Annotated in this window: 50 protein-coding genes and 1 rRNA gene (1 of these 51 running past the window's edge); 19 read left to right on the top strand and 32 right to left on the bottom strand. The window is 34.0% G+C overall.

Translation table 11 applies throughout. The features are described from left to right. Positions 1 to 409: the beginning of an MFS transporter gene (locus tag RZ79_RS00650; RefSeq protein ID WP_054449571.1), read on the bottom strand. 920 nt of this gene lie to the left of the window's left edge; the window shows 409 of its 1,329 coding nt (coding positions 1-409); its start codon is at positions 407 to 409; the stop codon falls past the left edge of the window. A gap of 81 nt (positions 410 to 490) precedes the next feature. On the opposite strand from RZ79_RS00650, the gene RZ79_RS00645 reads away from it, so the two are divergent. Continuing rightward, positions 491 to 895 (top strand): MerR family transcriptional regulator, encoded by a 405-nt coding sequence (locus RZ79_RS00645; RefSeq protein WP_054449570.1) that lies wholly within the window; start codon positions 491 to 493, stop codon positions 893 to 895. A gap of 13 nt (positions 896 to 908) precedes the next feature. Here RZ79_RS00645 and RZ79_RS00640 read toward each other — a convergent pair whose 3' ends face one another. From RZ79_RS00640 to RZ79_RS00620, 4 genes are all read right to left on the bottom strand, one after another. After that, a complete protein-coding gene (locus RZ79_RS00640) occupies positions 909 to 1,475 on the bottom strand; it encodes a TetR/AcrR family transcriptional regulator (protein WP_054449569.1) in 567 nt (188 codons plus the stop codon). A 123-nt stretch (positions 1,476 to 1,598) separates the two neighbouring features. Further along, a complete protein-coding gene (locus tag RZ79_RS00635; protein WP_054449568.1) occupies positions 1,599 to 4,928 on the bottom strand; it encodes a mucin-binding protein in 3,330 nt (1,109 codons plus the stop codon). A gap of 366 nt (positions 4,929 to 5,294) precedes the next feature. Beyond that, positions 5,295 to 5,684, bottom strand: a complete 390-nt coding sequence (locus RZ79_RS00630; protein ID WP_054449567.1) for an ester cyclase — start codon at positions 5,682 to 5,684, stop codon at positions 5,295 to 5,297. A 666-nt stretch (positions 5,685 to 6,350) separates the two neighbouring features. Further along, entirely contained in the window at positions 6,351 to 7,250 is a 900-nt protein-coding gene (locus RZ79_RS00620; RefSeq protein WP_054449565.1) for a histidine phosphatase family protein, read from the bottom strand. A 158-nt stretch (positions 7,251 to 7,408) separates the two neighbouring features. Between RZ79_RS00620 and RZ79_RS00615 the strand changes: the two genes are divergently transcribed. Both RZ79_RS00615 and RZ79_RS00610 read left to right on the top strand, forming a co-directional pair. Then, positions 7,409 to 7,912 (top strand): GNAT family N-acetyltransferase, encoded by a 504-nt coding sequence (locus RZ79_RS00615; protein WP_054449564.1) that lies wholly within the window; start codon positions 7,409 to 7,411, stop codon positions 7,910 to 7,912. Between the two features lie 135 nt (positions 7,913 to 8,047). After that, on the top strand, positions 8,048 to 8,554 hold the full coding sequence (locus RZ79_RS00610; protein ID WP_054449563.1) for a GNAT family N-acetyltransferase: 507 nt from the start codon (positions 8,048 to 8,050) through the stop codon (positions 8,552 to 8,554). Positions 8,555 to 8,577: 23 nt separating this feature from the next. Here the strand turns inward: RZ79_RS00610 and RZ79_RS00605 are convergent, their stop codons facing one another. After that, complete coding sequence (locus tag RZ79_RS00605; RefSeq protein ID WP_054449562.1) at positions 8,578 to 8,853, bottom strand: hypothetical protein; 276 nt, start codon at positions 8,851 to 8,853, stop codon at positions 8,578 to 8,580. Positions 8,854 to 9,046: 193 nt separating this feature from the next. Here RZ79_RS00605 and RZ79_RS00600 point away from each other — a divergent pair, with 193 nt between their 5' ends. Both RZ79_RS00600 and RZ79_RS00595 read left to right on the top strand, forming a co-directional pair. Further along, complete coding sequence (locus tag RZ79_RS00600) at positions 9,047 to 9,391, top strand: hypothetical protein (protein ID WP_054449561.1); 345 nt, start codon at positions 9,047 to 9,049, stop codon at positions 9,389 to 9,391. A 130-nt stretch (positions 9,392 to 9,521) separates the two neighbouring features. Further along, positions 9,522 to 9,722 (top strand): hypothetical protein, encoded by a 201-nt coding sequence (locus RZ79_RS00595; RefSeq protein WP_054449560.1) that lies wholly within the window; start codon positions 9,522 to 9,524, stop codon positions 9,720 to 9,722. Positions 9,723 to 9,826: 104 nt separating this feature from the next. Here the strand turns inward: RZ79_RS00595 and RZ79_RS00590 are convergent, their stop codons facing one another. The 7 genes from RZ79_RS00590 to RZ79_RS00560 form a co-directional block, all read right to left on the bottom strand. Then, a complete protein-coding gene (locus RZ79_RS00590; protein WP_054449559.1) occupies positions 9,827 to 12,961 on the bottom strand; it encodes an SIR2 family protein in 3,135 nt (1,044 codons plus the stop codon). Positions 12,962 to 13,020: 59 nt separating this feature from the next. Then, positions 13,021 to 14,778 (bottom strand): DUF262 domain-containing protein, encoded by a 1,758-nt coding sequence (locus RZ79_RS00585; RefSeq protein ID WP_054449558.1) that lies wholly within the window; start codon positions 14,776 to 14,778, stop codon positions 13,021 to 13,023. A gap of 74 nt (positions 14,779 to 14,852) precedes the next feature. After that, on the bottom strand, positions 14,853 to 16,562 hold the full coding sequence (locus RZ79_RS00580; RefSeq protein ID WP_054449557.1) for a DUF262 domain-containing protein: 1,710 nt from the start codon (positions 16,560 to 16,562) through the stop codon (positions 14,853 to 14,855). Positions 16,563 to 16,606: 44 nt separating this feature from the next. Next, positions 16,607 to 16,954 carry a hypothetical protein gene (locus RZ79_RS00575; RefSeq protein ID WP_054449556.1) on the bottom strand — a complete coding sequence of 116 codons (348 nt, stop codon included), beginning with the start codon at positions 16,952 to 16,954 and terminating at the stop codon, positions 16,607 to 16,609. A 213-nt stretch (positions 16,955 to 17,167) separates the two neighbouring features. Then, positions 17,168 to 17,395 (bottom strand): hypothetical protein, encoded by a 228-nt coding sequence (locus tag RZ79_RS00570; protein ID WP_054449555.1) that lies wholly within the window; start codon positions 17,393 to 17,395, stop codon positions 17,168 to 17,170. Between the two features lie 48 nt (positions 17,396 to 17,443). Beyond that, positions 17,444 to 17,641: a hypothetical protein gene (locus tag RZ79_RS00565; RefSeq protein ID WP_053795000.1), complete on the bottom strand. Its 198-nt coding sequence runs from the start codon at positions 17,639 to 17,641 to the stop codon at positions 17,444 to 17,446. A 188-nt stretch (positions 17,642 to 17,829) separates the two neighbouring features. Next, the gene (locus tag RZ79_RS00560) at positions 17,830 to 18,186 is read right to left on the bottom strand and encodes a MarR family transcriptional regulator (RefSeq protein ID WP_054449554.1); all 357 of its coding nucleotides are present in this window, start codon (positions 18,184 to 18,186) and stop codon (positions 17,830 to 17,832) included. 169 nt (positions 18,187 to 18,355) lie between these two features. Between RZ79_RS00560 and RZ79_RS00555 the strand changes: the two genes are divergently transcribed. Then, positions 18,356 to 20,017 carry an alpha-keto acid decarboxylase family protein gene (locus RZ79_RS00555; protein WP_237756518.1) on the top strand — a complete coding sequence of 554 codons (1,662 nt, stop codon included), beginning with the start codon at positions 18,356 to 18,358 and terminating at the stop codon, positions 20,015 to 20,017. A 52-nt stretch (positions 20,018 to 20,069) separates the two neighbouring features. Here RZ79_RS00555 and RZ79_RS00550 read toward each other — a convergent pair whose 3' ends face one another. The 3 genes from RZ79_RS00550 to RZ79_RS00540 all read right to left on the bottom strand — a co-directional run bounded on the left by RZ79_RS00550 (position 20,070) and on the right by RZ79_RS00540 (position 24,363). Further along, on the bottom strand, positions 20,070 to 20,633 hold the full coding sequence (locus RZ79_RS00550; protein ID WP_053794998.1) for a TetR/AcrR family transcriptional regulator: 564 nt from the start codon (positions 20,631 to 20,633) through the stop codon (positions 20,070 to 20,072). A gap of 76 nt (positions 20,634 to 20,709) precedes the next feature. Further along, complete coding sequence (locus RZ79_RS00545; protein ID WP_054449553.1) at positions 20,710 to 23,667, bottom strand: mucin-binding protein; 2,958 nt, start codon at positions 23,665 to 23,667, stop codon at positions 20,710 to 20,712. Positions 23,668 to 24,084: 417 nt separating this feature from the next. After that, positions 24,085 to 24,363: a hypothetical protein gene (locus RZ79_RS00540; RefSeq protein ID WP_054449552.1), complete on the bottom strand. Its 279-nt coding sequence runs from the start codon at positions 24,361 to 24,363 to the stop codon at positions 24,085 to 24,087. A gap of 146 nt (positions 24,364 to 24,509) precedes the next feature. Between RZ79_RS00540 and RZ79_RS00535 the strand changes: the two genes are divergently transcribed. Then, entirely contained in the window at positions 24,510 to 25,151 is a 642-nt protein-coding gene (locus RZ79_RS00535; RefSeq protein ID WP_054449551.1) for a CPBP family intramembrane glutamic endopeptidase, read from the top strand. Positions 25,152 to 25,178: 27 nt separating this feature from the next. Here RZ79_RS00535 and RZ79_RS00530 read toward each other — a convergent pair whose 3' ends face one another. The 7 genes from RZ79_RS00530 to RZ79_RS00500 form a co-directional block, all read right to left on the bottom strand. Continuing rightward, positions 25,179 to 25,415, bottom strand: a complete 237-nt coding sequence (locus RZ79_RS00530) for a hypothetical protein (protein WP_054449550.1) — start codon at positions 25,413 to 25,415, stop codon at positions 25,179 to 25,181. A gap of 163 nt (positions 25,416 to 25,578) precedes the next feature. Continuing rightward, positions 25,579 to 26,310, bottom strand: coding sequence for a hypothetical protein (locus RZ79_RS00525; RefSeq protein ID WP_054449549.1), 732 nt, complete (start codon positions 26,308 to 26,310; stop codon positions 25,579 to 25,581). A gap of 115 nt (positions 26,311 to 26,425) precedes the next feature. Beyond that, a complete protein-coding gene (locus tag RZ79_RS00520) occupies positions 26,426 to 26,845 on the bottom strand; it encodes an Hsp20/alpha crystallin family protein (RefSeq protein WP_053794992.1) in 420 nt (139 codons plus the stop codon). 28 nt (positions 26,846 to 26,873) lie between these two features. Continuing rightward, a complete protein-coding gene (locus tag RZ79_RS00515) occupies positions 26,874 to 27,302 on the bottom strand; it encodes an Hsp20/alpha crystallin family protein (protein ID WP_054449548.1) in 429 nt (142 codons plus the stop codon). 240 nt (positions 27,303 to 27,542) lie between these two features. Further along, the gene (locus tag RZ79_RS07210) at positions 27,543 to 28,946 is read right to left on the bottom strand and encodes a GH25 family lysozyme (protein ID WP_054449547.1); all 1,404 of its coding nucleotides are present in this window, start codon (positions 28,944 to 28,946) and stop codon (positions 27,543 to 27,545) included. A 151-nt stretch (positions 28,947 to 29,097) separates the two neighbouring features. Then, on the bottom strand, positions 29,098 to 30,408 hold the full coding sequence (locus tag RZ79_RS00505; RefSeq protein WP_054449546.1) for a sensor histidine kinase: 1,311 nt from the start codon (positions 30,406 to 30,408) through the stop codon (positions 29,098 to 29,100). Further along, entirely contained in the window at positions 30,405 to 31,094 is a 690-nt protein-coding gene (locus RZ79_RS00500; RefSeq protein ID WP_054449545.1) for a response regulator transcription factor, read from the bottom strand. The genes RZ79_RS00505 and RZ79_RS00500 overlap by 4 nt, the downstream gene beginning before the upstream one ends. A gap of 122 nt (positions 31,095 to 31,216) precedes the next feature. Here RZ79_RS00500 and RZ79_RS00495 point away from each other — a divergent pair, with 122 nt between their 5' ends. From RZ79_RS00495 to nrdI, 6 genes are all read left to right on the top strand, one after another. Then, complete coding sequence (locus RZ79_RS00495; protein WP_041152480.1) at positions 31,217 to 31,618, top strand: GtrA family protein; 402 nt, start codon at positions 31,217 to 31,219, stop codon at positions 31,616 to 31,618. Continuing rightward, a complete protein-coding gene (locus tag RZ79_RS00490) occupies positions 31,611 to 33,758 on the top strand; it encodes an ArnT family glycosyltransferase (RefSeq protein WP_054449544.1) in 2,148 nt (715 codons plus the stop codon). The genes RZ79_RS00495 and RZ79_RS00490 overlap by 8 nt, the downstream gene beginning before the upstream one ends. 14 nt (positions 33,759 to 33,772) lie before the next feature. Then, positions 33,773 to 34,738, top strand: a complete 966-nt coding sequence (locus RZ79_RS00485; protein WP_054449543.1) for a glycosyltransferase family 2 protein — start codon at positions 33,773 to 33,775, stop codon at positions 34,736 to 34,738. A 133-nt stretch (positions 34,739 to 34,871) separates the two neighbouring features. Next, on the top strand, positions 34,872 to 35,810 hold the full coding sequence (locus tag RZ79_RS00480) for a restriction endonuclease (RefSeq protein ID WP_054449542.1): 939 nt from the start codon (positions 34,872 to 34,874) through the stop codon (positions 35,808 to 35,810). A 168-nt stretch (positions 35,811 to 35,978) separates the two neighbouring features. After that, the gene (locus RZ79_RS00475) at positions 35,979 to 37,370 is read left to right on the top strand and encodes a hemolysin family protein (RefSeq protein ID WP_054449541.1); all 1,392 of its coding nucleotides are present in this window, start codon (positions 35,979 to 35,981) and stop codon (positions 37,368 to 37,370) included. Between the two features lie 72 nt (positions 37,371 to 37,442). Then, positions 37,443 to 37,907 (top strand): class Ib ribonucleoside-diphosphate reductase assembly flavoprotein NrdI, encoded by a 465-nt coding sequence (gene nrdI, locus RZ79_RS00470; RefSeq protein WP_054449540.1) that lies wholly within the window; start codon positions 37,443 to 37,445, stop codon positions 37,905 to 37,907. Positions 37,908 to 37,979: 72 nt separating this feature from the next. Here nrdI and RZ79_RS00465 read toward each other — a convergent pair whose 3' ends face one another. After that, complete coding sequence (locus RZ79_RS00465) at positions 37,980 to 38,564, bottom strand: hypothetical protein (protein WP_054449539.1); 585 nt, start codon at positions 38,562 to 38,564, stop codon at positions 37,980 to 37,982. Between the two features lie 58 nt (positions 38,565 to 38,622). Continuing rightward, entirely contained in the window at positions 38,623 to 39,801 is a 1,179-nt protein-coding gene (locus RZ79_RS00460; protein ID WP_054449538.1) for an MFS transporter, read from the bottom strand. A gap of 242 nt (positions 39,802 to 40,043) precedes the next feature. On the opposite strand from RZ79_RS00460, the gene zwf reads away from it, so the two are divergent. From zwf to RZ79_RS00440, 4 genes are all read left to right on the top strand, one after another. Beyond that, a complete protein-coding gene (zwf, locus tag RZ79_RS00455; RefSeq protein WP_054449537.1) occupies positions 40,044 to 41,525 on the top strand; it encodes a glucose-6-phosphate dehydrogenase in 1,482 nt (493 codons plus the stop codon). Positions 41,526 to 41,606: 81 nt separating this feature from the next. Further along, positions 41,607 to 43,046 carry an NADP-dependent phosphogluconate dehydrogenase gene (gndA, locus tag RZ79_RS00450; protein ID WP_053794978.1) on the top strand — a complete coding sequence of 480 codons (1,440 nt, stop codon included), beginning with the start codon at positions 41,607 to 41,609 and terminating at the stop codon, positions 43,044 to 43,046. Positions 43,047 to 43,187: 141 nt separating this feature from the next. Further along, a complete protein-coding gene (locus tag RZ79_RS00445; protein WP_054449536.1) occupies positions 43,188 to 44,735 on the top strand; it encodes a multicopper oxidase family protein in 1,548 nt (515 codons plus the stop codon). Between the two features lie 783 nt (positions 44,736 to 45,518). After that, entirely contained in the window at positions 45,519 to 46,064 is a 546-nt protein-coding gene (locus RZ79_RS00440) for a hypothetical protein (RefSeq protein WP_054449535.1), read from the top strand. A gap of 40 nt (positions 46,065 to 46,104) precedes the next feature. On the opposite strand, the gene argF is transcribed toward RZ79_RS00440, so the two are convergent. Genes argF through argC form a run of 5 tightly spaced genes read right to left on the bottom strand, consistent with a single transcriptional unit; the run spans position 46,105 to position 51,241 of the window. Continuing rightward, positions 46,105 to 47,124: an ornithine carbamoyltransferase gene (argF, locus tag RZ79_RS00435; protein ID WP_054449534.1), complete on the bottom strand. Its 1,020-nt coding sequence runs from the start codon at positions 47,122 to 47,124 to the stop codon at positions 46,105 to 46,107. Beyond that, complete coding sequence (locus tag RZ79_RS00430) at positions 47,118 to 48,266, bottom strand: acetylornithine transaminase (protein WP_054449533.1); 1,149 nt, start codon at positions 48,264 to 48,266, stop codon at positions 47,118 to 47,120. Before RZ79_RS00430 ends, argF begins: the two co-directional genes overlap by 7 nt. 12 nt (positions 48,267 to 48,278) lie before the next feature. Then, entirely contained in the window at positions 48,279 to 49,004 is a 726-nt protein-coding gene (gene argB / locus RZ79_RS00425; RefSeq protein ID WP_054449532.1) for an acetylglutamate kinase, read from the bottom strand. A 5-nt stretch (positions 49,005 to 49,009) separates the two neighbouring features. After that, entirely contained in the window at positions 49,010 to 50,200 is a 1,191-nt protein-coding gene (gene argJ, locus RZ79_RS00420; protein WP_054449531.1) for a bifunctional glutamate N-acetyltransferase/amino-acid acetyltransferase ArgJ, read from the bottom strand. Positions 50,201 to 50,212: 12 nt separating this feature from the next. After that, positions 50,213 to 51,241, bottom strand: coding sequence for an N-acetyl-gamma-glutamyl-phosphate reductase (gene argC / locus RZ79_RS00415; RefSeq protein WP_054449530.1), 1,029 nt, complete (start codon positions 51,239 to 51,241; stop codon positions 50,213 to 50,215). A 603-nt stretch (positions 51,242 to 51,844) separates the two neighbouring features. Here argC and RZ79_RS00410 point away from each other — a divergent pair. Beyond that, positions 51,845 to 52,918, top strand: a complete 1,074-nt coding sequence (locus tag RZ79_RS00410) for a carbamoyl phosphate synthase small subunit (RefSeq protein WP_054449668.1) — start codon at positions 51,845 to 51,847, stop codon at positions 52,916 to 52,918. Further along, a complete protein-coding gene (gene carB, locus RZ79_RS00405; protein ID WP_054449529.1) occupies positions 52,911 to 55,970 on the top strand; it encodes a carbamoyl-phosphate synthase large subunit in 3,060 nt (1,019 codons plus the stop codon). The genes RZ79_RS00410 and carB overlap by 8 nt, the downstream gene beginning before the upstream one ends. Positions 55,971 to 56,005: 35 nt before the next feature. Here carB and RZ79_RS00400 read toward each other — a convergent pair whose 3' ends face one another. Beyond that, positions 56,006 to 57,277 carry a cation:dicarboxylate symporter family transporter gene (locus RZ79_RS00400; protein ID WP_054449528.1) on the bottom strand — a complete coding sequence of 424 codons (1,272 nt, stop codon included), beginning with the start codon at positions 57,275 to 57,277 and terminating at the stop codon, positions 56,006 to 56,008. A gap of 304 nt (positions 57,278 to 57,581) precedes the next feature. Beyond that, positions 57,582 to 57,671: ribosomal RNA gene (gene rrf, locus RZ79_RS00395) — 5S ribosomal RNA — on the bottom strand; the annotation flags it as partial.

Here is a 57,671-nt window from a genome sequence, read left to right as displayed (position 1 = left end):
CGTAGAATGAAATGGCCTTTTCTCGTTTTTTGCCTTCATAAGTATCCAATAATAATGCCAATGAAGTTGGTGCTAAGATAGCAGAACCAATTCCCTGAAATGCTCTCATCACGATGATGAATAAACCGTTTGGTGCTAAGCCAACTAACAGTGAAAATAAAGTAAAAATAGTTAATCCAGTTAAAAACACCGGCTTTCTACCATATAAATCACCCAAACGGCCACCTAGTAATAAAAGACTACCAAAAACTAACGCATAGATATTTGTAATCCATGCAATACTTTGACTAGTCATATGTAAACTATTCGCGATTTGGACAGTACTGGTAAATACGACAGAATTATCTAATAAAATCAAAAAGTAACTAATTAGAATAATCGGAAGAATAATTCCAAATTTATACTTCATACTTGTCTCCTCCTAAAAATGTGATAAAGTAATCATATTACTTAAAGCCAGCTTTAAGGCAAGACATTGAGGTGATAAATTTTGAACATTAAAGAAGCCAGTAAAATTACGGATGTTCCAGCATCTACCATTAGATATTACGAAAAAGAACATATCATACCCGCAGTCGATAGAAATGATTCAGGAGTACGTGATTTTGATGATCATGCAATTAGACGAATTAGTTTCGCGAAAAAAATGCGAGACGCCGGAATGGAAATCAGCACTTTAAAACAATATATCAATCTATTTGATAATGTTGAAAATAGTGAGGATCAACAATTGGCACTACTAGTAGAACAAAAAAGCATCATGGAGGAAAAACGTGATAAGATGCAAAAAGCTATTGATCATCTAGAACATAAAATTAAAAACTTCGACACCCACATGTTAAAAGTCGAAGATGAATTAAGAACAATGAAGACAAATAAAAAAGAACGACTATAACAGTCGTTCTTTTTTATTTAATAGATACTCCACAAACGTCAGAAACAGAGGAGTTAATAATTTTTTTAAACGAGTACTTAAATTCTTCTGGTTCAGATGGTATTGGTTGAGAAATCCACAATAACATTGCATTAAGCATCATTCTAAAGAAGAATTGTACAGCAAAGTCTTTTGACAGATTTAAAATTTTTTCATCATAATCATCAAAATACTTTACAAAATATTTCGAGTATCTTTTTATAAGAAAATCAAAAAATACAGGTTGATAATAATTATACAGAATATTCGTATATGACCTATTTTCATAAATTAAAGGTAATATTCGATCGGTCATAATTTCCATATAATTGCGATTATCGTCTTCTATATCTTGAAATGAATTATCAATAGACATGCACATCAATTGTTCGATAAAAACTATTATATCGTTTTTACTTTTAAAATGGTTATAAAAAGTACCCCTTGATACGCCACTATTTTTAACAATATCGTCTATTCCAATATCGTTAATGTCATTATTTACTGTCATATTTATAAAGGTATCCACTATTTTCTTTTTTGATTTATTGTGTATTTCCATATAACTATCTACCTTTCTATATAAGTACATAATAAGACTAATTATACACAAAGTACAAATAAAATCCGTCTCATTAGATTGATATAAATCAAATGAGGCGGATTTTTTATTGATAATTAACAACTATCTCTTTCTTTTAATCCCAAACAAACCAAGGAATAGTGAGACTATTGTTAACAATAGTCCTAATATACGAATGTTATTCTCGTCGGATACACCAGTTTGAGGAAGCTTTTTATCATTTTTATTATGATCTTTTTTAAATGAGTTACCATTTTGATAATTTATTTTGCTCTTACCTCCTGGTATTAAAGGATTATTTTTGTGTTCATCTTTTTTATATACAACATCTATTTTTTCATCAATACTATCTGGGCTTAAATTAACCGAGTTAATAATGGATTGTTTACCATCAACCAATTTATATCCTGAGACTAATGGAGTATTAAATGATTTCCATGAACTTTCTTTACTTGTCCAATTACCATAGACAACCTCACCAGTTACTTCATCAACCGTAGCGTAACGTGTAAATGTTACTGTTTGAGTAGTAGAAGGATGAATCTTATTGCCATTTTGATCTACATAATTAATCGTTCTAGTAACTGTCTTACTCAAACTATCCTTGTCTGTGCCGTTTGGCCACTTTGGTCCGTTTGGATTATCTGGATTGATTGGTTGGCCCGGTGTTCCTGGGTTATCCGGTGTGACTGTGTCCACCTTGTGTTCCAAGGTTACGGTAAAGTCTTGTTCCTTGTTATCACTATTGAACTTAACACCACCTGCGGGGTAGTTATCACTTACTAGTTTGTATCCTTGATCTGTGTACTTCTTAATTGTATCTGTAGTGCGATAGTCAGAAGTACTTTGTGGTTGACCACTCAAGTCCACACTTTCTAGTGTCTTTCCAGTTGTACTGTCGATGTAACTTACCTTCGCCTTTTGGTTGTTGTCTACGTAAGTTATCTTAGTATCTTCTGTTGGTTTAGTTCCATCAATTGGGTAAGTACTACCGGGTGTTAATGGATTCCCATCCTTATCTACCGGGGTCTTGCCTGGAATACTTGGAATGACTGGGTTAGTTACCTTACCCGCATCGTTAGGGTCATTTGGATAACTAGTGTTATGACTACCATTGTCAATTGGGTTACCTGCGGTATCCACTGGTACTAGTGAGCCCACCTTGTCATAAGTAACCGTTTCGTTACTATCACTTGAGCTTGGGTTTACTGTAACCGCTGGGATTGTCTTTTGATTGTCGTCTCTTAAAACATAGCCTGGTACTACTGGAGATACCTTTGGACTAAAGGTGCCACTGGCGTTATTCCAGTCACCGTAGGTTACTCCGCCAGTTACTTCATCAACCGTCGCAGTTCTGCCAAACGTTACTTGATCATGACTTGCGTCATGGACACTCTTTCCATTGCCATCCACATAGTTGATGGTTTGGTTAACTGTCTTACTCAAGCTATCCTTGTCTGTGCCATTTGGCCACTTTGGTCCGTTTGGGTTATCTGGGTTGATTGGTTGTCCCGGTGTTCCTGGGTTATCCGGTGTGACTATATCCACCTTGTGCTTATAGATAACAAAAATATCTTCATCATTATTATCATTATAAATGTCGATATTGCTATCATTATTAGGATTGTAAAAACCATAAGCTGCGGTATAATTACTAGTTATTTCGTTTCTATTAGGATTTACATAACCAAATGATGTCAAATCTTTTACACTATGATTTTTCAAATCACTATCTTGCGCAATCCATCCTTGGGAATCACTCTTTGTACTTATATCAGGTGTTTTTGAACCATTTAAATCAGAGGCATATCCTAATAAAGTTTTACCATCATATGAATAAACTTCTGCTCTCTTATAGTTGACTTTTTCAGTAGTCATTGGAGAAATTTCTTTTCCATTTTCATCAACATATTTTACATTTCTAGTTAATGTTTTAGAATTAATTTTTACAATGTTACTGTCTCTACCATAAACTACTTTTACATATTCATAGGTGTTTGCCGGATTCCCATTAATTACAACATTTGCTTTATTAGAAGGATTACTAAACCCATTAATTGGACTATAAACACTAGAGTATGACTCATAACTTGGATTTGTATATCCATCTATAGTTGGACTAACGGCATCTGGAATACTGTTTTGTGGAGAGTTCGAAGCGACATGCCATCCTTGAGATGGATCACTTAGTGAAATATCAACATTGCTACTTACATCAGTCGATGAATATCCAATCAATTTACCGTTAACATCGTATACTCTCGTTCTTACATAGTTTACTGTATCTTTCCTAGTTGGATATATATGATAACCTGCTGGAAATGGTGTGCCGTCGTCAACAAAATCATTTCTGTTAACATAATCAATTTGTCTTGTTAAATTACTATAATCTTTTTGACTAGTTCTATTATTATCATATTTCACAGTAACTAATTCATATGCATTTTTCTTAATTACATTTCCGTACTTATCTTTACCATCATAAATTGCAACATTCACTGAATTATTAGGGTTAGTGAATCCGTTTTCTGGCGAGTACGTGCTATGAACAACAGATAAATCAGGAGATGCATAACCTTTTTCTTCAAGATTATCGTTTGGTGAGTAAACATCAGGTATGGTGGATGCTGACCCCGGCTGCAATCTCCATCCTTGATTAGAATCATCTTTAGATATATCCATATTGGTATTATTAGAAGAAGAATATCCAGCGATATTTCCATCTTTATCTAAAACAATATTTCTTATCCAACTAATACTGTCATATCTTGTAGGAAAAATATGCGTACCACTTGTCGCTTGGTTACTATTTTCTACAAAATCAATTTGTCTCGTAAGGTTAGAATACTGTGTTTTAACCCTATACTGTGCAGAAGGATTATCGTAAAAGACTTTAACGTGCTCAATTGCATTTTTTTGACCAGTATTTCCATTGGTTATAGATATATCTGGATTATTTGTGGTATCTGTAAAACCGCTTCCTGGTGTAAATGTACTATTTACTTTACTTATACTTGGATTCCCATATCCTTGAATACTTGGTGACTCAACATCTGGAAGTGACCCATCGCTTCCATCCTTTGGTCTCCACCCATTTTGAGGATCACTTAAACTAATATCCACATTATTAGTTCCATTCGATGAATATCCAATTAAATTATTAGATGAATTCATTACTTTAGTTCTAATGTAATGAACCGAATCAACTTTTTGTGGTGATAAAGTCTTACCACTTGTGCTTAAGTTACTATATGATTCCTGATAATCTATATACCTTGTATAATCTGCATATTCTTGTTGAGTGCTAATACCCGCTTCCTTTTGTTGGTTACTATTATCCTGAGTAACAACAGTGTCATTAGCACTCGCATTAATTGTAGTAAATTGAATAATAGTGGCTGCCCCGATAAATGTAAAACTAGCGACAGACATTATTATCCAATTTTTCTTAACTTTTCGTAAAATTTTTTTATCATAATTTTTTTTAATATTTTTCCTATTGTACATCAAATTAATCACCACCGATATAAATTCATTATGCTCATGTTGTAGCTACACTTTAAGAATACAATAAAATTGACACATTTCAATTGCACCTCATTTGACCATAAATTATTAGTTATACTTTTTGTCATTTTTTGGTCTCGCTCATGAATAATATGGGATGTCTAATATTTCAGGTGACAATAAGTTTAGTTATTAATTTTTTATTAAAAAATCAATAACTAAATATATAGAAAAAACTCCAACTATAAATTTGGAGTCTTCTTCATATAATATAAATATCAAAATTAAGGATTAAAGCAAATTCGAAAAATCTTCAAAGTGCCAAGTTTTCAGAATTTTCATGTGTGAGTCATTTAGTAAGTGTCGATCAAAACCATAAAAAATAACGAATTCATTCTTTGGGGAAATCCCTGCAAATTCTTTTACTTGAATACCAGACATCTGGATATGAACAGCAACATCATTGTTGTCAACAATGACTTTGATTATTTTCAATTCAAAACTGTCAAACGCATCTCTAAATTCATTTATTCCTGCCTTAAACCCATCAATATTAGCCGACTGTCCTGGGTCATTTGGATGATTCACCCAGTCATTTGATAAAATTAAGTGGAGCTTATCGGTATTGCCTGTGTTAAAACTTTGATAGAAAGTTTTAATGATGTTATATGTCTTATCCATAGTCAACATCTCCTTTGAACTGAATTATATCACTATAATGATTTATACAAATAAAAAAGAACGACTATAAAAGTCGTTCTTTTTTATTTTACTTTTTCTTTATTCTTAGCAACAAATAGATAAATAATATAACTAACTGTCCACACGAAGATGAATACTAAAAAGATTAATAAAGCTTTGATATCTAAATTAATATTGAAATTCAAGAATCCTTTTAACTTAATAATATTAAATCCTAAGAAAGATTCCCATGAACCATGTGAATGAAATATAATTTCTAGAAAGCTATCTAATAATATAAGAATCAAATATGCAATGGTTCCGTATGAAAACCAATTAAACACCTTTTTTAACATAAAAATTCCCCCAAATTAATCAATATATTTATTATACACAAAAAAGCAACCCTTTGTTGGGTTGCTTTTTACCTTGGCTAATCCTGTGAATGCCAGGCCTAACATTACTTTAAGTAGTGGATGAGGTAAAGGATTAAATTCCTCACGACGTAATGTTAATTATTAATAGTGATTATGGACACTATAATCGATCAATTAATCTTTTCGGCTGGAGATAAACGATAATTACCTACCATAATCACCATGCATCCAGTAAATGAATTAGCCAAGCGATAGCCTTTCATATCACCGTTCTTAAATCCAAGTCATCTTATTTTTCATAATCAACTTTCATGCTAGCTGATTCCTTAACCTTGTGGCTTTGTAAATACTTAGCACCCTTTTGAGCGTAACTTAAATCACCAACCTTGCCAAAGGTAACCTTACCAGTCTTCACATTATAGTAAACCTTTGTAACACCTGAATTTGGAATTAATCCGTTCGTTAAAAGACTTTTATCGGTCTTACTTAGGTTGTGATCATATTTAGATAGATATGCACCAATAATCTCTCCTGAACTAACAACCAGAGCATTCTTACCATGCTTTTTATATGTTTCTTTAGCAATTCTTCTAATCCCTGTTGATTCTCTATTCAGTACTTGATTTGCACTCTCTGCTCTATCTTGGACGGGGGTAGAATCGTTCTTCTTATCTAGCTCATAAATAGCTTGGATACGTTTAGCAGTAGTATTTAAACCGAATTTTTTTGATAACTCCGCATTATCTTTAACTCCATAATAATCATCGATAACCTTACTATGATCTTTTTCCTGATACAATTCGTACTTTCCACCACCCACTTCTCTAAACTGTGGTGTCTCAAGTACGGTTATTTTATTGTTGCCGGAGTAATCTAGCATATCTTTAATTGTGTCCAAGTGACGAACTAGTTTACCACACGCAGCCTCTGTAAAGTGAACTCCACGAAGTCCTGCTCCGACTTGTTTGGCAACCAAATCTCCTTGAGGAGTCAATGGATAGTCATCCCATCCTTCTGCAAGGGTCATAACATTGCCAGTAGTTTGACCATGTCGTGCTAGATAGACCGTCACAACATTCCCATTCTTTTTGGCATTTGACGTCTTATTCTTTGCCGAGGCAGCCACCCCAGTACTTGAAAGTGTTAAAAAAAGCAATAAGCCGCTCATTAATTTGGCTTTGGAAATCATTAGCGTCATCTCCTGATGAATTATTTATGGAACATCTTTAATATATGCTAATGATGTAAATTTGATATAAAAATTATGTAAAAGTTATGTAAATATAAACAGTGCATTTTGCTATTTCATAGAGTATACTGAAATTAAAATGCTAGGAAGTGATAATAATGAATAATATCGCTGAATTCAGAATAGATAGAAAAAACTATGGTTTATCATTGGTCGAAGAATTTATGTCAACCGAATTATACGACATTATTAAAAAAGATCGTGATGAACTAGCTAAGTGGCTCCCATGGGCTAATGACATGCAATCCATTGATGATGAAGCACAGTTCATTCGCTATGCTAAGGAACATAACTTATTTATTTTAGCTATTTTGAACGGTGCCACACCTGTTGGTATGATTGATCTACATAATATTGATGAAATTAATCATACAGCTGAAATTGGCTACTGGTTATCAAGTGAATATCAAGGCAAAGGAATTATGTATAATAGCCTGCAATCACTTACCAGTTATGCATTTAACTTCTTTAATATGGAAAAATTAATTATCAAAGCTGATGTAAATAATGAGAAAAGCAGACATGTTGCTGAACATGCTGATTTTACATTCCAAAAAGTAGAAGAACCATTTGCAATTTATACTAAAGAAAAGAACGACTAAGATTAGTCGTTCTTTTTTGATGCATAACAACCTTTATACGCATTGTTCAAACAATACAAGGTTTGTTAATAAAAACCTTTGAGAACTTATTGTGCTTATGAACTATACTTGAAAAAAATCATAGGAGTGATAAGTATGCACAACATTTCAGAATTTACATTAGATGAACACAAATATGGTTTAACATTGGTAGAAGATAAAATGGCTGCCAGGTTATATGATATTATCAGATATGATAGAAATGAATTAGGAAGATGGTGCCCCTGGGCTAATCATTTAAGATTCATTGACGATGAAATAGATTTTATTAAAAGAGCACAACAAAATTGTTTATTCATATTAGCTATTTTAGATGGTCACAAACCTATTGGGATCATTGATTTACACAACTTTGATGATTCTGATAGAACATGTGAAGTCGGTTACTGGCTATTCAGCAAGTATCAAGGTCGTGGGATAATGTATAATTGCCTACAAGTAATGAATAGTTATGCATTTAATTTCTTCGATATTGAAAAACTAAAAATAATAGCTGATAGAGACAATACTAAGAGTCAGAAAGTCGCAAAAAGAGCCGGATTTAAGCTTTCAGAACTTCATGAACCATATTCTATCTATATAAAAAAGAAAACTGATTTATAACAATCAAAAAAGAACGACTAATTTTAGTCGTTCTTTTTTCTTATGATATAGTCTATTAATCCATAAATAACCATCCAGATTAGCATACTAACTAAAAAGTATAGCAGTGTCTTCCATGTAATCAATAAACTGAAGTTGAATTCCCCTGGGTTAAAGTTCTTAACAATTCTTACTCCCATTAAAGTACGCCATGTAGATGGTGATTGATAGTAAAATCCTTCTAGAAATCCTTCAATGATGGTTAAGATCACATATAATCCGACACCGAGAAAAAACCATCTTTTCATCTTCATTTGCATAATGTTCCCTGCCTTTATATGTACTACAATCATAATAGCACAGCTAATCTTAAAGATATATTAAAAACAGAGATAAAAATCAAGCTATGACAACGTTTTGACTACTTAATACAAATACATTACAGTATTTTTTCATTTTCTTTAATCCAATAAAGTGGTATAGTTTTGTTACTAAAAAGAGAGAGGTAAAATTATGAAAACAATTAGAAATATCATTATTTTAGTATTCTTAGCTTTACTTATTTTTGTCGTATATCCAGTTGGAAAAGACTTCTATATTCAAAGCTCACTAAGTAAACAAGCTACTTCTGCCATTAGTAATCAACAAGAATTAAAGAATGTGGCTGCTAACGATGCTACTTATGTATACTTAACTGAACACAACAATGATCGTATCTACAATTCTAATAGTGATACTGGCAAAGGTGATACTTACCAATACAGCGCCAAATATGGTGATGCTAATATTAAGCTAACTGGTCACCTATCAAATGCTGGATTTAAAGTTAAGCTAACCAAAGTCGAAATTACTAAATAAGAAAAAGCTCTCCTGAATGGAGAGCTTTTTTATTGTAAAATTTACCAAACTAATTACTGAACACTTCACATCTATGGTGCTACTATATAGTTGGATTCAGATATAAATTAAATTCATAGAGGCGATTAATATGACTGAATCAGAAATTATAGAAGGAATTAAGCAAGTAAAGACAACACCAGGTATGATTGATTACCTAAGAACGTTATTGAAGAAAGGTCGCAAAGAAGACCCTACCGATGTTCACACATTCCATGATTTTGAAAAAGCATTGTATGATTACAACAATCATCAATACCAAACTCATAGCAAAAAGGATAACTCACTATAATATTGTGATAGTAAAGATATCCCCTGTTTATTGTCTACTGTTTTGTTATTATAGATTATAATATTAATAATTAAGAAGGAGGCACTCAGTTGAGTGTCTCCTTTTTATAAGTGCTTATATTTAGACTTTAAATTGTTTAGCTGAACTGTACTGATATGTGGAGATAGTTTATCAATCAATTCTATTTGATGATCATATGAGATGTTTGGAAGTATATATTCTATCATTCGAATATCGTAATAATTAATATTTTCTTTATTAGAACATTTATATAATAATTTACTAATTCTCTTTGACATATCATCATGTAGGTCAAAAATATTATTATAAAATTTAGGCCTAATTTCTTTTATATTGTCGTTTAATAGAAATTCAGTTATATAATCAGTAATTTGAATTATCTTATCAGTATTTTTATTTTTTGTAGATTGAAATAATATTATATTAATTAATTTATCAGGATCATATTGATAAAGATATTTTATCCATTTATTTTCATAGTTAAATTTGTATTTATTCTGAATGATAATATCCATAATTCCAAATATATTTTTGTGTTCCTTTATTTTCAAACAATCCGGATTCAATTCACTTAATGAAATTAGATGGACATTTCTCATTACAGAAGCATCTAAATAAAAATCATTTGATTTCTCTAATATTTTTTTGGCTGAATTCTTGAACATCTTTGTATAATCTCTGCCAATTAAATATTTTGATGAAAATCCAATTAAGTAATACAATCTATCAAATTTATGATTATTAAACAAATTATAATGTCTTCCCATCATAAATTCTTTAATTTTTTCATTGTTTAAAGATTCTATTTTAGATTTTATAAGATCCGAATAGGAATTATTTTTTTGCAGTATATCGTAAAATAAAATTAAATATGCACCTATATCTGAATTCATAAAATCAATAATATTAAAATCATTGTTTGGACCCTCTAAATAATTTGTATCAATTTCCAAATACTTATCAATAGTAAAAGTCTTTCCGAACTTGATCATTTCTTCAAATATGCTTGAATCCCACGGTCCAAATGATCTTATGTCTTTATAATTATTGCAAATGAACTGAAAAGCTTTATCCTCATCATATGAACCTTTAAAATTTTTCAAAAACCATTCATACAAGACTTTATATTTTTCAAACATCTCATTTGATTTATTATCATAAAACATTAAATCCAATATTTTTTGAGTATATTTACATTTATTATCTATTAAATGTTGCTTAAGAAAATCTATAGTCCCGTCAACATTTAAAAAATATGAAGTTTCGGAGTCCATATACCGTAAATCTTCATAATCCGAAGATGTAATTTTAATAATTAAATCCTCTGTTGTTTGATTCTTTAAATCATTATCACTAATGATAGACTTACTTAACACGCTATATCTTTCTAATGAAGTTATAGCGTCCTTATAACCTAAATTATTTACATTTATTTCCAATGATTCAATTTGTGAACTATTATCGAGAATGAATTGTTGAAAGTCATCACCTAAAAATCTGTTATTAAAATCGCAATTTTTTAATATCTTATTTATAACATTTTGATCTAGCCCTTTTTCTTTATAAACAATCATAAGTAACTTAATAAATATAGAGTTTCCAAAAAACGATTCTTGTATCTCGTTTTGCCATTCTTTATTATTAATCTGCAATGAATCATTTTTAATAGATTTATACAGTGTTTTCAATCCATAATTATTATTTATAATTTGTTTACCATTTAAAATACCATATCTATTTTTAAAATCTTTACTATTAATCAAATCATACAAATTTATTTCTGCATTAAAAGATAAATTATATAAACTGATATCTTCGTAAAGATCACGTCTATTATTCTTTATATCATTAACTATTTTCCATCCCATTACATTCTTATTATTTTTAAAGCTAGTATATTCTATATCAATTCTGGAAGATAATTTTTTATATATTCTATCTAATTCTGAATATTCAATGTTACACATATCAAAGAAATCATTTACGCGTTTACATAAATAAGAATTATTATTACCAGATATATATCTAACTATTTTATTAATTTCATTCATATTTATTAACTTTATTTTATTAGTAAAAATATCAAACAATATTTCTGAAGCGTTCATATCTTTATTAGTAAAAATTTTTAATTCTTTAATGTTGTTTACTATTTTTCGTTTATTTTGATCAGGAATATCTCTCAATGCATTGTCAATATCTTTTATTTCGCTACTATTAATGAATGATATTAAATCCTCTGATGAAATAGTGGGGTTCATAAACTTTTCTATATCGTTTCTCGAGCCAAATTCCATAACCTTATTTTTTAATGTTTCAACAAAATACAACAAATCTGAATGCTTTTTACCATACCACAATACCTTCGTATTATTTTTATCTCTAAAAAATTTACTTTTAACTTTTCTTAAATAATCTCCATCAGGACCACAACCATCATCTGTTTTTAATATAGCAATATTTTTTGATTCTTTAGGTATTAATGATAGTACTTCGTCTTCCTCCATACTCGAACCAATAAAAACTAAAGTAACTCCTTTGTCGGATAACCATTGTCTAATTTTCTTTAATTTGTCATTGTCTTCATAGTAGTGTTTTTTATATGATTCACCTGAACTAATGAAATCATCTTTATTTCCATTCGGAATACCATGAAGATGAATAACTGTATTAATAAATATATTATTTTGGATTTTTTCACTTAAATCCGTCATATCAGTTACCAATACACTTTTTTTCTTCATTTTGTCCAAATGTTTTTCAATTTGATTATCATAATTTGTTGTAATATATGCCGCATCTAAAGAGGATAAATTATAAAGTATTTTATTATCTGTTTCTCCAGGAGTTGAGTCCATAAAATAACCCTTTTCATATTCGGTTTTTCTCTCTTCAAACTCCTCAGGCATACAATCCTCTAGCACTTCATACAATAAATCAACTTTTCTTTTATTACTAAAGTTTGATTTATTAATATTTTTAATTGCGTTAACATATTCTCTACATTCTTTTGAATGAAAGTAACTAATTATTTGTCCTTCCCAATATTCTAGCAATGATTCTATATAATCATTCCAATTATTATATCCCTGTGATATCGACACTCCAGCACCAATAAAAAAAACTAATTTTCCATTATCCATAGCATCACTAATTAATTTTATTGCATCTTTACAATCTTCATAGCTATTAAACTTATTTAAAATATTTTCATCCATAGAATAAAACCACCTTTAAATTGCTCCAAAAGTAAATAAGAAGGCCTAAAAGGGCCTTCTTATTTAAACAAATGATCGGATATAGATTGTATAACTTCTCTTGTTCTTCCATTAATTATTTTATTGATATTATCATAGTCTCTATAACGAGCATATTCTTTGGCCTTTTCTAAAGTTTCATTGCTTGGATAGCTTGAATCAGAAATAAATGCTGCATATTTTTTATCATCGTATCCTTTAAATTCATAAAGGGTTTTATCTTTCTTTCTGTTATTCGTATCCTTTGGTAAAAACATGCCATTCCCAATAGAACTAAGATTAGTGGGCTGTTGAGATGTATTCTTATCGACTATCCATTTTTTAGGTACAATATGTTCAAATTCGTAATCTTCACCACTTGGAATAGAGCCTGCCATATAAGTTAAATTTGAATGAATTGTTATTAAAGCTTTTATTTCCTTAGAAAAAGTTTTTCTATTACCTGGATTATCCTTTACCCAATTTTCAAAAACAGAAATAAAGTCACTCTTGTTTAACTTAGTTTCATATGTTCTTCTACTATTTTTAGAATAATAATCATTTAATCTCGAATCTCCGTGTCCCGTCCATGAATAGTTAAATGAATCATAAATATAGTAAGCAGGAATATTTTTTAATATTTCCTTTGTAGATTTGTCATCAGCATTCCATAGGTTCGCATAATAAGATAGTATCTTAAAAGAACCTGATAATCCATTTGAATAATCACCTTTTTTTGCATTCTGAGAGACATCATATGAAATGATTTGTTTTAACAATTTATCAAAAGAACTGTTTAACTTATTTGAAATTACACTAGTTTTTTCTAGTATTTCCGTCACGTTATCTCTTATCCAGCTTATATGATCTTTTATGTCCATTATCTTTAGGTTTGAGACACCACATATAACAGCCAGAAGGCCATAACCGAATTCATTATATGCCTTTTCTTTATCCCTTTTGCTAATAAGTGATGGAATTCTTTCAACTGTAAACTCGCCAAAGGCTCTAGCAAACTCTGCAAGATTTATTTCCTTAGAATTTGTTATATCATCTTCCGAAAAATCAGAAACATCAAATTCACCATTATCTTGCATATTCAAATAATATTTTTTTACATTACTTATTATTTCTCTAGTATAGTCATTGTCTGGTAATTTTAAATACTCATCATTCCATGAAGCATTAAATACTTCATACTTAGATAGAGGAACTCCTCCTTTATTAAGGTTTTCAAATACCATTGGTAAATATTCTCTTGGGCCTGTATATTTAATTAAAGGAATTCTAAGGCTATCAAGATCTATATAGTTTCTAACATCGTTTCTAGCTGAAATAACCAATTTACGTAATTTCTCTTTATTATCTCTACCTAATCGTAAATCATCTAATTCATCGGTCCAACTTCCAAGATCAAATCCTTCATTTGAAATTTCATTCAATTTTTTATCATCGACATAGTAATTCTCATCACCAATAATTGAATTAATATTTCCTTTTAGTTTTTGATACTTATCCGGGTTTAGTTTAGACCAATATGTAAATTTATTTTCATCGTACTCAATTATTGTTGACAATCTTTGCTGTCCATCAAGTAATAACATACTTTCTTTTCCGTTAGAACTTGTGTCATAAACTAATAATGCACCAAATGGAAAGCCATCATGTATCGTTTGTAACAAAGATTCTTTTTTATCTTTACTCCAAACTAGGCCCCTTTGAAATTTTGGTATTTTCAAATTTTCCAGGTCTGATTTATATGAACAATCATCAAACTTATATTTAGACGTGGTAGACACAATAACACTCCATTCTATAAAAATGTTTTATATAATTATAACACAATAAAAAAAAGGGCTATCAAGCCCCTTGTTTACCATATTCCTAAAACCTTGTTTGACATATCATTCTGTCTTTCTATTATGTCTTGAGTGTCCCATTCTTTATTTTTTAATTTTTTTGATATTGTATTATTTACAGAATATCTGGACTCACTTAATGATTTATAAATATCATTTTCTCCATACATATCCTTTAGCTTATTCTCTACTAAAGCATAATTACCAATATAGTCAACATAGTCAGAAGATATATCCTTATTAATATGAATAACTGATAAGTTATCCAATCCTACTTGGCTTAATTCGATGTTTTCGAAGTCTCCATATTCCTTATATAATCGATACATTAGATAAATTAATGTCCATCGTTTTTCACCCTTTTTCTTTGTCTCTTTTGATAACCCTTGGAATGCATTTTTTACCTCAACATCACTCTTCAATAATTCATCATCAAGTTCTGTTGTTATTTCAACGCCAGTAGATATTTTTTGATTCCAAATATTTTGAGCTATCTTTGCATATCCTTTTTCAAGCGTATTAGTTCCTTTACCACAAATAGTACGATGACGTATAAAAACTGAAAGTATTTTATATATAACAACTCTTTGAGTATCTCTGTCAGTACCCCTTAAAATCATTGAGAATAAAATAGGATAATGTAGTGACACCCCTAATTTTTTCAAAATAAATAGCATAGATTCTATTGTGTCATCATTAAATAGTTCTTTATCTTTTTTATTAGATAGAGAATTTTCCATCGCTACATAATAATCCACTACCTCACTAAGATCTTCCAAAAATAATAAGGTTTTATTTTTATCATTAATTCCCTCAGATATTGATCTAAAAAGTTGATTTACTGTTACTACTCGTTTTACAGCTGACCAATATACTCTGATAAATGTTGTAATTTTATCGCTGTCATTTCCAAATGCTGTGGAAATCTTGTCCCAATTTTTTTGAACCATTTTCTTTTCATTATCATCGCTATTGGCTACTTGTAACATAACATGTGATTTTATAAGTTCAGATGCTTTTAATGGTGTTCCTTTACTGTTCAATGATTGATAAATTATATATGCGTCTTCTTTTTTTCTTGTAAATACTTTTGATAAAATAAATCTGCTTTTTAATGATTTGAAAATGTTTACTATAACGTCAGCTTTATCTGTAGGAAATACGATCTTTTTTCCTTTGTAGTAGTCTTCAATAAGAGAACTAAAACTGTTAAAAGCAGTTTTAATATTTTTTACTGGCTCTATATCTTTATTATTAGGGTTCAAATCTGTTCTACCCTCAAATATGCCCCTAAAATAATCATCAATAGAATTATCACCAGTTTCATATTCTTGTAAAGTCAATGACGGATTAGTTTCATCCCATCTTAACAACTCCTCAATATTTGCACGTGTCGTAAGGAGCTTGTTTTTTGGTTTTCCATCAACATCATCAAAAATGTCTTCTATTTTATTCAGCACAACTGCTAACAATATTGATATTGTTGTTAATCTTTGTTGACCATCAATGACTTCCTGAACTCCATTATTAACGTATGTAACTACTTGTCCAATGAAATGTGAATCTTGATATCCTTCCATAACATCAACTAAATCATCCCAAAAATCTTTTAGTGATTCTTTGTTCCATGAGTAATGTCTTTGATATGATGGCACTTTATAGCAATTATCACTGATTAAAGCTTCGACATTAGTCATTTCAACGCCTATATTTGTTGTATCCATATTTATTCCCCCAACTATAAGAAAATCAAAATAATATTTTAATTTTAACATAAACTTAGATTTATTATTACATAATAAATCCTTTCCAATCCACTTATATGAAAGATGTCTCCATCATATGAATCATTATTAATTAAATATATACTGAAGTCCTTCTTAAATTCATTAATCAACGAAATAATTTCACTATTATTTTTCGTACCAAATGTTTCATAATCCGTATCCGGTTGGTTCAAATCATGATAACCTGTCAATTTATTTAACATTGCATCATAAGCAATATAGGACATCTTCCAGTCATATTTTGGATAAGTAATAACATAGTCACAATTATCATAACTTCTTAAATCTTCTTTATATGATTCACATGCAATTTCAGTAATATCTTTCATCAAAAAGCCTCCATAAATATAATTTAATTAATTATAGATCGATTTATAAAAGAAAAAAGCCTTTCTTAAACGAGATGGGAATACTCGATAAAGAAAGGCAATATAAAGAATTAAATGATTGTAAAAGCGTGTTAGGATTTAAAATGTACTAACGACGCAACTATATGGTAGTTTCAATACAGACATTAATCAATAATTTAACCTTAAGAAAAACTAATCATCGAAAAATGAAGATATGTCTTTGCCTTCAATAGAGTAATGTATGGCTATTAAAGTTAATGTCAGTATCAATACAATACAAGCAATCACCAATTTTTCAATAGATAGTTGGCCGTCAGAAGCACAAAGAGCAAACAGACTTATTGAAACTAAGAAGGATATCATAATTATAGTTTCTCTTAACGTTGAGAAAAACTTATGATAATTTGATTCATTTTTCATTTAATCTACTCCATTCAATATGTATACCGAAATTTATTTTCGGCTTGTTTAATACCACTTAAACAATTTAAACGATGTCTTGTGGTAGACCTTGTTATATAAAGCTTTATGTGGATTATTAATCCATCCCATTCCTTTTTTACCATAATAGGGATTCACTGCTCTTTTCAATGAACGAACCGCACGACCTCTTGTACGTGCTGAGAATGATTTTTTCCAACTAGGTTTTCTAACCCCATACTTCATCTATATCATCTTCTTTATCATAATACAATATAATTATACAACTTATCTATTTTTTTAAAACCATATAGAAGAGGACTAAATATAAAATTTAGTCCTCTTCTTTAGTTTACTGTTATTTTGTTCTTTGATATGTTCATTTGCATCTACATGTCCAATATGGAAAACGAAATAATCAAAAATTGTATTTATTAGCCTTTAAATCCTTTTACATATTCATCAGCTAATTCTTTCATCGCTTGTTCCCAATCATTATCTACATTTTCAAATATTGATTCTATTTTTTCAGTCTGTTCTGCATTTATTTGATCATTTAAATCATTACCGTCTTTAGTTAAATGGAGTGTCTTAATTCTCTTATCCTTATCAGAACTGATCTCTTCTATCAGATTACGACTCATTAAATCTCTTACATTGACGTTCAAAGCCTGTCTTGATATGTTGAGCAGCTTCTGAATATTACCCATACTAGGAATGTCTAATTCAGAAATTGAATAAATTATCCGATGCTGTGTTTGGTTTAAATTATATTTTTTTAAATCAATCATCGTTGAAAAACGTTGGTATGCAAAGAATATGGTTGAAAGTTTTTCCTTAGCGTTAATAAAATTACCCTCTTTTTATGTCAATTATGTTGACATTTTATTTTTGTGGAATTATAATATTTTCAATTAATATGTCAACGTGATTGACATAATTTGAAAGGAAGTATTTATATTGTCAAACAATTATAAATTATCAGATTATTTATTAGATGTCATTAAGCATATGGGGGCTAATGATATCTTTGGAGTTCCTGGAGACTACAATCTTCAATTCCTAGATCACATTACTCACCGTGATGATTTAACATGGAAAGGTAATGCCAATGAGTTAAACGCATCATACATGGCTGATGGATATGCGAGAGAAAAAGGCTTCGCTACATTTGTTACCACATTTGGTGTTGGTGAACTAAGTGCAATTAACGGTCTTTCAGGAAGCATTGCTGAACACGTCCCAGTATTGGAAATTGTTGGTGCTCCTACCAACGAGGTCCAAAACAATGGTTCATTAGTACATCACACTTTTGGTGACCATGACTTCAGTAGATTCGAAAAAGCTCATCGTCAACTTGGAATCAAATCTGCTAGATTGAACAAAGATAATGCCATAAACCAAATTAATGAAATTGCTCAATATATCTATGAAAGCAAGAAACCTGCTTACCTTATTTTACCAACTAATCTAGTAGAAATGGAAGTTAATCCATCTTTAAAAGATAATATTGCAGATTTATTTGTAGAAGCAAAACATAACTCAGTAAATTCATTCAACCAAATCAAGGAAGCTATTAACCATAGCCAAAGCCCTGTAATTATTATGGGTCACGAAGTAGATCGTTTTAATGTATTTGACGATATCAAATCATTCTCAGACAAAAACAATATTCCTGTTTTAGATTTAGGACTTGGTAAAGGTAATATTGATGAAAGTTTCAAAAACTTCGTCGGTACCTATAACGGTGAAATTTCAGACGAAAGTATTAATAAATACGTAGAAAACTCGGATAATGTCATTCTAATTGGTGCTAAATTAACCGATTCTGTTACAGGTGGTTTTACTCAACAATTTGCAGAAGATAATACTATTACAATTAACTACGATGGAGCAAACCTATATGGTAAACAAGTTGCCGAAGACTACAAATTTAAGAATATCATGCACAGTCTAGCAGACACTAATCTTGATTTATCATTGCCTAGCTTAGATTTAAAGAATAATGATTCATCAATTAACCCTTCAGGAGACAAAATCACCCAAAGTTTCTACGACAAAGCAATTGCCAGCTTTATTAATGGTGACAATACATTAGTTGCAGAACAAGGAACCTCTTTCTTTGGATTAGCAAGTCAAAAATTACCAAAAGATGCTAAATTCTTTGGTCAACCACTTTGGGGTTCAATTGGATATGCTTTCCCTGCAGCGCTAGGAAATCAAATTGCTAATAAAGACCGTCGTGTAGTTCTATCTACTGGAGAAGGTTCTCTTCAATTAACAATTCAAGAATTCGGTCTTGCCTTCCGTGAAAAGCTAAATCCAATTATGTTCGTTATTGATAACACTGGTTACACCGTTGAAAGAGTTATCCATGGTATGAATGAAAGCTACAACGATGTTCCTGCCTTAAATTATGGACTAATGCCAAAAGCTTTTGGCGCAAATGACGATCAGTTTGACTTCATCGAAGTATCAACCGAAAAAGAACTAATTGACGCCATTTCAAAAGCAAAAGAAGAAACCGATAAATTCGTATTAATTCAAGTAAACATGGGAATGAAAGACGTTCCTGAACAACTAGCTAAGACAGCTATTGCTTTTGCTAACCAAAACAAGTAATAAACATTAAACAAAAAAGCACACGATTACGTGTGCTTTTTTATTACCATATTTAAATTTCTATACCACAAATATCAGCAATTGAGGTATTCATAAGTTCTTTAAAAATGTATTTAAACTCATCAGGATACACTGGAAAAGGTTCTGATAACCAAAGTAGAATAATATTTAACATCATTCTAAAAAAGTATTGAATCGTAAAATATTGGGGCCAATTCGCTATTTTTTTATTATAATTTTTGAACAAACCACTAAAGTATTTTGAATATCTTTCAGTTATAAAGTCAAAGAATTCAGATTGATAGTATAAATACAAGACATTATTATATTCCCTATCATTGTAAATTATTGGAAAAATTACATCCATCAGTTCATTGATGTAATTTTCATCATTTTGATCAACTGTTCTAAAAACTTCATCAATTGATTTACACATCATCTTTTCAATATATTCAAGAATGTCTTTTTTATTCCTAAAATGATTATAGAAGGTTCCCCTTGAGACACCACTAACAGCAATTATGTTACTAGTGCCTATCTCTGCAATATCTTCTGATGCACTTAAATTTAAAAATGTTTTTATTATTTTTTCTTTTGATTTACTCTTTATTTTCATTTCATTCTCCGTATGTTTCAAGTAAATAAAAAGCCACGGTTAGTTAAAAATAATTTTAATAACGTGGCTTTTAATATTATTTACTTTGTTTTTTTCTAAAGCCGAAAATAGATAGTACGCTGGAAATAAATAGTAAAATTAATCCCATCAATTGAACACTGGATTCATTAGATTCACCAGTTTGTGGTAATTTGTCTTTATCTCCATTATCAGAATTATTATAGTGTTTATTTAATTTTGGCTTCGAATATTGAATTACGTGCGGATTGCCTTTAGAAGGTTTTCCGGGGTTATTATGATGATTATTAATCAACTTTCTATAATTAACATTAATTATCACATCGCTGCTATCTTCATTAACATTTAATACACTAATCGTTGAGTCATCAGAATTAATTAATACATATCCGTTTATATGAGGGCTAGTGATTGAACTAAAGGAATGGTTTTCTGTAGTCCAATTACCATAAGCACTTTGACCAGTTACTTCATCAACTGTTGCTGAGCGTGTAAAGGTTACGGTTTGAGTAGTAGAAGGGTGAACCTTATTACCATTTTGATCTACATAATTAATCGTTCTAGTAACTGTCTTACTCAAGCTGTCCTTGTCTGTGCCGTTTGACCACTTTGGTCCGTTTGGATTATCTGGGTTGATTGGTTGTCCCGGTGTTCCTGGATTATCCGGTGTGACTGTGTCCACTTTGTGTTCCAAGGTTACAGTAAAGTCTTGTTCCTGGTTATCACTATGGAACTTAACCCCATTTGCTGGATAGTTATCACTGACTAGTTTGTATCCTTGATCAGTGTACTTCTTAATTGTATCTGTAGTGCGATAGTCAGAAGTACTTTGTGGTTGCCCACTCAAGTCGGCACTTTCTAGTGTCTTTCCAGTTGTACTGTCAATGTAACTTACCTTCACCTTTTGATTACTATCTACGTAAGTTATCTTAGTATCTTCGGTTGGTTTGGTTCCATCAATTGGGTAATTACTACCAGGGGTTAATGGGTTTCCATCTTTATCTACCGGCGTCTTGCCTGGAATACTTGGAATTCCTGGGTTAGTTACCTTACCCGCATCGTTAGGGTCATTGGGATAACTGGTGTTATGACTACCATTGTCAATTGGGTTACCTGCGGTATCCACTGGTACTAGTGAGCCCACCTTGTCATAAGTAACCGTTTCGTTACTATCACTTGAGCTTGGGTTTACTGTAACCGCTGGGATTGTCTTTTGACTGTCGTTTCTTAAAACATATCCTGGTACTACTGGAGAACTAACAACAGGAAATGAGCTGCTTCCATTCTTAACTTCCCAATTTCCTTGAGTAGTTTCATTAGTAATAGTATCGGTACTAATAGTTCTATCAAAAGTGACATTATCATTATGAGCAGTTGCTACAACGTTTCCATTTGAATCTACATAGTTAATATTTCTATTAACAGTTTTCTCCTCGTGAGATACATTAACTGGATCCTTTACATAGTAAATGATTGTATCTTTATCAGGATTCGAAGGATCAGAAATAGGGTATCTATCCTTACCTGGAGTTAGTCTGTTCCCATTAGTATCAACGGGGTAATAACCAGGTATGTTTACAACGTATGGATTCAAAGCCTTGGAGTAATCATTAGGGTCATTTTCATAAACTTTTTTATATTCATCATGTCCATTCCACAATGGTTGACCAGTATCTCTATCATATGGCAACAGAGACCCAAATGGTAAGTAATGATAAACAATATTACTAGTTTGATCAATATAAGGATTTCTCATATTATAAATAATATTTGACTTCAAATATGTGTTTGGAGATACTCCGCCCTTAGGTATTTTAGAATCACTAGCCACAACTTGTGTTCCGTCTAGTATTTGACCAGACATATCTCCATCATAATCTAGCAATGTGTATTGAACAGTAACATTTGAATCGGGGAAGAAAGTCTTAACGGTTTGTCCCACATAATAAAAAGGCGACATAATACCGCTTGCGTTTGAAGGGGAAACTTGAAAATGCTTAGTATAATATCCATTAACCAATTTAGGTTCTCCGGTAGTATACTTTTGTCCATTCAATCCGTATTGAACAACGGGTTTAATTTCCTTCCCATCCACATCAACAATGTTCTTATTGTTCTGATCTACATAAGATGTGGTTTGAGAAATTAATTTTGGAACGATAAAAGACTTAGCGTTCAAATAAACTCTAATTTTATCACTCGCATCATAAATAATTTTATAGATACTACCCTCACCATGGCTATCAATAACTCCGTAGTAGTCATAGTTATTAATTGTTGTTTGACGTTGATCATTAAGATTAACACTAGAATTCTTTGGAACAGTTTCTTGATCTACTACATTTCCATTAGCATCAATACTTGTTGCATAAACAACACCATCACCATTTCTATCAGTAGATAGTACTATTTGTCCTCCAAGCTGAACATCTTGAACAGCTGAAAATGTATATCTGCCTTGTGTCTTATCAACCCACATGTTTGCAGGATAATCTGGATCAGTAACAGAGAAACCTGAAGATACAGTAGTATTGGCACTTGAACTACTGCTACTGCTATTGTCACCGTCTCTTAAAAAACTTGAATCCAAATTTGCGGAACTGGAAGATATGCTCTCATTAGAAGCTGAAGAACTTACACTAGCACTGGAAGAACTTGCAGATGATGAAATAGCTTCATTTTGGTTACTTGAAGAAGAACTATTTGTGATACCAGTCTGAATTGCTGAAGATGAATCACTGGCCTTACTATCTACATCCACTGAAGACGATGATCCAGCACTAGAGACACTACTTTCATCGCTAGCAGCACTGCTATGCGCATCATCAGCTACTGAATTTGTATTTTGAACTGAAACCTCATTTACACTTGCTTTTGCGTTAACATTTCCACTAACTACATATGAACTTCCAATAAATGCAAATGTTGCAAGTGAGACAACAATCCAATTTTTCTTTACTTTTCTAAGAATTTTTCTATCGTTATTTTTGTTTAATTTATTCCTGTTATAAAGCATATCTTCACGCTCCTTAAACAATTAAGAATGTGTTCTTAATCTTCTTAATTATTAACTTTTAGTAAGCTACTGTAGTTAAAATTAACACATATAAACGTTTTTATAATTTAAGTTTTACTTAACAGGTTTAACAGATGTTTAAACCATCAATTTACTATTAGAACAAAAGTATATTTAGTTTTTGGATTGGTACTATAAACATTGCCTTAAAGGCACTTTATAGTAATTATAAGTTTTAATTTGAACATTTTTATACTTAAAAAAATACACAATTTTTTCGGAATATGAGTGAAAATTATAAATAAATTTAAACAAATGAACATAAATAATTTTATGTGTTTATTAGATTTTTATGAATTTTAGTTTTTTTAAATAAACAATTAAACAAAAAATAAAAGCACACATTATTGTGTGCTTTTATTTTTTCGATGGTGGATCTTGTGGTGCAAACCATGTTGGATGTTTTTTGTGTATTCTTTCGGTGATAAAACTATAAATGAGGTATAAGAACATCAATATAACTCCACCAACTGCGGAAATAATGGCGTAAGTCCAAAACTCATGCCAATTATGTGCAGTGAATCCATTAGATAATAAGTCGGAAATCATCCCAATTACTGCACCAACCACTGTCACAACAATGATTAAGAAAAGCCATTCCTTTACGGTTTCTAACTTTGTTTTTGCCGTTTTCATCGTATATTCTCCCTTCGAAAATTGTCCAAATTTGGGTTTATTTTTTTAGAAAAAATTATTCGGCGTAATAAATTTATAGAACTATAATTAATTAATAACTGAATATATATCGAATAGTAAAGATCAGTAATCAAGGAGTGAACGCGATGAAAAAAACATCATTTATATTTATCTTGATATTCCTTTCACCGTTAATGGAACTTGTCCGATATCCAATCATTTATTCAACAAACGAACCATTATTCCATGCTGTTATTGAGGTATTATTTACCTTTATCATCTTAATGTCGGTTATTCTTTATCTCTACCATAAAATACTCAATAAAAAAATAATTGATGCTTTCCATAATAATCATTTTAATTTCCGGTTGGTAGTAATCGGAATCGAACTACTTCTCCTAGAGGTTTCATTCGTCCTCCTAACTGTCAATCCACACGAAAATTTTCAGACCAATCTATTAAATCTAATTGGATATACTAATCCAAAATTACAATTACTGTGTATTATTGCCAGTCTAACATTATCACCAATCGTTGTTGAACTATTCTTCCGAGATTTAATTCAGTCTTACTTAAAGAAAAATTTTAACACAAAATACGCTATCCTATTATCATCATTTATTTATGGAATCTCCCATTCATTATTTAGCATCATTTCGTTAGCGTATTACATATTAGCTGGAGTTTTGTTAGGTAAATCTAGAGAGGAATCAAACGGGATTATAGCACCAATTGTACTCCACTGTTCATGGGATATTTTAATACTGTTGATGCTATGGATATATTAAAAAGCATACGATAAATCGTATGCTTTTCTATTTGATATTGATCCAAATGATTGTAGCTAATAACAAAATATCAACGATTGTCATTACGACGTTAAACCATTTAGTTCTATTTTTAAAATCAACGATTAGCATATTTCTTAATCCAACTGGGATAGAAAGCATTGCCAATCCAGCAATAAAGATTACTAAACTGTGAACGCTAAATAACAATATTAAAACGTATAGCAAAAAAATGGTCCAAACAGTATTACTGTATTTTTTCATTATCATCACTCCGGTGAAACGTAAAACTATGTAGAGTAGTTTATGATAAAAAATCAATTCTAACTTAAAAACTACTTATTAAGTTTATATATCTATTAATGATTTAAGTCAATAAAAATAAAAAAAGAACTGCCAAAAACTTGGTAGCTCTTTTTGATAAATATTATAGGTCGTAACCAATCATGATGTTCTTAAAAGCATTTAAGCAACCTTTATCAATGCGTTGGTTTAAGAATCTTTCGTTAGTAATATTGGCGTTATCGAAGTATGAAGAAGACATATTCACTTCAGGACATAGTTCGATGAACTTCTTAATCATGTTATCGTCAAATGAGTGTGGTTGGACGTCAATGCTTAAACCAAATTCTTGGTGATAGAAGCACATTACCATTTGCTTTAGTAATACCGTCATAGCACGATTTGGAACGGTTGTGATGTCAGATTCAACTTTTAGGACATCATAGTAACGATCAAATAATTGGTATTGAGCGTTGTATCCTTGAACAACATTGATTCTGGCAACCCTGATGTTTTCCATTGAGTAACCTGAATCTAGCATGTCTTGTTCACGTTTTGATAATTCATCGCTCTTAATGTATTTGATTGGATCAGTTCTTAGAATCATTTCCATGTTAGGAATATCATCCTTAGAAGATGTGACTGGTTTGTAAACCATACTATTAAATTGGAATGATGCTTCTTTTGACATTGAGGCATCAATTGTTTGTGCGTTGTTATAACGTGCCTGTTCTACTTCTCCGTGGTTCTTAATTACTACGTACACAATTACCGCTAAAGCAATGATAATCCCGATAGTAATCGCTAATATTGGATTAGATACCACACATAAAAGTAAAAATATTAGAACTAACGCTCCAGAACAACCTAATCTCATCTACTAACACTCCAATCATCCTTAAAAAATCATTATAATTCTATTATAATATTTTTTCACTTTATATTACAGAAAAAATACACAAAAAAAGAGCCATATCGGCTCTTTTTTTGAATTAGTTAATTGAAATTGAGTGCTTGGATTGCTTTTCTGCAGATTTAGGCACCATGATATCCAAGATACCACCGTCATACTTAGCACCAATCTTACCAGTGTCTGCATCAGGTAAGTAGAATGAACGACTAACATCGCTAGATGTTCTTTCGCTTCTAATCAACTTACCGTCTTCGTCTTTTTGTTCCTTATTCAAATCGTGAATAGCATGGATTGTTAAGGTATCATTTTCGTAATTAATGTTGATATCTTCCTTCTTAAATCCTGGTAATTCAGCTTTCACTTCGAATTCGTCATCATTTTCGATAACATCTGTCTTCATCTTTGAGGAGTTAGCCATGTTTCTGCCTAATCCATCAAAGAAGTTGCTCATTGGATCCATAAAGTCGTTGAATACATTGTTTCTTAGTTCGTTTGCCATAAGATATCCCTCCAACTATTTGAGTTAATTAGTTAATGTTGATTTTGTGTGCTTCTTCATCCTTAACTTCTTGCTTTGGTAATGTAATCTTTAAAATACCTCCGTCATAGTCGGCAGATACATTATCAATATCGATATCAGGTAGGTAGAATGCACGAGCGATATTACTTGAAGTGCGTTCCTTTCTTAGTACCTTACCTTCCCTGTTGGTGTCTTCCTTACTCAAGTCATGTGTAGCATGAATACTTAGAGTATCGTTGTTGTAATCTAGATGAATTTCATCCTTCTTGAAACCAGGTAATTCAGAGCTTACTACGTAATTATCTTTGTTTTCAATAACGTCAGTCTTCATTTGATTACCAGCAACTGAATTGAAGAAATTCTTACCAAAGTCACCGAAGAAATCGTTCATTGGATCAAATACATTAAAGTCTCTGTTTCTTAATTCGTTAGCCATAATCAAAGCCCCTTTTCATTATTTTCAATATTTAGTTGGTAGTTATTTATTTCCTATCAACAATTCTTATATTAGTCAGTATTGGTCAAATAGTCAAGGAAAAAATAGCACTTAATTACATTGAGTGCTAAAAATACGCTACAAACGTTGATATAACGGCATTTATTTTTAATAAAAAATTTAAAAAAGATATAAAAAAAGACGATTCTTTTATCGAATCGTCTTTTTGATCAAAGTTTTTTACTTAAACATTGCACCGTAGGCCCAACCAATAAATTTACCTTGGTAGTAAGCTTTGTAGTAGTACTTCTTCCAGCCGTCTTTCTTAGCACGTTGGGTGATTTGTACTGGGGTGTATGCGTATCCGGTACCGTAGTTAGTAACATGAATATCAGCGAATCCACTGTTACCAACGTGATTGTAGAAGTTTACCTTTGGGTGCATTCTAACAATCTTAGTAGCGTGGTACTTGGAATAAGTAACGTTAGCTACTAATCCGTTGGTGTTAATCCAACCTAACACCTTACCATTTTTTAGAACTCGGTAGTAAGTACGACCATTTGAAGTATTCTTAGCTACCGAGTTAATAGTAACTCGCTTGGTTGCGTAAGAATTACTCCTGTGGACGGCCTTAGTGTTCTTCTTGTAACGGTTATCGCCAGGCACATGGTTGTAAATCTTTAGACCTGTACCACCAGCAATTGTCATTGATTTATTAACAGCAGTGTAATTAACATTATTAACTGCAGCCTTTTTCTTTGGCTTAGTAGTTGATGCTGTGTTATTAACATTGTTGTTTGAGTCATTTGAATTGTTATTAGTGTCGGCAGCTTGTTGATTAGCTTGGCTGGACGCATTCTTTTGCGCTGCACTTTGCTTCTTATTTACTTTTTTAGAAGATTGATCACTCTTTGGAGCTTTAATCTTTGGTACGGCAGTAGGATTAGTGGCATCAGCAACATCTCCAATAAACCAGTTAGCATCCTTGGATGTAAACATACTTGCATCTAGGTTTTTACCTAATGCATTTGAATGGAATTTATCAGTAAATTGCCATAGAACATGTTCTCTAGCAGGTTCATTGTTTTGGTATGCCGCTAACCAGTAACCGTCATAGTTAGCGACTGAACTGGCTGCATTTTGCACCATAAAATCAGCATAGGAATAAAATAAAATCTTCCGTTGACCAACCAATGGTCTCAATGCCTTCAACCATGCATCGGTTGATTCATTGGTTCCACCAGAAGTAACTGTTTGTGATTCATAGTCATTTACGTAAAATCTTGCTTTTGGTGCACGACTGTATAGCACTTTAGCTTCATAAGCGGCATCGCTAGGATTTTCGTATTGACTAAATGAGTATACCCCATATGGGATACCATATTTGTCCATTAGATCACGATTGTGTTCAAATGTCTTGTCGGCATAGGCACTACCGTATTGCACTCTTAAAATAACGAATGGTACTTCATTTTTTAATTGTTGTGCTTGGGTATCAGTAAGGCTACCTTGCCATTCTGACATGTCATAAACGGTGTTTGATGTGTTAGCGTTGCTTGCATCAGCCATTGCTGGTACAGAGGTGCTAGCAAGCATCAAACCAATTACGGCAACAATCGAGAACCATAATCCTTTTTTTCTCATATAAAGATATAAAGAAATTAAAAAATTAATTTATATCTTATACACCTCCTCTTATCGTTTTATCATTATTGCTTATTGTAACAGAGCCAGAGGGGGAAAAGAAAGCCAATTCCATATTAAATTTTAGAAAATCTTTGTAATATTTAATTTTTTATAAATTAATATTCACTGTAAAAATCGATCCAGTTGGGTGATTATCACGGACATGAATTCGACCATGGTGTTGGTCGACTATCCATTTAGCAATTGATAATCCCAAACCAGTTCCTCCAGTCTTGGAATTTCTCGACTTATCTGTACGGTAGAAACGTTCAAAAATACGCGCTTTGTCCTCGTCAGGAACACCGTTTCCAGTGTCTGAAACCACAATTTTTAGATTGCTGTGGTTCTTTACAATTTTGACGGAAACAGTGCCACCCTTTGGTGTATATTTCATCGCATTATCAATTAGGATAACCACCAATTGTTTAATCAAATCGGCATCAATATGGCCATTTCCATCGACATCGATGGTGTCGACAAACGACTTGTTTTGACTTGTGGCAATCTCGTTGAATGGTGACAAGACACCTTCAAAGAATGGATTCAATTCGACATCAGAACGTTGTGCTTGGACGATATTGGAATCAGAACGCGCTAGCGTCAATAGTCGTTGGGTTAAGACCTTTAGATGCTTAACCTCTTCTAGCGTTGTCGATACCGGTTGAATCTGCTCAACGACTTTGTCGTTTGGTTTAGTTAGCAAGAATTCCATTTGATTTTGAATAACTGTTAACGGCGTTCTCAATTCATGGGCGGCGTTGGAACTGAATTCCTTTTGTCTGTGCCATGAATTAATGATTGGTTTCATACTCGACTTAGATAGGTAGTAAGCGATTAAAATCGCAATTGCCCAGAAGAATATCAATGTCACAATCAATGCTTCAACGAAACTGTGCAAAGCAAGTAAATCAGCATCGATATTTTGCAAAATCAATACATAATTACCCGCATATTCGGGATTGGTATTGTCGTCAGACACCTTTAATAGAATCCCTCTAAACGTGGTCACATAGTTGTTAGACCACAAAGTAATTTCTTCAACTTGATTTAATTTTCTGTTCTTAACGGTCAACTTACTCAATAGCTTGTAATTTCTTTGACCAAGCATCCCTCTATTGGAGATAATTCCCTTTTTATTGAAGACAATCACGTTAGTCTGGAAGTCACTATTGTTGTAGTTGTTAAACGGATTAAAACCGCCGGGACGTTGATTAACACTCAACGGGCCTTCATTGGCGTAAGTGTTTCGCTCAATTCGTTCCTTTTGGCGGTTCAATCCAGCGTCGATGTTGGAGTAAATCGACTTTTGGAAGAAGAAGTAAACAATTAATCCTAAAATCGCAAATAAAATCGCAAAACCAATTAATTCCTTAATGAACAACTTAATTTGTTGTTTGTGTTCTAAAATGCGATCTCTCATTGATTGGATCCTTCTAGCATGTACCCAACATTTCTTAGTGTCTTGATTGGGTTTTCTCCAGAAATTTGTTTAATCTTCTTTCTTAAGTTACTCATGTATACCTCAACTACTGATAATGAAGTTTCAGAATCAAATCCCCATAGACGATCGAAGATTTGGTCCTTGGTAATAATAGTAGAAGGATTTTGCATGAAGTAGACCAATAGGTCGTATTCTTTTCCGTTTAATTTCAATTCTTGATGTTGGTATTCAACGTAGTGGCGACTCAAATCAACATTGAATTCGCCCACTGACAATGTGTTGTTGTTACCAAGACGACCTGTTCTCTTTAACAAGGCCTTTACACGAAGGATTAGTTCTTCACGATGGAATGGCTTAGTTAAGTAATCGTCGGCGCCTAATTCGAACCCATGCACCTTATCAGCCATGGTGTCCTTTGCGGTCAAAATTAAAACGGGCATGTCGATTTCGTCATCTACTCGCCAGTGTTTTAAGATATCGTATCCACTGACTTCCGGTAGCATTAAATCTAAAATTGCGATGTCATAGATGTTGTCTTGGCCCATCATTTGGCCTTCAAAGCCATCATTTACCACCGTTGTATTTCCGATTGGTGATAAGAATTGAGCCACACTGGCTGCTAAGTTTTCGTCGTCTTCGACGATTAAGATATTTAAACCATCCATGTTAATCATTCCTTTCGATTTCAATTAATTTTGTCATTTAAGTTAAGTTTATGATTGCTTTAAGATTAGTTTAATTTTCTTAAACTAGACTTAAATCATTCCAAAAAAGGAAGTGCCCAACCATGATAAATATTTTGCGGCAGTTTTTTAAATTCGGAATTGTTGGTCTTATCAATACTATTTTAACTTATCTTATCTATTCAATGTTGTATAAAGCAACTTCTCCTACTTTTGCAATGGCGATTGGATATGGTACTACATCGATTATTGGTCTAACCATTAATCAAAAGTGGGTATTTAAGGCCAACCATGACTGGATGATCGTCGTTAAATACTACCTTACTTACCTTTTAACATGGACCTTGAGTATCTTAGTAACAGAAGTGGCAAGTAACTATTTCCACGTTATTGAAAGCATTATCCCCCTAATCACGCTTCTAGTCACTACTCCTACTAACTTCCTATTAAGTAAGTATTGGGTATTTAGAAAAACAGAATTAAAGGAGGCATCTGCCAATGAATGAACCGACAGACAAGAAGCCTAACTTCTTCCAACGACATAAAGTCGACTGGGTGTTAGCCATTATTCTCCTAATTGCATTAGGCTTGTACGGTTACGGAACATGGAAGACTGGTTCTGCCAACGACTTCTATACTTCAGCCATCACTAGTATGACCCAGAGTTTTAAAAACTTCTGGTATGCCAGTTTTGATCCAGCCGGATACATCACTGTCGATAAACCACCTGTTGCCCTATGGTTCATGGCTATATCAGCTAAAATCCTAGGTGTTTCAAACTTCAGTGTGGTCCTACCATCAGTATTATTCGGTGTCGGATCCGTCTACCTAATGTATCGACTAGTAACTCCTTACTTTGGTCGATTCGCAGGTAGGATCGCAGCGTTAGTAATGACAATTACCCCCATTGTTGTTGCTGACTCTCGTACCAACAATATGGATGCTACTTTAATCTACTTCATATTGTTAGCAATCTGGATGCTACAAAAATCCATTAACAAGCACAACATGTACTGGTTAATCGGAAGTTTTGCTACCATTGGATTCGCGTTTAACATCAAAATGCTACAAGCTTTCATGATTATTCCAGCAATGCTTATCTTCTACTGGTTAGCATCAAACGATTCATGGAAGAAAAAGATTGGTAAGTTATCACTTGCCACAATTGCTTTAGTTGTATTCACCCTATCATGGCCACTATCAGTTGATATGACATCAGCTAATAACCGTCCATATGAAGGTGGATCACAACATAACTCAGTATTAGAACTAGCCTTTGGGTACAACGGTACTCAAAGATTACTAGGTCAAACTACTGGTACCGGTGGTGCCTTCAAGGGTATGGGTGGTAATTCTTCTAAGAATTCTAAGCAACCTACTGGAAGCACAAAAACCAACAACAACATGACCCCACCAAGTGGAAAGATGGGTAATTTCAATCCATCTAAAAACATGAAATCACGTGGTAACTTCCCTGGCGGAACCCATCGTGGTGGTATGAAGATGAACGGTAAAGGCGGCATGGGTGGTGCCGGTGGTGCATTTAACATCGGAAATGCTGGTCCACTTCGTCTATTCCAATCAGCTTTAGGACCACAAATTAGTTGGTTGCTACCATTCTCCATCATCGGTATGATTGCTGCATTCATCGGCTTCGCTGATCCTAAGCGTAAATGGTACCAACTTACTACTCGTCAAAAACACACTGTTTTATGGACAGGTTGGTTAGTTCCAGTCTACGGATTCTTCTCCGTAGCTAGTTTCTTCCATCCTTACTACACCATCATGTTAGCTCCCGCCATTGCAGCTCTTGCTGGACTTGGGTTAGCAGCTATGCTGGACTTGTTTAAACGATTCGGTCTAAACAATTGCAAGGCATACTTCCTACCACTAGCAATCGTTGTTACTGCCGGACTACAAGCATGGTATGTATCAAGCTACTACGCATGGTTAAGCGTCTTAATCCTAGTCGTAGCAGTTCTAGCAAGTATCTTATTACTTGTATTTAAAGCTAAACCTGCCGGAAAGGCTATCGTTATCGTAGGGCTACTATCAATTGCTGTAGCACCTAGTTTCTGGTCATTAACTCCAACTCTTGCTAAAGAATCTGCAGCCATTCCTACCGCTGGTCCCGATCTCTTAACCAGTGGTGTTAATAACTCAGGTGGAATTGGTAACGGAACAGTTAATACCAAATTGTTGAACTATTTAACTAAACACCAAGGCAATGCCAAGTACCTATTTGCAACCGCAGATTCTGGCACTGCTGCTCCATATATTATTAAAACCAAGAAAGCCGTCATGGCAATGGGTGGTTTCAATGGAACTGACCCTGCAATGACATTAAGCAAATTCAAGCAATTAGTAAAATCTGGACAAGTTAAATACTACCTAGATGAAGGTAAGTCTGGTTCTACTAACAGCACAATTGTTAACTGGATCAAGAAACATGCTAAGAAGGTCAGTGCTAGCGAATATGGTGGTTCATCCAGCACTACTTCTTCATCTAACTCAATGAACTTCACCATGAAGAATGGTGCATCCGCTAAGATGGCCAAACCAAGTGGTAAGCAATCAATGAATATGGGTGGTGGACCATCTAACATAAGCAACGGTACCTTATATGACCTTTCCAGCATTTATTAATCTGGAGGTGTCTCATGCCAAATAAAATTAATAAAATCTCCATTGTTCTCCCCGTTTACAATGAAGAAGCTGGCATCAAAAACACCATCGAAGTCCTAGAAAACTTCGTGGAATGCCAAATTGAAACTTACGAAATTATCTTTGTGGATGACGGCTCTGTCGATTCAAGCGTAGATATTATCCGTCACGCACAATCACAATACGAAAACATTAGATTGGTCGAATTTTCAAGAAACTTCGGTCACCAACTAGCAATTACCGCCGGTATTAGATATGCCAAAGGTGATGCGGTTGTCGTCATGGATGCGGACTTACAAGATCCCCCATCTGTAATCCCTAACATGATTAAAAAGTGGCAAGAAGGCTTTGACGTTGTCTATGGAAAACGCCTTATCCGTGAAGGCGAATCTTTCTTCAAACGCTTCTCTGCGAAAGCCTTCTACCGTGTGATGCATAAAGTCGCCAACGTTGATATCCCCCTTGATACTGGTGACTTTCGCCTAATGGATCGTAAAGTGGTTGATGCACTTTCCAAATTAAACGAACCTGATCCATTTGTTCGTGGCCTAGTTTCATGGGTTGGTTTTAAACAAACCGCCGTATCTTATGAACGACAAGAACGAAATGCGGGAGTCACAAAATACCCCCTAACTAAAATGATTAGACTAGCGTCTGATGGAATCACCTCATTCTCCGAAATCCCCCTCAAGATAGTAAATTATATCGGTTTCATCAGTATTATCGCTGGAGTCATTTATGGATTAATCACCGTCTTTACTGGTATCTCGACACTTACATTTGCAATCTCCCTAATGTGTGTCCTATCAGGAATGATCATGCTTGCGCTGGGCATAATCGGTGATTATCTATACCGCACTTTTGATGCTTCCAAACATCGTCCTCAATATGTCGTTTCTAACTCTTACGGATTCAATAACCATCCCGGAAACATCGCCACGATAAAGAAACATCATGGCTAAGAAAATCCCCTCGGCAATCTGCCGGGGGATTTTTTTGCGTTGATACAGAACAAATGTTCTTAAAATCATAGAGAAACCGCGTCAAATCTGATAAAATAAGGTTATTATCAAATCATAAAAAGGAAGTTTAGACGTGAAACCCAGTCACTTCATTCGTCGATTTATATGTATCCTAATCACATTGAAAATTATCGACATCGTGGTATCCATGATTCACCTATCAAAGGTTTACGATCAACTGACAGCACTGTGCATCAACTTTACCCTGCTAGTCATTGGATACTGTATCCTACCAAAATCAGACAAACACTTTATTAAAACCATTAAAAACAACATTAGTCGTCATCAAACATATACGTTTAAAAAGACGCCCGTCATTTCTAATCAAATGACGTATCAAAATCGAGCCATCGATATCTCTAAACAGCAATATCAAGCACAAGCGACGCCCTATCTAAACGAACTATCTCTGTTGAAGCGTCAATTAGACGAGATGAACGAGCGCATTGAATCACAAAAGGCCTACCGTAATCAGTTAAGCAAACAAATCAATGAACTCAACATCAAGTATCAACAGCTAAAAGAGTTAACCACTCAACACGATAGCCTAGTAGAAGACATCAAGCGTCTCCAAGCCCAAAAGGATCAACTAGCAGACGCCCACGTAACAGACGAGTATCAATCATTTATGGATTATCAGTCCAAACAAAAGCTGGCAACGATTGATAACTTCGACGGTTATCAGTTTGAAACCTTTACCTGTGACTTGCTCAAGGCACTTGGTTTCTCAGACATCAAACGCACTCAGGGAAGCAGCGACTTCGGTGTCGACGTTTACGCCAAAAATGGCGACACTAGTTATGTATTTCAATGCAAACTATACGCCAGTCCCGTCGGCATCAAGGCGGTCCAAGAGGCCAACTCAGGGCGTAGTTTCTACAATTGTAAGAAGGCCGTGGTCATTACCAACAGCTACTTCACACCTCACGCCATCTCAGCGAGCGAAAAGTTAGACATAGATTTATGGAACCGCGATAAGCTAGCTAGTTTAATTGCTGAAGCAAATGTGTAAAACTATATATGTAGAATAAATGTTAAATTTTTGCCAAAAGTTTCATTTTTTTAAATCTTTTTTAGTGAAAATAGGTTATTATATTCATTAAATTACTTAAAAAAAATAAACATAAAAGGTATAATGTAGACATTATATAAATTTTATTAAGAAACGGGGAATGTTCTGTTGGATAGTGGTGCGATATTCTTTCAAATCGTTATTGTATTAATCGCTTTCTTCTTCGCCGCTTACTTTGTTGCCTGTGAATTTGCCTTAGTGCAAACCAGATACAGTATGTTGGAAGAAGAAGAAGAAAATAAGGGTAAGTCAAAGAAGCTTGCTCGTGAAATGCACATGATCACTAACCTAAATGACTATTTATCAACCACCCAAGTGGGTGTATCCGTCTGTGGTATCATCATGGGTTGGGTTGGTGAAAGTCTTATCGTTGACGCCATCTTTGATTTACTTGAATTAAAATCTGGATGGGTCACTGCTGGTACCGCTCACGCCATCGGTGGTGTAATTGGTATCTTGATTCTTACCTATTTAGAAGTGGTATTTACTGAAGTTGTTCCTAAGAACATCAGTATCGCCATGCCTAGAAGGATTCTAGGTTACGTGGCTACTCCACTCCATTACTTCCACACAATTTTCTATCCTGGTGTTTGGGCTATCAACGTCAGTGCTGCTGGTGTTGTTAAGTTAATGGGGCTTAAGATGACAGACGAAAGTGATGAATCAATGTCACAAGCTGAAATCCTAAGCATCTCAAAAGAAGCCGTTGAAAATGGTGATCTTGAAAAGTACGACTACCTATACATGCAACGTGCCTTTGACTTTAACGATAAAGTTGCCAAGGACATCATGATTGATAGAACTCAATTGACTGTCATGGACATCAATACTCTAGTAGACGATGCCATCACAGTATACCTACAATCAAAATTCAGTCGTATTCCAGTTGTTATCGATAACAACAAAGATAACATTCTAGGTTACGTTTACTGTTACGACCTTGTTCGTCAATCAAGAGTGAACTCAAACATACCAGTTGAACGTCTAATTCGTGATATTGGAACTGTTCCTGAAACAATGAAGATTACTGAAGTGCTTCAAAAGATGATTACTATGAGAACTCCTATTGTTGTCGTAGTTGATGAATATGGTGGTACTTCAGGTATTATTACTGATAAAGATATTTATGAAGAACTATTCGGTACTGTTCGAGACGAAATCGATCCAGCAACCAACGAATACGTCTTCAAGCAACCTAAGGGAACTTACCAAGTAAGTGGTAAGATGACTACTTATGATTTTGAACGTTACTTCAAGACTGAAATCAAAGACTTCAGCAAATCAGATAGCGTTACCCTTTCCGGTTACTTTATCGACAATAACCCAGGTATTCAAATCAAACCTGGTACCGAATTCAAGGTAGATACTTTCACATTTAAGGTATTACACTTTGAAAACTCATTTATCGATTTATTCGAAGTAGACGATTTACGTGATAACCACGAGGCTATGGCCGAAAAATCTGCTGAAGAACAAAAAGATGAAGAAAGTAAAGACTAATATATAATTTTTAAATCTGTTAGAATATATTTCTAACAGATTTTTTATTTTGCCTTGAAAGGAAGCTAAACATTGAAACCAATTAGAATCCTATATATTTCAGTGGCTGGTAACACGCGTAACTTTGTGACCAACTTACAAGAATATGCTAAAAAAGTACATAATGACGACGACAATAACCCATTGATTGAGTTAGAGGAAATTACCGATCAATCAGACTTTGCCGATGAAAATAGTAATTTCTTTGCGTTTGTCCCTACTTACTTAGATGGCGGCAACGGTATTGATAATGGCGTCAAAGAAATGATGACTAACACTTTAGGCGAATACATTGACTATAACAACAACGCTAAATACTGCATTGGGGTTATTGGTTCAGGAAACAAGAACTTCAATGAGCAATATTGTTTAACTGCCAAACGTTACGCTAAACAATTTAACGCCCCATTTGTGACCGACTTTGAACTTCGTGGAACCGATAGAGATGTAGTCAGAGTATATGGTGAATTAAAAAAATACGATGAAAATGAATTCTAAAAAAGACCAGGAATATATCCTGGTCTTTTTAATTATTTTGCCTCAATTTACTTAAACAAAGACACATTTATATTATATGTCTTTGTTTAAATATTGTTCATATAGTTTATTTTCCTTACTTTCCAAGTCAAATGCAGTTATAGTATCTAATCTGATTAAATTATTTTTTTCCTGCACTTCACCTCCAAAAGTTTTTTGATATCTTCTTTCGTCTAAAACTATATAGTTATTATCATATGCAATTACATTTCCTTTATGGAATTCTTCATCGATATTTATGCAAAGTGATACAACTTTTCCGTGACTCAAGAAATTTTGGATAATATCGTCTATCTTCATATTCCATATACTTTTCATTTCTTCCTTTAAATTAAAAGGATCGTATATATTATTCTTAATATTATTATTGACATAATTCGTAAATACTTTTGTATAATTAGTATTTGCAGATATTTTAGATATATCGCTTTTTAGTAATAATGTATATGAATCTAAGAGTCCAGAATCATCCAATGTTTCAACCAATATATAATTATTTTTATCTGACACAATGATTCCCAGAATAAAATCCTCAAACTCAAAGTTATCTCTAGATTTGGAATATATCTCTAAAATATCATTATTATAAATATGCCTTTTTAGATTGCTATCATTCAAATAAATTAGACTCCTTAATTCTTATATTACGAGCATTGTATAAAACATAATTCCTTTTTTATTTTTCCGTTTTCCGACTAATAATCATCACCAATAATAATGCAACTAACATTAACACAGTAACAAAGATGAACAATGGATTGTAGCCAAAACCTTCAACAAACAATCCGGCAAATAGCGGACTAATTGCACGTCCAGCTGACATCAACGCATTGAACATCCCTTGATACTTACCTTTTTCTGACTTGGTGGATAGTTGATCAATCCAAGCTGGCACATCAGGTAGTCCCAGCATTTCACCAAATGTTAGGAAAATCATGATGGCTAAAAAGACTGGGAAAGTCTTTGCGTAAACTAAGAAGTAAAACGAAATTGCGAAGATAAATACTCCCAAGAAAACTTGATGATTCAAATGAATTTTTAGTCGCTTACTTACGTAATTTAATATAGGTTGTCCAAATACAATCATTAGACCGTTAACTGTCCAAAGCATTGAATATGCTTCAAATGGAATACCCATTCTCACCATGTGAACAGACATAACGCTTTCCCACAACGTATAACTCAAGTAAACGGTAAATACCATAATACAAATAGGATAAATTAATCTAACGTTAGACTTAATAATCCCCTCTTTTTCTTCCTTGATTTCTTCTTTTGAAATACTGTTATCGTAGTCTGAAAAGTCGATGTTGAAGTATACAAAAGTAAGCAACCATAGCAAGATGTAAAATACCGCTGCGGTCATAAAGACAATGGCGACACCGTATTTTAGTAGGTATCCAACCATCGCAGTTCCGATTACCACTCCGATGTTTAATCCAACATATAGGATGTTGAATACCGTTCTGGTGTCTTTACTCTTAACGTTGGTAGCATATGAGTTTAGAAGCGTTAGGTTAATCCCGTCTCCAAACCCTAAAACTACCATTAGAATCGCAAAGGTAGGCCATCCATGAAAGAAAATTAATGCTAAGATGGCTTCCGTTGAAATCGTAATTCCAATCAATGCCGCTTTATAAGCTGACCAATGATCAAATAAATACCCCCCGATATAATTACCGATAATGGTAAAACCGGAAATAAATAACAACGATACCCCCGAGACCAGTAATGACTTATGCAAATAATCATCTATATACATCGTTACTAACGGCCACATAAACGCAGCTCCAGAATTTAACAACAATGAATAGAAAAATACTAAACGAAGCCCTAATTCTGTTCTTTTCTTCATGAATCCTCCCCCTTATTTGAATGTTCTAACAACGATTATAATTCATTTGAGAGCATAATATCCATTAAGAGATGTTTAAATTATTAAATTTTAGTAAAGCGTTTACATTTCTTTTGTGCTATGGGATTAAAAACACTTTTTTAATTCATCATGGTGTTATATAATAACCATGTATTATTAACTGAAAATGAAAAATCTTTTCATTTGATTCGTTAAAATTTTTCTATAAGGAGTGACGGTAATTGGCAACAGCAACTCGTGCCTTGTTCATGCTTTTTGGTGCAACAGGTGACCTAGCTAAACGTAAATTATATCCATCTATTTTTAACCTATACAAAAAAGGTTATGTAGATAATGATCACTTTGCATTAATCGGTACTGGTCGTCGTGAATGGAGCGATGAAAAGTTCCGCGAAGTAATCTTGGACTCTGTAAGTGCCAACGCTGACAGCGAAGAACAAGCAAAAGATTTCGCTAGTCATTTTTACTACATGTCACACGACGTAACTAATCCAGAACATTACGACGCATTAAGTGACTACGCAAACAAGTTAGACCAACAATATGATATTGAAGGAAATCGTATCTTCTACATTTCCATGGCACCTAACTTCTTTGGAACTGTAGCTAAAAACTTAAAAGCCCACAACTGTTTATCAGACAATGGCGGTTTCAACCGTTTAATTATTGAAAAACCATTCGGACGTGACTACGATTCAGCTGAAGAATTAAACAATGCTTTAGCTAAATCATTTAATGAAAATCAAGTCTACAGAATTGATCACTACTTGGGTAAAGAAATGGTACAAAACATTATTGCACTACGTTTTGGTAACCCACTAGTTGAAGGTATTTGGAACAACAAATACATTGATAACATTCAAGTAACCCTTGCTGAAAAGCTGGGTGTTGAAGAACGTGCCGGATACTATGATGGTTCAGGTGCCCTACGTGATATGGTACAAAACCACACTATGCAAATGCTTACTATTCTTGCAATGGAAGACCCTATTTCATTCAAGGACGTAGACATCCGCAGAGAAAAGATTCGTGCATTAAGAAGTATGCATGTTTACACTGAAGACGAAGCTCGTCAAAACTTCGTTCGTGGACAATATGGTACAAACGGTGACCAAAGAGATTACCGTCACGAAGACAACGTTCCTAACGATTCAATTACCGAAACTTACGTTGCCGGTAAAGTATTGTTCGAAAACAAACGTTGGAAGAACGTTCCTTTCTACATCAGAACTGGTAAGATGCTAACTGACAAGTTTACTAGAATCGATGTTGTATTCAAGAAACCGCTAGTAGATATCTTTGCATCTGCTAAGGGAACTGAAAGCGAATTAAACAACAACGTGCTTACTTTATTCGTAGACCCTGTTAACAAGATCATCCTACGTTTAAACGGAAAGCAAGCTGGTCAAGGTATGGAAATGCAACCACTAGACTTAACTCACACTCAAAGTGATGAAGAAAAGGCTGCTACTCCAGAACCATACGAACGTTTAATCCACGATGCTATCTTAGGTAACGCTACTAACTTTGCCAGTTGGGACGAAGTAAGTCGTGCTTGGGAATTCGCCGATGTTATCAGACATGTTTGGGATACTGACAAACCAGACTTCCCTAACTACACACCAGGTTCAATGGGACCTGATGCTGCCGACGAATTACTAGCTCGTGATGGCAGAGCTTGGGTTTTTAACTCAAAAAAATAATTTATATGACATTTAATCATTAAAATGTTAAAATCTAAGTGTATATTTATACACAATTTTCTTTAAAAAGGAAGGTTTATAATGGCTGACTCAAAAGCAAACATTGGTGTTGTTGGAATGGCTGTTATGGGTAAGAACTTAGCCCTTAACATTGAAAGCCGCGGCTTCACTGTAGGTATTTTTAACCGTTCAGCTTCAAAGACTGAAGCGGTAATGAAGGATCACGCAGACAAGAACTTGGTACCAAGTTACTCTGTTGAAGATTTTGTTAACTCACTAGAAACTCCACGTCGTATCGTTATGATGGTTAAGGCTGGTAAGCCAACTGACGCAACTATCGACTCACTATTACCTTTATTAGACAAGGGTGATATCTTAATTGATGGTGGTAACACTAACTTCCATAACACAATCGAAAGAAACGCTAGACTAGATGCATCTGGTATCAACTTTATTGGTATGGGTGTTTCTGGTGGTGAACTAGGTGCTTTACACGGTCCATCACTAATGCCTGGTGGTCAAGAAGAAGCATACAAGCTTGTTGAACCTGTTTTAACTCAAATCGCTGCTAAGGCTAGCGATGGTAAGCCATGTGTTGCTTACATCGGACCTAACGGTGCAGGTCACTACGTAAAGATGGTTCACAACGGTATTGAATACGGTGATGAACAATTAATCGACGAAAGTTACGACATTCTTCGTAACGGTGCCGGTATCGACATTGACGACCTAGCTGATATCTTCAAGGAATGGAACAAGGGTGAACTAAACAGTTACCTAATCGAAATTACTGCTGATATCTTAACTAGAAAAGACGATTTAGGTGCTGACAAGAGCAAGCCTATCGTTGACATGATCTTAGACCGTGGTGCTAACAAGGGTACTGGTAAGTGGTCATCAGAAGATGCCATGGAAGTTGGTACTGACCAATCAGTTATCACTGAATCAGTTTACGCTCGTTTCATCTCAATGCTAAAAGACGAACGTCTTGCAGCAGCTAAGGTATTAAACGGTCCTAAGGCTTCAGACATCATCAACGATGACGAAAAGAAGGACTTAGTAGAACGTGTACGTAAGGCTCTATACTTCGGTAAGATTATGAGTTACGCTCAAGGTTTCGAACAACTACGTTTCGCTTCAGAACAATATGACTGGAACTTGAAGTTCGGTGAACTAGCTCAAATCTGGCGTGAAGGATGCATTATTCGTGCCCAATTCCTACAAAACATTACTGACGCTTTCGAAAAGGATGAAAACCTAACTAACCTATTGTTAGATCCATACTTCTCAGAAATCGCTAACAAGTACCAACAAGATGCTCGTGATGTTGTTGCTCTTGCAACTAAGGCTGGTATTCCAGTTCCATCACTTTCAGCAGCTGTTAACTACTACGATTCATACCGTGCTGAAGTATTACCTGCTAACTTACTACAAGCACAACGTGACTACTTCGGTGCTCACACTTATGAACGTACTGACCGTGAAGGTAACTTCCATTACCCATGGTACACTGAACAATAATATAATTATTGATTACAATAAAAAGAGACGATTTAATCGTCTCTTTTTTAATACATACTAGTTTGTAATGGTTATTAATTGCAAATCAATATAAACAAGCATATACTATAACCAATCTTGAAAAAAGAGAGGTTATTTTTTATGTCTACCGAAAAAGTCTACACAGATTATTTCTTTTACGAACCCGCTTTTAACACCCACGACGGTGGTTACATTCCCTTGGAAGAACCAAATGTGGAACAACAAAAGTTAAAGGTTCCAGAATTACTTACCCCTGACAAAGAGACTGATACCGACATGTACTACACAGTTACCTCACAAGCTGGTGAAGCACAAATTATGCCTGGTAAAGCCACTAAGACATGGGGATACAATCAAGCACTACTAGGTAAGACTATTTTATTCAAACGTGGTAAGAACATTCACGTCACTGTTAAAAACGAATTACCTGAATTAACTACCTATCACTGGCACGGTTTAAACGTTCCCGGTGATATCGATGGTGGTTGTCACACCCCTGTCTACCCAGGTGAAAGTAAAGTTTTAAACTTCAAGTGTGATCAACCTGCAGCTACCCTTTGGTTGCATGCTCATCCATGCCCATCAACCGCCGAACAAGTTTGGCATGGCCTAGCTACCGCTGTTGTCGTCAAGGATGAACATGAAGCAACCCTTCCTATCCCACGTAATTATGGTGTCGACGATATCCCCGTTATCCTACAAGATCGTCGTTTCCATGAAGATAACCAATGGGATTACAAGGCTGATTACGACCCAGATGGCGTTCAAGGTCCTACAGCGATGATTAACGGAACCGTTAACCCATACTTTGACGTCACCACCCAAAAGGTTCGTCTTCGTCTACTAGATGGTGCCAACCGTCGTGAATGGCGTTTGCACTTCTCAGACGACCTTGAATTCACCCAAATCGCAGGTGACGGTAGCCTCTTAACCCACCCTGTTAAGTTTACCCACCTAATGATTACTTGTGCTGAAAGACAAGAAATTATTGTTGATTTCGGTCAATATAATCCAGGTGATGAAGTTGTTCTATATTCTGACGATGTCCCCATCATGCATTTTAGAATCCATGAATTCGCCAAAGACGACAGCATCATCCCAGACACCCTATTTGAAATGAACACACCCAAAGTTACTGAAAATACACCCGTACGAAAAGTCGTAATGTCTGGTATGGACGAAGAAGTTGCCTTAGATGGTAAAAAGTTTGATATGGAAAGAATCGATGCCAAACAAACTATGGGTAACTGCGAAATCTGGGAAGTTACCAACACTAACGACTGTGAAAATGGAATGGTCCACCCATTCCACATGCATGGTTGCCAATTCGAAGTATTGGATAGAGATGGCCATGACCCATACCCTAACGAAACCGGTCTTAAAGATACTATTGGAGTTAATCCCGATGAAACTGTCCGCTTCAAGGCATGGTTCGATCACCCCGGTGTTTTCATGTACCATTGCCACATAATCGAACACGAAGATGGCGGTATGATGGCACAAATCCAAGTTGATGACCCAGACCACCCACAAGAATTCCACCTAACTAAGATGGATGACTTGATGAAGGCATTCGCAAAAGAACGTGGCGTTGCCGTCGAAGACCTCGACTTAAGTGGTATGTCTTGTTACGACCACATGGAAAATATGGATCACTGTAATATGTAAAAAAGAACCTAATCATTGATATGATTAGGTTCTTTTGGCATTTTAATTAAATGATGAAAAATATTTATATCAATTTATAAGTGAAATGTTGTCAAAATATAATAATTAGTGTACAATAAACATTGTAATAAAACTAGAAAAAAGGAGTGAACAACATATGACTGAATTAACTTTTGATCCAGGAGCGTCGAAAGATCATTCTATCAAGGGAAAATTGATGTCAGAAGTTGTTTCAATTCTAAACAAATAGAATTAAGATGACCTTTGACAGTTAATTTTCCCGAAATCAACATAATCAATATAGATTATTTAGATGGAGAATTAACTGTTGTTGGTTATCTCAGTATCCTTTAGTTGCATGCTTAACGGTGAAACGTTAATTAACAGTGAAATGTTAGCAACTAATAACAGTAATTTAAAATTAGATATTAATAATTGCTTGATGATGCTTCACCTTCTGGGGAACTAGTTGGGGAGGTATGGACAACAGTTTATACTACTACTAAATTTTATGAATAGATAAACTGAGTAATTATGAGATTACACAAAAATCTTCGTTGAGTCCGCGGGGACGTGGATTTACGCCAAAGTAATTGCTACTTATCTGTTATCAATATTAATTATAAAAGAGACAACTTTGTAGGTTGTCTCTTTTCTTGTATTAAAACATAGAAGGACTGAAAATAAAATTCAGTCCTTTTATTTATGACCTCTTCAGTATATTAAAATTGTATTTATACAATTATTAGTATATATTAATATATGAATAAGGGGGGAATCATAATGAAGATTAATTATAAATCATCATTTTTAGCTATTATTTTAACTATTGCATTATTCGTTTTTGCTGGCTTCACTACCAGTCATGAACATACAGCCTTCGCAAGTACTAAGAGTCATGCGGCTAAGACATATAAATGGACTGTCGGTGTTCCAAAGGAACTTCAAGGTAAGTCATATTACACTACTAAAAATCCTTATACATACTATAAACTTATGTGGTATGTATACTTTGGAAAGAAGAACCTTTACTTTGGTCAATTAGTACATGGGAAAATTAACTTCAAGAAGAATGAAGCTCCACTAGCAGGAAATGATTTTTACAATCAAGTCGCATATCATAAATCTGGCAAAAACTATTATTTCAAATCACATCAAAAAAAGATCTTATTTACCAACGCTACAAATATTCGAAGATACAGAACTATTGGAACTAAGAAAGTTATCTTTCAAAAACACGTTCTAACTAGTAGTAAGTATGATGCCAACAAATTCTTAAAGAGTATTGGTTGGCAATGGAACACAGGTGGTTTTAAGCCATTTAAATAATAAAAAAAGACCGAATCATATTGATCCGGTCTTTTTTTATTTACGCTTTTGGAATAAACAAGTTTCCTAAAGTTGCAGCCACAATTGCTTTAATTGAATGCATCCGATTTTCCGCCTCTATGAACTGCCAAGCATATTTACTATTAAATACATCATCACTAACTTCCAACGCGTTTAGACCATATTTTTCTTCAATATATTGCCCTTTAGTAGTCTTATTGTCATGAAAAGATGGTAAGCAATGCATAAAAATAATTTCTTCTTCATTCATCCCAGTCTTTTCAATCATTTCCATATTAACCTGATATGGTTTTAATAATTGAATTCTTTCATCCCAATTATCTTCACCCATTGAGACCCAAACATCCGTATATAAAACATTGGAACCTTTAACCCCTTCATCGACATCATCTGTGATTAGAACTTTAGCACCTGAGTCCTTAGCATATTTTTTTGCTAGTTCTTGATTTTGCTTAGATGGGAATAATGTTTTAGGGGCTACAATATGCACATTCACGCCCAATAAAGCAGCGGTAATTAATAATGAGTTAGCCATATTATTTCTACCATCCCCAACATAAGTTAGCGTGAGGCCTTCTAATTTACCAAACTTTTCTTTCATGGTCATAAAATCAGCCAACATTTGGGTCGGATGACTATCATCAGTTAGTCCATTCCATACGGGAACACCACTATATTCAGCTAATGTTTCAACGTCTTGTTGCTTAAAACCACGAAATTCGATTCCATCATACATCGATCCCAACACCTTAGCTGTATCAGATACCGATTCCTCATCACCAAAATGGATATCATTAGTCCCTAAATACTCTGAATGACCACCCAAATCATTAATGGCAATCACAAATGATGAACGAGTTCTGGTTGATGGCTTTTCAAATAACAACGCTATGTTCTTACCCGATAAAAATTCGTGTTTAATATTATGTTGTTTCAAATATTTTAAATGAATGGCAAAATCGATTAAATAGTTAATCTCATCTGCTGAAAAATCATCAATATTTAGTAAACTTCTACCGTAAAAAATATTATTTAACATGATGCCACTTCCTTTTCCAAAACATCTTTAATTTGTTGCACTCCCCATTGAAGAGTCTTTTTATCCATGATTAATGGTGGTAATAAACGCAATGTATTGGCACGTGCCGAAATCGTTAGCATTCCGTTTGATTGAAGCTTTTTAATTACTGCTGCGACGTCGATTGAATCAGATAAATGTATTCCGACCATTAGTCCACGACCAGAAATTTTTTCAACATTTGGAAGTGAAAGTAATTGTGTACTTAATTCTTGGAATAAAAATTCACCCTTGGCTTTAACTTCATCTAAAAACTCTGGCGTCATTTGATTTAAAACGGCATTAGCCGCCGCCATTACAACCTTATTTCCACCAAACGTATTACCATGACTTCCAGGACCAAACGATGAAGCTAATTCTTTTTTCGCCAACATCGCACCAACTGGAAGTCCATTACCTAGTCCTTTTGCACAAGTAATAATATCTGGATGCAATCCAGCATATTCAAACGCAAACTTGTATCCCGTACGTCCCATACCTGTTTGCACTTCATCAACTATTAATAATGTATTTGTTTGGTGACATTTTGCTTCGATTTTATTTAACCATTCCGTCTTACCAACATTGACGCCACCTTCTCCTTGGATTACTTCTAAGATGACTGCTGCACAGTCATTATCAATAAAATCAAGCGCCTTATCGTCATTGTATTCAGCAAACTCACTACCAGGAACCAATGGGGTAAAACCACTTTGAATGGCCTCATATCCGGTTAGTGATAACGATCCATAAGTACGACCATGGAACCCAAAATTGAATGCGAGTACTTTTTTCTTATGGGTATATTTACGAGCAATCTTAAACGCTGCTTCATTAGCTTCCGTTCCGGAATTACATAAAAATGCAAGATATCCTTTCGGACATAATTTTCCAGCTACTTTATCTTGCAACGAATTAATATATAGATTTGAAGTGTGCCATATATGATTGAGTTGTTCTCCTACCGCTGTTTTAACCTCTTCATTACTATATCCTAAGTTGCACACTCCTATCCCACTAGTAAAGTCGACATATTCTTTGCCAGTAGAATCAATAATGTGACAGTCATTTCCATCCATTGGATCAATATCAAAATATTTATAAGTTGGTAATACATTTTTCATCATTTTCATCCCCTAATTAATAATTACTGTTCCGTGTTCATCTAAGTTATTAGTAATTGTGACATTGTCTACACCATGATCAATTGCATCCAAAGCGGCTTTAACCTTGGGTATCATTCCGCTGACAATGTATTGTTCATCAATTAATTTCAAAGCTTGTTTATGGTTCAATTGTTCTAGTATTCGATCTTCGACCTTTACACCACAAACATCGGTTAATAGAATTAGTTCATCCGCACGCAGTAATGAGGCCATTTCACTTGCAGCAATATCTGCATTAACGTTTAATTTTTCGGTATCATTTTTATAAACGATTGAAGACATTAAACCAACATAGTTATCAGTCATCTTATTAATCCAATCCGTATCAATGTGACTTATTGTTCCAACCTCACCATATTTATCATGGTCTAAATAATTGCCCTTAACAAATGAGTAATCATAACTATTTAGATTATGAGTCGCTATACCATGGTTCATTAACTTCTTGCTAAGTTGTTCTTGGATAACATTGTTCAACAATAAATCCGAAATTTTCATCATTGTTGAATTAGTGACTCTAATGCCATCAATTTTTTTGACCGGCTCACCAACAAACTCGCCACATTTTGAGATGATGTTGCCACCTCCGTGAACAATGATGATGTGTTCACCTGCACCTTGCTTTTCAGCAACATATTCGAAAAAACCATCAGGTAAATGATTAATCATATTTCCACCAATCTTTAAAATAATCATATTAATCACCCCTCATAAGCTGCGTTAATCTCAACGTACTTGTAGGTTAAATCACATCCCCATGCAGTTCCACTAGCATTGCCAACGTTTAAGTCAACGTCAATAATAATATGTTCATCTGTAAACAATGACTTCAATTCCTTATCAGTAAAGGAAACCGGTTCACTGTTAGTAACAATTTCGGTGCCATTTAGACTAATTGTGACATGGTTAGGATCAACGTGGGCATGAGTTTGACCGATTGCCTGCACAATTCTTCCCCAATTGGCCTCTTTACCAAAAATCATTGATTTGACCAAGTTAGAACCAACAATTGCCTTAGAAACTAGGTTAGCCTCCTGTTTATCAAACGCGCTGTTAACATTCACTTCAACAAAATTATTTGCGCCTTCACCATCTTGAGCTACTTTTTTTGCAAGAGTTTCCAATACATATTTGAAACTCTTAGCGAACTCTATATATTCATCAGTTCCAGGAACTAATTTATCTTCGCTGGCAGAACCATTTGCCATAGATAAAACCATATCATTAGTGGACATACATCCATCAACGGTGATTTGGTTAAATGTTGAGATGATGTCTTCACTTAATAAATTTTGAAGATCATCCCCATCGATGTTTGCGTCTGTGACGATAAAACTCAATGTAGTTCCCATGTTTGGATGAATCATACCTGATCCCTTTGAAAAACCGGTAATAGTAACTGGTTGGTCATTTAGTATCACTTCTACACATACCTTTTTAGAACAGGTGTCAGTCGTAATAATCGCTTCTGGGGCGTCTATATCTCCCTCACTAAGTTTTAAATTATCTACACCTTCTTGGTATGTATCCATATCTAGTTGTTTACCGATTATTCCAGTCGATGCAACACCTATCAAGCTTTCATCTAGGTGTAACTTATCGGCAACTAATTTTTTAGAATCATAAACATTTTGAATACCCTCATCGCCGGTAAATGAGTTGGCATTACCAGAATTGACAATAATTGCCTGTAGTTCGTGTTTTAAATCAATTGTTTTCTTCGTTACTTGAACGGGAGCTGCCTTGAATTGATTTGTTGTATATACACCAGCTGCCGCAGCTGGCGTATTAGATACTATCCAACACATATCTAATTTTCCATCCTCTTTGAATCCAGCGTGAGTTGATCCAGATTTAATATTTTTTGGCCATTTAAAGTTGATTGTTTTCATTGTTAGTTCCTCCTATGGTAATACGTGCATTAGTTCTAATCCGTCATTTTCATCAAAATTAAACAGATGATTAAAGTTTTGAATTGCTTGTCCAGCAGCACCCTTAATCATGTTATCGATGACACTGACAATCATTAACGTGTTGTTACTGGAATTAAAAGAAAGTCCAACATGACACTCGTTTGTACCGACTACGCTCTTGATAGTTGGCAACTCATCCATTGATACGTGAACAAACGAACTGTTCGCATATAATGAATCGAATGCATGTTGGACTTTATCCATTTCAATATTTGATTTTAATTTCATAAACATGGTGCACATTATTCCTTTATTTAAAGGAACCAAGGTGGTCATGAATTCAATGTTTTTAACGTTTTCATTCCAGAATTGTAGTTTTTGGACAATTTCTGGAATATGTTTGTGTTCGTGGGGTTTGTAAACTTGTAAGTTTTCATTAGCCATGACAAAATGACTGGAATCACTAAGTGACTTTCCAGCTCCTGATAAACCTGACTTCGCATCAACTACAATGCTATCTAAATCGATCAAATCTTCCATAACTACCGGTGCCAACCCTAATAGCACAGCGGTAGCATAACACCCTGGATTAGCAATATATTTTGCTTTTGGGTTGTCGTCAATGTCTGCTAAGCAGTATTGTGCCTTTTGTAACTCTGCAAGCGAAGCGGCATCTTTTTGATACCACTTAGTGTATTCGTCAGGATCTTTTAATCTGTAATCACCCGACAAATCAATAACCGGTAAATCGGCTTTTATAAAGGGTTTAGCAATCTTTGATGTTACCCCTGCAGGAGTTGCAAAAAAGACCGCATCATTGTCTTTGATAATGACATTTTCGTCATAAGGAAAGACTAAATGTTGATCGTATGAAAATTCATCATTAATTTGGTTTAACTGAGTTGGTTTGGACAAATTATGTCCGTATAGATTAATTTGATTTACTTGAGAATGTTTTTTTAATAATTCGTATAAAGTTGATCCGGCGTATCCGGTAATTCCAATAATTGCGACTTGCATAATAAAGACAGTCCTTTCGATAAGTTCAATTTTTTAGACACTGTTCCTGTTGAAAAAACGTTGCTACGTCGCCTTTGGTTTAAGTTTTGTTTTGTCATGATAATCACCCTTTTATAATTTTTTGATGTTTCTCTAACATCTTGCAAATTACAATAGCACAACTTTTTTGTTTTGCAAACTTATTTTTTAATTTTAATTTAATCTTGTTTTAATTTTTTAGTTATGTTAAATTGATTTCAACGAAAACAAATAATTTAAAAGCGGTGAGTGTTATGAACAACAAATCAAATAATACACTAACTGAATACAATGCATTGAGGAGGACACGTATTGTGCCGTCCCCAACTTTTAGGTGCAATTTTTAATCAAATAGCAATTTAGTCGAGGGACGGCAGAAATAAATTTTGAGTTATGCTGAAATTTATCTGCGGGTCCTTTTTTTAATCCGAATATGAATCACTGGATACTTTTCACATAATGCAAAATAAGTTCTTTTTTTACCGTCGATTGACTTATTTATGAATATGATGAAAGGTATTCAGAACATAAGGTTGATCGCAATGTTGATCAGCCTTTTTTATTTACCAAAATTTGGAGGTAATTATTATGAAAACTTATTTAGTACTAAGCAATGGATCAATTTATCAAGGATATTCAAAGATTAAACCAACAGCAACAGCCGGTGAAGTGGTATTTAGCACTGGTATGACTGGTTACCAAGAAACCATCACTGATCCAAGTTACTATGGACAAATCATGGTTTTTACATACCCGCTTATCGGCAACTATGGCATCAATTTCGAAGACAACGAAAAAGACACACCATGTATATCCGGGATAATCGCATATGACATTGCTAAACATCCCAGTAACTACCGTAGCAAAATGTCACTTTATCAATACGCAGAAAAGTTTGACATTCCAATGATTGAAGGAATTGATACGCGTGAATTAACTAAGGAGATTCGTCAAAACGGATGCATCAAAGGAGTTATCACAGACAATCCAAAAGATAAAACAATTCAAGAACTTTTAGACAAACCCTTATCATTTGCAAATCATTCAACCAAGGATATTAATCACATCGAAGGTGATGGACCCAAAGTAGCGGTTATTGACTATGGTATCAAGAACTCAATCGTATCCGAATTATTGAACTTAAATGCAGATGTTTACATTTTTCCTGCTGACGTATCAGCCAAAAAAATCAAAGATATTAATCCAGATGGTATCGTCTTATCTAACGGACCTGGTGATCCAGCTAAGATGATTGATAAGATTGACGTTATTGAAGAACTACAAGAGGTCTATCCCATCATGGGAATTTGTTTAGGAAATCAGTTATTGGGGTTAGCTAATGGCGCAAAAACATTCAAAATGAAGTTCGGTCATCGTGGTTTTAATCACGCTGTTAAGAACCTATCGACTGGAAAATGTTACTTCACCTCTCAAAATCATGGATATGCGTTATTACCAGAATCAATTCCCGGCTCTAATGTCGAGGTAATATTTGAAGAAGTCAACGACCATACTATTGAAGGAATTAAAGTTAAGAATCATAATGCTTTTTCTGTTCAATTCCATCCAGACGCATCTCCAGGACCACACGATGCACTCTTCATATTTCATAAATTTTTCAACATGATTAACCAAAAGGGGGTTATTACAAATGAGTAAAAATACAGACATTCATAAAATACTAGTAATTGGATCTGGTCCGATTGTCATTGGTCAAGCTGCTGAATTTGACTATTCGGGTTCCCAAGCATGTTTGTCATTAAAAGAAGAAGGTTACGAGGTCGTACTGGTTAATTCTAATCCTGCCACTATCATGACTGATAAAGATATTGCCGACGAGGTCTATATTGAACCCATCACAATTGATTCAGTCGAAAAGATTATCAAGAAAGAACTACCCGATGCCCTCCTTCCAACATTAGGTGGGCAAACTGGTTTAAACATGGCTAAGAATTTAGCTGACGCAGGAATCTTGAAAAAATACGGTATTGAGCTTCTCGGAACCAAACTACAATCAATTGAAAAAGCCGAAGATCGTGAACTCTTTAAACAACTAATGAATGAATTGGATGAACCAGTACCAGAATCAACCATTGCCAACAGTTTAGAAGATGCAAAAAAATTAGCAGTGAAGATTGGCTATCCATTAGTCATTCGTCCTGCCTACACATTAGGTGGGACCGGTGGTGGTTTTGTTCATAACAATGCAGAATTAGAAGCTATTGTGAGCAATGGACTAGAAATGTCACCAGTTACTCAAGTTTTAGTAGAGAAATCGATTGCTGGATATAAGGAAATCGAATTCGAAGTTATGCGTGATGCCAAGGACAACGCATTAATTGTTTGTTCGATGGAAAACGTTGATCCTGTTGGTGTCCATACTGGTGATTCAATTGTTGTATCACCTACTCAAACACTATCTGATAAAGACTATCAATCATTAAGAGATGCAGCACTAAAAATTATTCGTGCTCTAGACATCGAGGGTGGAGTAAATATTCAAATGGCTATTGATCAAAAAAGTGGTGATTACTTCATTATCGAAGTTAATCCACGTGTCTCTCGTTCATCCGCCCTAGCATCTAAAGCAACCGGATATCCAATCGCTAAAATATCTGCGAAGATTGCTGTTGGAATGTCATTAGATGAAATCACCAACCCTCTAACTGGAAAATCACTTGCAGAATTTGAACCCGCACTTGATTATATAGTGACAAAAATTCCCCGTTTACCATTCGATAAATTTACCAATATCGATAATTCACTTGGCACTCAAATGAAGGCTACTGGAGAAGTTATGGCCATCGGGAGAAACTTTGAGTCATCACTATTAAAAGCTATTCGTTCCTTAGAAGATGGAAAAAAACATGATTTGACTAAAAACTCAACCAATCAGTTATTAGAAAACATAGCGACACCCACTGAACAGCGTTTGTTCCAAATCTTTGAATTACTTAATCGTCATATCAGTGTTGAAGATATTCATAACATCACTCAAATTAACCAATTTTTCTTATATAAGATGCAACATATTGTTGAAATTAACGATGAACTTAAAGAAAATCAATCCATTGATTCTTTGAAGATAGCTAAACAATTTGGATTTTCAGATCAACAAATTGCAAACGCTTGGAAATGTAGTGAAAAAGATGTGTATGACACCAGAGTAAAAAATAATATTATAGCTAGCTTTAAAATGGTTGATACTTCTGCTGGAGAATTTGATTCCACTACTCCTTATTATTACAGTACATTTGGTCAAACTAATGAATCAAAACCCAGTAATAAAAAGTCCATCTTAATCGTTGGTTCTGGCCCCATTAGAATCGGTCAAGGTGTCGAATTTGACTACGCCACAGTCCATTCCATCTTCGCAGTAAAACAGGCCGGATATGAATCAATCGTAATTAATTCCAATCCAGAAACTGTATCAACAGATTTCTCGATTTCAGATAAGTTATACTTCGAACCTTTAACCATCGAAGATGTCATGAATGTGATCAATCTTGAAAAGCCTGCTGGTGTAATTCTTCAATTTGGTGGTCAAACTGCCATCAACCTTGCAGAAGACTTATCTAAATTAGGTGTTAATGTGTTAGGGACAACTGTAAAAGATATTAATATCAGCGAGGATCGTGAATTGTTTAGTCACGTTATCAAAAGTCTAAATATCAAGCAGCCGTATGGAACTTCAGTGGAAAGTATTGATGAAGCCATTCAAGCTACAGAGAAAATGACATATCCGGTCTTATTACGTCCTTCATACGTAATTGGTGGAAAAGCCATGAAAATAGTCCATAATAACGATGAATTGCTTAACTACATGCAAACAGCTGTGAATGTTTCGCATCAGCACCCCGTTTTAATTGATTCATATCTATATGGAACAGAAGCCGAAGTGGATATAATCTCTGATGGAGAAACAGTTGTTATTCCAGGAATTATTGAACATGTCGAAAGTTCAGGAGTCCACTCTGGTGATTCAATGGCTGTATATCCACCTCAAAATATTTCACCCAATATTCAAAAAGAAATTGTGGCTATTGCGACTAAGTTAGCCAAAAAACTAAAAACAATTGGTTTGATGAATATTCAATTCATCATTTCAAATAACCAAGTATATGTAATCGAAGTAAACCAACGAGCATCTAGAACCGTACCATTCTTATCGAAAGTAACAGATGTTCCTATTGTGAGCTTAGCAACCAACGCGATTTTGAATAAACCATTATCATCATTTGGATATGAAACCGGAATGATTACTCCAACTAATTTAGTATCAGTAAAGTCACCCGTATTTAGCTTTAATAAGCTATCTGGTGCGGATGCCAATCTTAGTCCAGAAATGAAGTCGACCGGTGAGGTTATGGGTTCTGCAATTAACTATAATTCGGCTTTGGCAAAGTCATTTTCCGCTGCCGGTATAAACATCAAACCAAATAGCAATGTCTTATTGAAGCTAAGTCAACGCGAAGAAGAACAAAACGAGGGGTTGGTTAAAGGATTAAATACTTTTAATTTTAATATCGTAAATATGAAACCAGAACAGATTACAGAAGAAAATGTTGATTTAATAATTAACACCGCAGAAAATCATCAAATAAACAAAGTCGCAACTTCCTTATCGATTCCCTTATTTACATCTATCGATACTGCAAATGCATTTATTCAATCATTAAAAAGCGACGACTTGAAGGTAGAAAAGATATAAAAAAAGACCTAATCCAAATGGATTAGGTCTTTTTCTTATTTATGGATTCCGATTGATTTTAAATATTTCTCTTCCTTTGCAGGATCAAATTCTTTTTCAGACTTACCAATAATAACTGTTGCCAATGAGTTACCAATAACGTTTACCGCTGTTCTGGCCATATCGATGAAACGGTCAATTCCGGCAATGAACGTTAGACCAGAAACTGGAATTCCAACAGTTGAAACAGTCGCTAATAGAACAACGAATGATGCACCAGGAACACCGGCCATACCCTTTGAAGTGATCATTAGGGCAACTAATAAAGTAAGTTGTTGACCAATACTTAAGTGAATTCCATAAGCTTGAGCTAGGAACAATGCAGCAAGTGATTGGTAAATTGCTGAACCATCAAGGTTAAATGTATAACCAGTTGGGATTACAAATGAAACGATTGATGGGCTCACCCCAAATTTAGTCATTTTGTCGATACTTCTTGGTAGTGCAGCTTCAGAACTAGCAGTTGAAAATGCTAATATAGCTTCTTCCTTAACAACCTTTAGAAGATCAATAATCTTGAAACCAAAGATTCTTGCAGCTAATCCCATTACAACAAGTACAAATACCATCATTGTTAGGTAAGTTAATAAAACGAAGTAACTTAGAGGAGCTAATGCAGAAACACCTAGTTCAGCTAAGGTAACTCCGATTAATGCACAAACACCGATTGGAGATAACTTCATAATCCAACCAGTAATCTTGAACATAACTTGTGATACCGAGTTTAAGAAATCAACGATAATCTTACCCTTTTCACCAACTGCAGCAGTACCTAACCCAAAGAATACTGAGAATACGATGATTGGCATCATATCACCAGAAGCAATTGAGTTAAATACATTTACAGGGATCAGGTTAATCAATGTACCCCAGATACCGGTATGGTTAGCAGTCTTTGCGGTAGTCATGTATTGGGTAATATCAGTAGCGTGTAATGAATGCACGTTAATGAAGTCACCAGGATGGAAGACGTTACCAACAACTAAACCTAAAACAATGGCGATGGTTGTCATTATTTCAAAGTATAGAATAGTCTTTCCACCGATACGTCCTAACTTATGGATATCACCAATGTTAGCAATACCAACAGTTAAACATGAAACAACGATTGGAACAACAATCATTTGAATCAAACGAATGAACATTGTACCAATACTTTGCATTGCAGTAATTGCGGTAGCATTCTTGTAGAACACTAGACCTAGGATGATACCTAAAATCAAACCAATCATGATTTGCCATCCTAGTGTTATCTTAAATTTCTTCATTACGAAGCCTCTCCTTAATATGTATTAGTATAATTTTATCACAAATCACGAATAATATCCCCGGTTAATAATGAAAACGTACCTAAATAACGAAAAAACAAACTATTTTATATAGTTTTACGATAGTAATTCAGATAGTAACATTATGGCATGCACTTGATTTAACGAAATATCTCCATTTCCATTTAAATCCTGTAGTTAACCAAGTTTAATCAGCACACCTCTTTAATTTTATCATAAAAAGTAATCTATCGTTTTGAATGTACAAAAAAAGAGTTACCAAACGGTAACCCTTTTATAAATTGCGCGGCGACTTCCTACCCTTGCAGAGGGCGATCCCTCAACTACTATCGGCGTTTAGAAGCTTAACTTCTGTGTTCGGCATGGGAACAGG

Source organism: Apilactobacillus kunkeei DSM 12361 = ATCC 700308 (genome assembly GCF_001281265.1).
GTDB lineage: Bacteria > Bacillota > Bacilli > Lactobacillales > Lactobacillaceae > Apilactobacillus > Apilactobacillus kunkeei.
This window is presented reverse-complemented; position numbering and strand designations above follow the sequence as displayed.

What these genes read in the sequence shown, in the direction of transcription:
- RZ79_RS00445 (WP_054449536.1), top strand. Translation starts at nt 43,188, where the DNA reads ATGTCTACCGAAAAAGTCTACACAGATTATTTCTTTTACGAACCCGCT.
- carB (WP_054449529.1), top strand. Translation starts at nt 52,911, where the DNA reads ATGAGTAAAAATACAGACATTCATAAAATACTAGTAATTGGATCTGGT.
- RZ79_RS00630 (WP_054449567.1), bottom strand. Translation starts at nt 5,684, where the DNA reads ATGGATAAGACATATAACATCATTAAAACTTTCTATCAAAGTTTTAAC.
- argC (WP_054449530.1), bottom strand. Translation starts at nt 51,241, where the DNA reads ATGCAAGTCGCAATTATTGGAATTACCGGATACGCCGGATCAACTTTA.
- RZ79_RS00440 (WP_054449535.1), top strand. Translation starts at nt 45,519, where the DNA reads ATGAAGATTAATTATAAATCATCATTTTTAGCTATTATTTTAACTATT.
- RZ79_RS00530 (WP_054449550.1), bottom strand. Translation starts at nt 25,415, where the DNA reads ATGAAAAAATACAGTAATACTGTTTGGACCATTTTTTTGCTATACGTT.
- RZ79_RS00525 (WP_054449549.1), bottom strand. Translation starts at nt 26,310, where the DNA reads ATGAGATTAGGTTGTTCTGGAGCGTTAGTTCTAATATTTTTACTTTTA.
- RZ79_RS00635 (WP_054449568.1), bottom strand. Translation starts at nt 4,928, where the DNA reads ATGTCTGTCGCTAGTTTTACATTTATCGGGGCAGCCACTATTATTCAA.
- RZ79_RS00620 (WP_054449565.1), bottom strand. Translation starts at nt 7,250, where the DNA reads ATGATTTCCAAAGCCAAATTAATGAGCGGCTTATTGCTTTTTTTAACA.
- RZ79_RS00535 (WP_054449551.1), top strand. Translation starts at nt 24,510, where the DNA reads ATGAAAAAAACATCATTTATATTTATCTTGATATTCCTTTCACCGTTA.
- RZ79_RS00605 (WP_054449562.1), bottom strand. Translation starts at nt 8,853, where the DNA reads ATGCAAATGAAGATGAAAAGATGGTTTTTTCTCGGTGTCGGATTATAT.
- RZ79_RS00570 (WP_054449555.1), bottom strand. Translation starts at nt 17,395, where the DNA reads ATGAAAAATGAATCAAATTATCATAAGTTTTTCTCAACGTTAAGAGAA.
- RZ79_RS00495 (WP_041152480.1), top strand. Translation starts at nt 31,217, where the DNA reads ATGATAAATATTTTGCGGCAGTTTTTTAAATTCGGAATTGTTGGTCTT.
- argF (WP_054449534.1), bottom strand. Translation starts at nt 47,124, where the DNA reads ATGTTAAATAATATTTTTTACGGTAGAAGTTTACTAAATATTGATGAT.
- RZ79_RS00600 (WP_054449561.1), top strand. Translation starts at nt 9,047, where the DNA reads ATGAAAACAATTAGAAATATCATTATTTTAGTATTCTTAGCTTTACTT.
- RZ79_RS00590 (WP_054449559.1), bottom strand. Translation starts at nt 12,961, where the DNA reads ATGGATGAAAATATTTTAAATAAGTTTAATAGCTATGAAGATTGTAAA.
- RZ79_RS00545 (WP_054449553.1), bottom strand. Translation starts at nt 23,667, where the DNA reads ATGCTTTATAACAGGAATAAATTAAACAAAAATAACGATAGAAAAATT.
- RZ79_RS00430 (WP_054449533.1), bottom strand. Translation starts at nt 48,266, where the DNA reads ATGAAAAATGTATTACCAACTTATAAATATTTTGATATTGATCCAATG.
- RZ79_RS00505 (WP_054449546.1), bottom strand. Translation starts at nt 30,408, where the DNA reads ATGAGAGATCGCATTTTAGAACACAAACAACAAATTAAGTTGTTCATT.
- RZ79_RS00485 (WP_054449543.1), top strand. Translation starts at nt 33,773, where the DNA reads ATGCCAAATAAAATTAATAAAATCTCCATTGTTCTCCCCGTTTACAAT.
- RZ79_RS00540 (WP_054449552.1), bottom strand. Translation starts at nt 24,363, where the DNA reads ATGAAAACGGCAAAAACAAAGTTAGAAACCGTAAAGGAATGGCTTTTC.
- RZ79_RS00515 (WP_054449548.1), bottom strand. Translation starts at nt 27,302, where the DNA reads ATGGCTAACGAATTAAGAAACAGAGACTTTAATGTATTTGATCCAATG.
- RZ79_RS00520 (WP_053794992.1), bottom strand. Translation starts at nt 26,845, where the DNA reads ATGGCAAACGAACTAAGAAACAATGTATTCAACGACTTTATGGATCCA.
- RZ79_RS00550 (WP_053794998.1), bottom strand. Translation starts at nt 20,633, where the DNA reads ATGAAAATAAAGAGTAAATCAAAAGAAAAAATAATAAAAACATTTTTA.
- RZ79_RS00490 (WP_054449544.1), top strand. Translation starts at nt 31,611, where the DNA reads ATGAATGAACCGACAGACAAGAAGCCTAACTTCTTCCAACGACATAAA.
- gndA (WP_053794978.1), top strand. Translation starts at nt 41,607, where the DNA reads ATGGCTGACTCAAAAGCAAACATTGGTGTTGTTGGAATGGCTGTTATG.
- RZ79_RS00460 (WP_054449538.1), bottom strand. Translation starts at nt 39,801, where the DNA reads ATGAAGAAAAGAACAGAATTAGGGCTTCGTTTAGTATTTTTCTATTCA.
- RZ79_RS00575 (WP_054449556.1), bottom strand. Translation starts at nt 16,954, where the DNA reads ATGAAAGATATTACTGAAATTGCATGTGAATCATATAAAGAAGATTTA.
- RZ79_RS00640 (WP_054449569.1), bottom strand. Translation starts at nt 1,475, where the DNA reads ATGGAAATACACAATAAATCAAAAAAGAAAATAGTGGATACCTTTATA.
- RZ79_RS00560 (WP_054449554.1), bottom strand. Translation starts at nt 18,186, where the DNA reads ATGATTGATTTAAAAAAATATAATTTAAACCAAACACAGCATCGGATA.
- RZ79_RS00610 (WP_054449563.1), top strand. Translation starts at nt 8,048, where the DNA reads ATGCACAACATTTCAGAATTTACATTAGATGAACACAAATATGGTTTA.
- RZ79_RS00595 (WP_054449560.1), top strand. Translation starts at nt 9,522, where the DNA reads ATGACTGAATCAGAAATTATAGAAGGAATTAAGCAAGTAAAGACAACA.
- argB (WP_054449532.1), bottom strand. Translation starts at nt 49,004, where the DNA reads ATGATTATTTTAAAGATTGGTGGAAATATGATTAATCATTTACCTGAT.
- RZ79_RS07210 (WP_054449547.1), bottom strand. Translation starts at nt 28,946, where the DNA reads ATGAGAAAAAAAGGATTATGGTTCTCGATTGTTGCCGTAATTGGTTTG.
- RZ79_RS00580 (WP_054449557.1), bottom strand. Translation starts at nt 16,562, where the DNA reads ATGGATACAACAAATATAGGCGTTGAAATGACTAATGTCGAAGCTTTA.
- RZ79_RS00615 (WP_054449564.1), top strand. Translation starts at nt 7,409, where the DNA reads ATGAATAATATCGCTGAATTCAGAATAGATAGAAAAAACTATGGTTTA.
- RZ79_RS00565 (WP_053795000.1), bottom strand. Translation starts at nt 17,641, where the DNA reads ATGAAGTATGGGGTTAGAAAACCTAGTTGGAAAAAATCATTCTCAGCA.
- argJ (WP_054449531.1), bottom strand. Translation starts at nt 50,200, where the DNA reads ATGAAAACAATCAACTTTAAATGGCCAAAAAATATTAAATCTGGATCA.
- RZ79_RS00500 (WP_054449545.1), bottom strand. Translation starts at nt 31,094, where the DNA reads ATGGATGGTTTAAATATCTTAATCGTCGAAGACGACGAAAACTTAGCA.
- RZ79_RS00400 (WP_054449528.1), bottom strand. Translation starts at nt 57,277, where the DNA reads ATGAAGAAATTTAAGATAACACTAGGATGGCAAATCATGATTGGTTTG.